Annotated in this window: 53 protein-coding genes, 1 other RNA gene and 1 riboswitch (2 of these 55 running past the window's edge); of the genes, 18 read left to right on the forward strand and 36 right to left on the reverse strand. The window is 59.8% G+C overall.

Annotation, left to right across the window (positions count from 1 at the left end; all coding sequences use genetic code 11):
- Positions 1–1,592 carry the 3' portion of a PAS domain-containing protein gene (locus GZ092_RS02735; RefSeq protein WP_293634187.1) on the forward strand. 1,198 nt of this gene lie to the left of the window's left edge, so only the last 1,592 of its 2,790 coding nucleotides appear in the window; its start codon lies beyond the left edge, outside the window; it ends in the stop codon at positions 1,590–1,592.
- A 71-nt stretch (positions 1,593–1,663) separates the two neighbouring features.
- Here GZ092_RS02735 and GZ092_RS02740 read toward each other — a convergent pair whose 3' ends face one another.
- From GZ092_RS02740 to GZ092_RS02800, 13 genes are all read right to left on the reverse strand, one after another.
- Positions 1,664–3,145 carry a cobyric acid synthase gene (locus GZ092_RS02740; RefSeq protein WP_293634188.1) on the reverse strand — a complete coding sequence of 494 codons (1,482 nt, stop codon included), beginning with the start codon at positions 3,143–3,145 and terminating at the stop codon, positions 1,664–1,666.
- Entirely contained in the window at positions 3,145–3,291 is a 147-nt protein-coding gene (locus GZ092_RS02745; protein ID WP_293634189.1) for a hypothetical protein, read from the reverse strand. The genes GZ092_RS02740 and GZ092_RS02745 overlap by 1 nt, the downstream gene beginning before the upstream one ends.
- Positions 3,292–3,319: 28 nt before the next feature.
- Entirely contained in the window at positions 3,320–4,360 is a 1,041-nt protein-coding gene (locus GZ092_RS02750; protein WP_293634190.1) for an aminotransferase class I/II-fold pyridoxal phosphate-dependent enzyme, read from the reverse strand.
- Positions 4,360–5,343, reverse strand: coding sequence for an adenosylcobinamide-phosphate synthase CbiB (gene cbiB / locus GZ092_RS02755; RefSeq protein WP_293634191.1), 984 nt, complete (start codon positions 5,341–5,343; stop codon positions 4,360–4,362). The genes GZ092_RS02750 and cbiB overlap by 1 nt, the downstream gene beginning before the upstream one ends.
- A 7-nt stretch (positions 5,344–5,350) precedes the next feature.
- The gene (bluB, locus tag GZ092_RS02760) at positions 5,351–6,043 is read right to left on the reverse strand and encodes a 5,6-dimethylbenzimidazole synthase (RefSeq protein ID WP_293634192.1); all 693 of its coding nucleotides are present in this window, start codon (positions 6,041–6,043) and stop codon (positions 5,351–5,353) included.
- A 4-nt stretch (positions 6,044–6,047) separates the two neighbouring features.
- A complete protein-coding gene (gene cobO, locus GZ092_RS02765; RefSeq protein WP_293634193.1) occupies positions 6,048–6,629 on the reverse strand; it encodes a cob(I)yrinic acid a,c-diamide adenosyltransferase in 582 nt (193 codons plus the stop codon).
- A gap of 19 nt (positions 6,630–6,648) precedes the next feature.
- Positions 6,649–7,416, reverse strand: coding sequence for an ABC transporter ATP-binding protein (locus GZ092_RS02770; protein WP_293634340.1), 768 nt, complete (start codon positions 7,414–7,416; stop codon positions 6,649–6,651).
- Positions 7,417–7,439: 23 nt separating this feature from the next.
- Positions 7,440–8,459 (reverse strand): iron ABC transporter permease, encoded by a 1,020-nt coding sequence (locus tag GZ092_RS02775; protein WP_293634194.1) that lies wholly within the window; start codon positions 8,457–8,459, stop codon positions 7,440–7,442.
- Positions 8,456–9,331 (reverse strand): helical backbone metal receptor, encoded by an 876-nt coding sequence (locus GZ092_RS02780; protein ID WP_293634195.1) that lies wholly within the window; start codon positions 9,329–9,331, stop codon positions 8,456–8,458. The genes GZ092_RS02775 and GZ092_RS02780 overlap by 4 nt, the downstream gene beginning before the upstream one ends.
- Before the next feature lie 65 nt (positions 9,332–9,396).
- Entirely contained in the window at positions 9,397–9,987 is a 591-nt protein-coding gene (cobU, locus tag GZ092_RS02785; protein ID WP_293634196.1) for a bifunctional adenosylcobinamide kinase/adenosylcobinamide-phosphate guanylyltransferase, read from the reverse strand.
- On the reverse strand, positions 9,980–10,831 hold the full coding sequence (locus GZ092_RS02790; protein WP_293634197.1) for a cobalamin-binding protein: 852 nt from the start codon (positions 10,829–10,831) through the stop codon (positions 9,980–9,982). Before GZ092_RS02790 ends, cobU begins: the two co-directional genes overlap by 8 nt.
- On the reverse strand, positions 10,824–12,185 hold the full coding sequence (locus tag GZ092_RS02795) for a cobyrinate a,c-diamide synthase (RefSeq protein WP_293634198.1): 1,362 nt from the start codon (positions 12,183–12,185) through the stop codon (positions 10,824–10,826). Before GZ092_RS02795 ends, GZ092_RS02790 begins: the two co-directional genes overlap by 8 nt.
- The gene (locus GZ092_RS02800) at positions 12,170–13,987 is read right to left on the reverse strand and encodes a TonB-dependent receptor (RefSeq protein WP_293634199.1); all 1,818 of its coding nucleotides are present in this window, start codon (positions 13,985–13,987) and stop codon (positions 12,170–12,172) included. The genes GZ092_RS02795 and GZ092_RS02800 overlap by 16 nt, the downstream gene beginning before the upstream one ends.
- A gap of 87 nt (positions 13,988–14,074) precedes the next feature.
- Positions 14,075–14,359, reverse strand: a riboswitch (cobalamin riboswitch).
- A gap of 36 nt (positions 14,360–14,395) precedes the next feature.
- Here GZ092_RS02800 and zapB point away from each other — a divergent pair.
- The 4 genes from zapB (at position 14,396) to GZ092_RS02820 (ending at position 16,107) form a co-directional block, all read left to right on the forward strand.
- The gene (gene zapB / locus GZ092_RS02805; RefSeq protein ID WP_293634200.1) at positions 14,396–14,644 is read left to right on the forward strand and encodes a cell division protein ZapB; all 249 of its coding nucleotides are present in this window, start codon (positions 14,396–14,398) and stop codon (positions 14,642–14,644) included.
- Positions 14,641–14,985, forward strand: a complete 345-nt coding sequence (locus tag GZ092_RS02810; RefSeq protein ID WP_293634201.1) for a cell division protein ZapA — start codon at positions 14,641–14,643, stop codon at positions 14,983–14,985. The genes zapB and GZ092_RS02810 overlap by 4 nt, the downstream gene beginning before the upstream one ends.
- A gap of 51 nt (positions 14,986–15,036) precedes the next feature.
- Positions 15,037–15,216: non-coding RNA, 6S RNA (gene ssrS, locus GZ092_RS02815), on the forward strand.
- Positions 15,217–15,291: 75 nt separating this feature from the next.
- Complete coding sequence (locus GZ092_RS02820; RefSeq protein ID WP_293634202.1) at positions 15,292–16,107, forward strand: sulfite exporter TauE/SafE family protein; 816 nt, start codon at positions 15,292–15,294, stop codon at positions 16,105–16,107.
- An 18-nt stretch (positions 16,108–16,125) separates the two neighbouring features.
- Here the strand turns inward: GZ092_RS02820 and rraA are convergent, their stop codons facing one another.
- Both rraA and GZ092_RS02830 read right to left on the reverse strand, forming a co-directional pair.
- Complete coding sequence (gene rraA, locus GZ092_RS02825) at positions 16,126–16,638, reverse strand: ribonuclease E activity regulator RraA (protein ID WP_293634203.1); 513 nt, start codon at positions 16,636–16,638, stop codon at positions 16,126–16,128.
- Positions 16,635–16,811, reverse strand: coding sequence for a hypothetical protein (locus GZ092_RS02830; RefSeq protein WP_293634204.1), 177 nt, complete (start codon positions 16,809–16,811; stop codon positions 16,635–16,637). The genes rraA and GZ092_RS02830 overlap by 4 nt, the downstream gene beginning before the upstream one ends.
- 65 nt (positions 16,812–16,876) lie before the next feature.
- Between GZ092_RS02830 and GZ092_RS02835 the strand changes: the two genes are divergently transcribed.
- The 6 genes from GZ092_RS02835 to GZ092_RS02860 all read left to right on the forward strand — a co-directional run bounded on the left by GZ092_RS02835 (position 16,877) and on the right by GZ092_RS02860 (position 23,476).
- The gene (locus tag GZ092_RS02835; RefSeq protein ID WP_293634205.1) at positions 16,877–17,293 is read left to right on the forward strand and encodes an SWIB/MDM2 domain-containing protein; all 417 of its coding nucleotides are present in this window, start codon (positions 16,877–16,879) and stop codon (positions 17,291–17,293) included.
- Between the two features lie 322 nt (positions 17,294–17,615).
- Positions 17,616–18,626, forward strand: a complete 1,011-nt coding sequence (locus tag GZ092_RS02840) for an ABC transporter permease subunit (protein ID WP_293634206.1) — start codon at positions 17,616–17,618, stop codon at positions 18,624–18,626.
- Complete coding sequence (locus GZ092_RS02845) at positions 18,623–19,528, forward strand: ABC transporter permease subunit (RefSeq protein WP_293634207.1); 906 nt, start codon at positions 18,623–18,625, stop codon at positions 19,526–19,528. The genes GZ092_RS02840 and GZ092_RS02845 overlap by 4 nt, the downstream gene beginning before the upstream one ends.
- A gap of 159 nt (positions 19,529–19,687) precedes the next feature.
- Positions 19,688–20,704: an ABC transporter ATP-binding protein gene (locus GZ092_RS02850; RefSeq protein WP_293634208.1), complete on the forward strand. Its 1,017-nt coding sequence runs from the start codon at positions 19,688–19,690 to the stop codon at positions 20,702–20,704.
- A complete protein-coding gene (locus GZ092_RS02855; protein ID WP_293634209.1) occupies positions 20,701–21,699 on the forward strand; it encodes a peptide ABC transporter ATP-binding protein in 999 nt (332 codons plus the stop codon). The genes GZ092_RS02850 and GZ092_RS02855 overlap by 4 nt, the downstream gene beginning before the upstream one ends.
- Positions 21,700–21,838: 139 nt before the next feature.
- On the forward strand, positions 21,839–23,476 hold the full coding sequence (locus GZ092_RS02860) for an ABC transporter substrate-binding protein (protein ID WP_293634210.1): 1,638 nt from the start codon (positions 21,839–21,841) through the stop codon (positions 23,474–23,476).
- A gap of 146 nt (positions 23,477–23,622) precedes the next feature.
- Here GZ092_RS02860 and ygiD read toward each other — a convergent pair whose 3' ends face one another.
- Positions 23,623–24,477 carry a 4,5-DOPA dioxygenase extradiol gene (ygiD, locus tag GZ092_RS02865; RefSeq protein WP_293634211.1) on the reverse strand — a complete coding sequence of 285 codons (855 nt, stop codon included), beginning with the start codon at positions 24,475–24,477 and terminating at the stop codon, positions 23,623–23,625.
- 331 nt (positions 24,478–24,808) lie between these two features.
- Here ygiD and phaZ point away from each other — a divergent pair, with 331 nt between their 5' ends.
- A complete protein-coding gene (gene phaZ, locus GZ092_RS02870) occupies positions 24,809–26,506 on the forward strand; it encodes a polyhydroxyalkanoate depolymerase (RefSeq protein WP_293634212.1) in 1,698 nt (565 codons plus the stop codon).
- A gap of 71 nt (positions 26,507–26,577) precedes the next feature.
- The gene (rsxB, locus tag GZ092_RS02875; RefSeq protein WP_293634342.1) at positions 26,578–27,267 is read left to right on the forward strand and encodes an electron transport complex subunit RsxB; all 690 of its coding nucleotides are present in this window, start codon (positions 26,578–26,580) and stop codon (positions 27,265–27,267) included.
- Between the two features lie 302 nt (positions 27,268–27,569).
- Here rsxB and GZ092_RS02880 read toward each other — a convergent pair whose 3' ends face one another.
- The 6 genes from GZ092_RS02880 to scpA form a co-directional block, all read right to left on the reverse strand.
- Positions 27,570–29,093, reverse strand: coding sequence for a methyl-accepting chemotaxis protein (locus GZ092_RS02880; protein ID WP_293634213.1), 1,524 nt, complete (start codon positions 29,091–29,093; stop codon positions 27,570–27,572).
- Positions 29,094–29,265: 172 nt separating this feature from the next.
- Positions 29,266–29,757, reverse strand: coding sequence for a VOC family protein (locus GZ092_RS02885; protein ID WP_293634214.1), 492 nt, complete (start codon positions 29,755–29,757; stop codon positions 29,266–29,268).
- Positions 29,754–31,802: an acetyl/propionyl/methylcrotonyl-CoA carboxylase subunit alpha gene (locus GZ092_RS02890; RefSeq protein WP_293634215.1), complete on the reverse strand. Its 2,049-nt coding sequence runs from the start codon at positions 31,800–31,802 to the stop codon at positions 29,754–29,756. The genes GZ092_RS02885 and GZ092_RS02890 overlap by 4 nt, the downstream gene beginning before the upstream one ends.
- Before the next feature lie 20 nt (positions 31,803–31,822).
- The gene (locus tag GZ092_RS02895; RefSeq protein WP_293634216.1) at positions 31,823–33,355 is read right to left on the reverse strand and encodes an acyl-CoA carboxylase subunit beta; all 1,533 of its coding nucleotides are present in this window, start codon (positions 33,353–33,355) and stop codon (positions 31,823–31,825) included.
- Between the two features lie 50 nt (positions 33,356–33,405).
- Entirely contained in the window at positions 33,406–34,428 is a 1,023-nt protein-coding gene (gene meaB, locus GZ092_RS02900; RefSeq protein WP_293634217.1) for a methylmalonyl Co-A mutase-associated GTPase MeaB, read from the reverse strand.
- Positions 34,425–36,581, reverse strand: a complete 2,157-nt coding sequence (gene scpA, locus GZ092_RS02905; RefSeq protein WP_293634218.1) for a methylmalonyl-CoA mutase — start codon at positions 36,579–36,581, stop codon at positions 34,425–34,427. Before scpA ends, meaB begins: the two co-directional genes overlap by 4 nt.
- Before the next feature lie 152 nt (positions 36,582–36,733).
- On the opposite strand from scpA, the gene GZ092_RS02910 reads away from it, so the two are divergent.
- Entirely contained in the window at positions 36,734–37,369 is a 636-nt protein-coding gene (locus GZ092_RS02910) for a GntR family transcriptional regulator (RefSeq protein WP_293634219.1), read from the forward strand.
- A 3-nt stretch (positions 37,370–37,372) separates the two neighbouring features.
- Here the strand turns inward: GZ092_RS02910 and GZ092_RS02915 are convergent, their stop codons facing one another.
- From GZ092_RS02915 to dusA, 4 genes are all read right to left on the reverse strand, one after another.
- Positions 37,373–38,881, reverse strand: a complete 1,509-nt coding sequence (locus GZ092_RS02915) for a SpoVR family protein (protein ID WP_293634344.1) — start codon at positions 38,879–38,881, stop codon at positions 37,373–37,375.
- A gap of 83 nt (positions 38,882–38,964) precedes the next feature.
- On the reverse strand, positions 38,965–40,242 hold the full coding sequence (locus tag GZ092_RS02920; RefSeq protein WP_293634220.1) for a YeaH/YhbH family protein: 1,278 nt from the start codon (positions 40,240–40,242) through the stop codon (positions 38,965–38,967).
- 59 nt (positions 40,243–40,301) lie between these two features.
- On the reverse strand, positions 40,302–42,224 hold the full coding sequence (locus GZ092_RS02925; RefSeq protein WP_293634221.1) for a PrkA family serine protein kinase: 1,923 nt from the start codon (positions 42,222–42,224) through the stop codon (positions 40,302–40,304).
- A gap of 221 nt (positions 42,225–42,445) precedes the next feature.
- On the reverse strand, positions 42,446–43,459 hold the full coding sequence (gene dusA, locus GZ092_RS02930) for a tRNA dihydrouridine(20/20a) synthase DusA (RefSeq protein WP_293634346.1): 1,014 nt from the start codon (positions 43,457–43,459) through the stop codon (positions 42,446–42,448).
- A gap of 252 nt (positions 43,460–43,711) precedes the next feature.
- On the opposite strand from dusA, the gene GZ092_RS02935 reads away from it, so the two are divergent.
- Both GZ092_RS02935 and GZ092_RS02940 read left to right on the forward strand, forming a co-directional pair.
- Positions 43,712–45,448, forward strand: a complete 1,737-nt coding sequence (locus tag GZ092_RS02935) for a M14 family metallopeptidase (RefSeq protein ID WP_293634222.1) — start codon at positions 43,712–43,714, stop codon at positions 45,446–45,448.
- Between the two features lie 150 nt (positions 45,449–45,598).
- A complete protein-coding gene (locus GZ092_RS02940; RefSeq protein WP_293634223.1) occupies positions 45,599–46,003 on the forward strand; it encodes an RNA-binding protein in 405 nt (134 codons plus the stop codon).
- A 132-nt stretch (positions 46,004–46,135) separates the two neighbouring features.
- On the opposite strand, the gene dnaB is transcribed toward GZ092_RS02940, so the two are convergent.
- From dnaB to ppsA, 10 genes are all read right to left on the reverse strand, one after another.
- Positions 46,136–47,545 (reverse strand): replicative DNA helicase, encoded by a 1,410-nt coding sequence (dnaB, locus tag GZ092_RS02945; RefSeq protein WP_293634224.1) that lies wholly within the window; start codon positions 47,543–47,545, stop codon positions 46,136–46,138.
- Between the two features lie 212 nt (positions 47,546–47,757).
- Positions 47,758–48,210, reverse strand: a complete 453-nt coding sequence (rplI, locus tag GZ092_RS02950; protein WP_293634225.1) for a 50S ribosomal protein L9 — start codon at positions 48,208–48,210, stop codon at positions 47,758–47,760.
- Between the two features lie 12 nt (positions 48,211–48,222).
- Positions 48,223–48,507: a 30S ribosomal protein S18 gene (gene rpsR, locus GZ092_RS02955; protein ID WP_011801778.1), complete on the reverse strand. Its 285-nt coding sequence runs from the start codon at positions 48,505–48,507 to the stop codon at positions 48,223–48,225.
- A 10-nt stretch (positions 48,508–48,517) separates the two neighbouring features.
- Positions 48,518–48,835 (reverse strand): primosomal replication protein N, encoded by a 318-nt coding sequence (gene priB / locus GZ092_RS02960; protein WP_293634226.1) that lies wholly within the window; start codon positions 48,833–48,835, stop codon positions 48,518–48,520.
- Positions 48,836–48,882: 47 nt separating this feature from the next.
- Positions 48,883–49,248, reverse strand: a complete 366-nt coding sequence (rpsF, locus tag GZ092_RS02965) for a 30S ribosomal protein S6 (RefSeq protein WP_293634227.1) — start codon at positions 49,246–49,248, stop codon at positions 48,883–48,885.
- Positions 49,249–49,326: 78 nt separating this feature from the next.
- Entirely contained in the window at positions 49,327–51,507 is a 2,181-nt protein-coding gene (locus GZ092_RS02970) for a sodium:solute symporter family protein (RefSeq protein WP_293634228.1), read from the reverse strand.
- A gap of 2 nt (positions 51,508–51,509) precedes the next feature.
- On the reverse strand, positions 51,510–51,767 hold the full coding sequence (locus GZ092_RS02975; protein WP_293634229.1) for a DUF4212 domain-containing protein: 258 nt from the start codon (positions 51,765–51,767) through the stop codon (positions 51,510–51,512).
- The gene (locus GZ092_RS02980) at positions 51,757–52,389 is read right to left on the reverse strand and encodes a tetratricopeptide repeat protein (RefSeq protein WP_293634230.1); all 633 of its coding nucleotides are present in this window, start codon (positions 52,387–52,389) and stop codon (positions 51,757–51,759) included. Before GZ092_RS02980 ends, GZ092_RS02975 begins: the two co-directional genes overlap by 11 nt.
- Positions 52,389–52,685, reverse strand: a complete 297-nt coding sequence (locus GZ092_RS02985) for a hypothetical protein (RefSeq protein ID WP_293634231.1) — start codon at positions 52,683–52,685, stop codon at positions 52,389–52,391. Before GZ092_RS02985 ends, GZ092_RS02980 begins: the two co-directional genes overlap by 1 nt.
- A 118-nt stretch (positions 52,686–52,803) precedes the next feature.
- The gene (gene ppsA, locus GZ092_RS02990; protein ID WP_293634232.1) at positions 52,804–55,203 is read right to left on the reverse strand and encodes a phosphoenolpyruvate synthase; all 2,400 of its coding nucleotides are present in this window, start codon (positions 55,201–55,203) and stop codon (positions 52,804–52,806) included.
- Between the two features lie 178 nt (positions 55,204–55,381).
- Here ppsA and GZ092_RS02995 point away from each other — a divergent pair, with 178 nt between their 5' ends.
- The gene (locus GZ092_RS02995; protein ID WP_293634233.1) at positions 55,382–56,203 is read left to right on the forward strand and encodes a pyruvate, water dikinase regulatory protein; all 822 of its coding nucleotides are present in this window, start codon (positions 55,382–55,384) and stop codon (positions 56,201–56,203) included.
- Between the two features lie 275 nt (positions 56,204–56,478).
- Positions 56,479–56,704 carry the 5' end (the start) of an alkyl hydroperoxide reductase subunit C gene (gene ahpC, locus GZ092_RS03000; RefSeq protein ID WP_293634234.1) on the forward strand. 347 nt of this gene lie beyond the right edge of the window, so 226 of the gene's 573 nt are visible here — the first part of the coding sequence; the start codon lies at positions 56,479–56,481; the stop codon falls past the right edge of the window.

The raw sequence follows: 56,704 nt of genomic DNA on the forward strand, positions 1-56,704 counted from the left end.
TAGTGGGCGGCGTCGTGGCGCAGCTGGACATCACGGACCGCATCCATGCCGAGAAGGCGCTGCGCGAACGCCAGCAGCTGCTGCAAAGCACCATGGACAACTTTCCCACCGCGATTGCCTACAAGGATATCGACGGCCGCTTCCTGGATGTGAACCACAAGGTGGAGAAGGTCCTGGGAATGAGCCGGCAGGCGATATGCGGCCTGACGATGCACGACCTGATGCCCGCAGCCACTGCAGATGTCTTGCGCCAGAACGACCTGGAAGTAATGCAGTCCCGGCTGGCCATCCGGACCGAAAAGTCCACCCCGCTCGACGGTGGAACGCTTCACCATCTCGACACCAGCTTTCCCCTGATCAATACAGAAGGGTGTGTTTACGGCACTGGCCATATCACGCATGACATCACCGACATACGGATTGCCGAAAATGCGTTGAACGCCGCCAATGAACAACTGCGCGAAGCAGACCGTCAGAAAGACGAGTTCCTGGCAACCCTGGCGCATGAACTGCGCAATCCGCTGGCGCCCATCCGCACCGCCGTCGAGGTGATACGGCTTCGCAATCCCGCTGACCAGGCAGTCCAGCGGGCACGCTTCGTCATTGAGCGCCAGGTGCTGCATCTCACGCGCCTGGTGGACGACCTGCTTGACATCGCACGTATCACGCAGGGCACCGTACATTTGCAGCAAGAAACGCTGGACCTGTGCGCCGTGGTGCAAAGCGCCATCGATTCGGTGCAATCCACGCTCGATGCCGCCGGGTTGACGCTCACGCACCTGACCGGCCAGCCGCCCATTCCGGTTCGCGGCGATGCAACCCGGCTGGTGCAGTGCGTCATCAACCTGCTGACCAATGCCATCAAGTTCACACCCTCCGGCGGCGGCATTTCCGTTCGGGTGACCCAGGAAGGCCGCACGGTGGCCATCGAGGTCAGCGACAACGGCAGCGGCATTCCGGCCAGCAGCCTGGAAAGAATTTTTGAACTGTTCGTTCAGGAGCGGCCCAGTGGCCTGCATGGCAATACCGGCCTGGGCATCGGCCTGGCGCTGACGCGCAAGCTGGTGCTGCTGCATGGCGGCAGCGTGCAGGCCGCCAGCGCCGGCCCCGGCCAGGGCAGTACCTTTCGCATCGAGCTGCCCGCCGATGGCGCGCCCGACAGCGTGCCGGCGCCGGCGGCCGAAGCGCCCGCAACCGATGGTGGCGGCGCGCGCTTGCTGGTGGTGGAAGACAACCGCGATGCGGCCGACCTGCTGGCGGAAATGATGGAGATGACGGGTTTTCGGGTCAGCGTGGCATACACCGGCGAATCGGCACTGGCCGCCATGGAAAAAGACATGCCCGACGCGGTGCTGATGGACATTGGACTGCCCGACGTGAACGGCTACGAGGTTTGCCGCCGACTGCGCCAACTTCCGGTCGCAAGGCAGCCGGTGGCCATCGCCCTGACCGGATGGGGCAACGACAACGACCGCGACCGGGCGACCGAAGCCGGCTTCAACGGTCACCTGACCAAGCCCGCCGAACCCGACCGGATCATCGCCCTGCTGCACGAGCTGCTGGCCGCAGCGGGCGGCCCTGCCGCGCCCTGAAAAACGCACTTCATATCCATATCCATCACCGGCATAGGCCGGCTTCACTGCCTGCCCGCCACCGGCCCTTTTTAGTGCGCGCCAATCAGCGATGCCAGCATGCCGGGCTCGAAATGCCGCTCGACATAGTCAGCCAGCCCGTCAAACACCGATTCCAGCGTCGGCGTGGCGGCGCCAAACAGCGCCTGCAGCACGCGCGGGTCTTCAAACAGGCCGTGCAGATATAGGCCCAGCACATTGCCGGCGCCGTTCTGCCAGGCCAGGCCGTCGGGCATGACCGGATACGCGATGTCGCCCGCAGCGGCCATGGCCGAATGCGGCGCGGTCTGGCCGTGGTGGATTTCGTAGCCCTGCACTCCAACCCCTGACAAAGCGCCCCACAACCCGCGCACCGGCCCGAATCCAGCCTGCCGGTGCTGCACGATCTTGGTTTCGTCAAACAGCGTGACCACCGGCAGCAGCCCCAGGCCGGGGCCGTTACCGTCGATGCCGTGCGGGTCGATCAGCGCTTCGCCCAGCATCTGCAGGCCGCCGCAAATGCCCAGCACCGCCCCGCCCCGTTCCGCATGCGCGGCAATCGCCTGGTCCAGCCCCTGCGCGCGCAGCCAGTCCAGGTCGGCGCTGGTGGCCTTGGAGCCCGGCAAAATGACCCAGTCGGCCGCTGCCAAACCGGCCAGTTCGGACGGACTGCGCACCCATTTCAGGCTTACGCCGGGAACGTTCTTCAGCGGCTGGAACTCGTCCAGGTTGCTGATGCGCGGATAGGCGATGACGGCGACGGTTGTAGTCACCGCGCCAGCGGCGGTGCTGCGGTCGTCAAACACGCCGTCTTCCTCGGGCAGGCCGTGCTGCCACCACATCGGCAAGGTGGCCACCGTAGGCACGCCGGTCAGGTCCTGCAGCATCTGCGGGCCGGGCGCCAGCAGGCTGGCGTCGCCCCGGAACTTGTTGAGCACAAAGCCCTTGATCAGTTTTTTCTCGGCTTCATCGAGCATCGCCCAGGTGCCATACAAATGGGCAAACGCGCCGCCCCGGTCGATGTCAGTCACCAGCAGACAGGCCGCGTTCGCATGCAGGGCGACGCGCATGTTGACGATGTCGCACGACTTGAGGTTGATCTCGGCGGGCGAACCCGCGCCTTCGATCACCACCACGTCGTTTTCCGCCCTCAACGCATCCAGCGCCTGCGCCACCACCGGCCAGACCGACAGGCTGCGGCCACGCCATTCCATGCGCGAGAGTTCGGCATTCACCTGGCCCATCAGCACGACCTGGCTTTGCGTGTCCTTTTCGGGCTTGAGCAGCAGCGGGTTCATGCGCACCTCGGGCATGGCGCGGGCCGCCAGTGCCTGGAAATACTGGGCGCTGCCAATCTCGCCGCCCGCCACCACACGCGCGTTGTTGCTCATGTTCTGCGCCTTGTAGGGCGCGACCTTCAGGCCCTGGCGGGCGTAATAGCGGCACAGCGCGGTGGTCAGCCAGCTCTTGCCGGCGCCGCTGGTGGTGCCGAGGACCATGACGCAGCGCGCCAAAGGGGTTTTCACAATGTTCATTATTTTTTCCAGGCGGCAAGTCGCGCCACGATTTCGTCTTCGTTGGGCAACAGGTTGGCGGCGGTGCGCTCAATCAGCGCCTTGGCTTCGGGGCTGGTGCGCAGGTTGATGCGGGCTGATTCGGTGCGGGGAAGGCTTGAGGACATGACAGGCTCCAGTTTGAAAAACCGTACGTCAATCTGACACACATAATTCCTGCCAAACCAGTGCCAGGGCATCCTGCGCCGCAGGCGGCAACACGCTGACGCGCACCCAGCCGGGCAAGCCGAACGAGGCGGTGTCGCGCAGCTTGATGCCGTGGGTTCGCAGCCGGGCCAGCGCTTGCTGCAAGTTCAGGCCGTGGGACAAGGTGGGACGGGCGCAGAAAAAATTACCGTCGCTGCGCAGGCAGGTCCAGCCCAGCGACTCGCACAGCGCGATTTGCCGGGCCTTCCAGTCGCGCAGCGTGTCCAGGCTGGCGGCCAGCCAGGCCTGCACGCCGGGATCGGTCCAGGCCTGCAACAGCGCCACGCCATGCGCGCCCACCGGCCAGGAAGGGCTGAGCTGGTCGAGCTGAAAGACTTGCGCCTGTGCGTCCGCGGGCGCAATGGCGTAGGCGGCGCGCACGCCGGTCAGGCCCAGCGCCTTGTTCGGCGTCCAGAGCTGCCAGACGGTTTGCAACTGTGCGGCATTCAATGACGGCTTGCCGCGCAGGCGCAGCGGTTCGTAGGCCCGGTCAAGCACCAAGAGGGACTTGTCGGTGCGGGCATCGGCCATCTCGCCCAGACCCGGCTGCGCGGCACCCAGCGGGCTGGACGGCTCGCAGGCCCACAGCAGATCAGCATCGGCAGCTTGCGCGGTGACCGCCAGCCGGTGCGCGCGGGCGGCCTGCGCATAGTCGCCATAGCTGTGCGGCGGCAGCCAGACGGCGCCGCCCTCGCCTGCGGTTTTCGCGGTTTGCGCCGCCAGCGCGGTGATGCGGAAAATAAACTCGCTGGCACTGCCGGCCAGCACGATGCGCGCCGCGTCCACGTCATGAAAATCGGCCAGTTGCCGGCGCAAGGCGCTGTAGCTGGCGTCGGGGTACTGGCTGGCATCGGCTTGCCGGACGGCAGCTTGTGCCGCCGGGCACGGCGCGCAGGCGTTGCTGTTGGTGGAAAAGTCATGCAGCGCCGCGCCGTGGCAGTCAGGTCCACCATGAATGCGCGCGCCTTGCGGCGAAAAAGCATTCGGCATCACATCACCCACACTACCAAAAAAATAGCTGACAGCGCACACGGGACAAGCGCAAATACCACTTTTGATGCATATTCTTGCGCCAGCGGCAGATCGCCGGCCCGTGGCGCGCGCCCGCTGGCATTCAGCGTGTAGGTACCGGGCTTGCCCAGGCTGACGCCGAGCGCCAGCGCCATCGCCGCCATCGGCCAGCCGCTGTTGGGCGATGGCGTGCAGGCCGCTTCACGCCGCAATGCGCCAAACTGCGCTTGCCGCGTCACGCCCATCAGCAGCCCGGCCGTCAGCCGCGCTGGCAGCCACGACAACACGTCGTCGGCGCGCGCCGCCCATTTGCCGGCCCATTCCCAGTGCTGGCCCCGGTAAGTTCCCCGGTAGCCCCACATGGCATCGGCGGTATTGGCAAAGCGGTACACCGCCGCGCCCGGCAGACCGAACAACACGAACCAGAAAATCGGCGCGACCACCGAGTCGTTGAGGTTTTCAGCCAGGGTTTCGATGACGCTTTCGCGCACCTGGTTTTCGCTCAGACTGGCCGTGTCACGACTGACCAGCCATGACAGCCGCTCGCGCCCGGCGGGCAGCGACTGGCGCAGCGCCGCCTCGACCGCGCCCACTTCATCAAGCAGCATGCACCAGGACAGCATGGACTTGAGCAGCCACGCCATCAGCGCGATCAGCACGATGGCGGCCAGCCCGTTCTCCATGCCGGGCCGGGCCACGAAACGGGCGAGCTGCCAGAAGGTCAAGGCCTGCAGCGCCCAGGCCAGCGCGCCAGCCGCCGTCGCGCCCGCTACCCAAGCCAGCGCGCCCAGCACAAAGGCCGGCGCCGGCGGGCAGCGCACGGTGACCTGTCCGCAGGCCTTGAGGTAATGCCCGATCCAGACCACGGGATGAATCGCCACGCGCGGCTCGCCCCAGCGGCGGTCGATCCACAGCGCCAGCAGCAACACCACGGGCATGACGAGCCCCAAAGCCAGCGACATCCCCACCTCAGAAATCCGAAGCCGGGCCAGGCGCCCCGGCGGGCTGGCCCCAATGGTCTTCAAACACCATGTCGGCCAGCGCGGCGCGGCGCGCCCATTTTTCAGCCTGCAGCATGGGCTGGTCGTAAAAAGCGTGGACCGGCCCCAGGCACAGGATGGCAATCGGCTTGCTGCCCTCGGGCATGTTCAGCAGCTTGGCCAATTGGACCGGGCAAAAAATCGACACCCAGCCCATGCCCAGCCCCTCCGCGCGGGCGGCCAGCCAGAGGTTCTGGATGGCGCAGGCGGCGGACGCCAGGTCCATTTCAGGCAAGGTGCGGCGGCCAAACACATGCGCCTCGCGTCCCGGCGGCAGGGCGACGACCAGCACCTCGGCGGCATCGAGCACGCCCTGCACCTTGAGTTTCATGAACTCGTCCTCGCGCTCGCCCAGGGCTTGCGCGGTCAGCACCCGCTCCTGCTCGACCAGCACATGCATTCCTTCACGCAAGGGCCGGCTGCGGATGCGGATGAAGCGCCACGGCTGCATGAAACCAACGCTGGGCGCATGGTGCGCGGCCGACAGCAGGCGCTGCAGCAGGTCGTCAGCGACCGTGCCGCCGCTGAAGTGGCGCATGTCGCGGCGCTCGTGAATGGCGCGGTACACCGCCTGGCGCTCGGGCAGGCTGAAGGCGTTACTGGCGTCAGCAGGCGTGTTCACGCCCTCAGTCTTCAATGCCGCGCTGGGCTGGAATGCCCGCGTTGAACGCATGCTTGACCTTGGCCATTTCGGTCACGGTGTCAGCCAGCGCGATGAGCTCGGGCGGGCAGCGACGGCCGGTGATGACCACATGCACATCCTTCGGCCGGCGTTGCAGCGTCTGCAATACATTGTCCAGCGGCATCCAGCCGTAGATCAGCGGATAGGTCAGCTCGTCGAGCACGACCATGAAGTTCTCGCCGCTCAGGATTTCGGTTTTAGCTTTTTCCCAGCCATTGCGAGCGAGCTGGGCGGAATGTTCAAGGTCCTGGCTTTTCCAGCTGAAACCGTCGCCCAGGCCTTCAATCGGAATGCCCAGTTGCTCGAACATGCGGTGTTCTCCGAAGCGGGCGCTGGGCACCTTCATGAACTGGAAAATCCTGACGGTTTTGCCATGCACATGCTGGCGGCCGTGGGCGCGCAAGGCCAAGCCAAAGGCGGCGGTGCTTTTGCCCTTGCCGTCGCCGGTGTTGACGATCAGCAGGCCCCGGCGCTCGCCCTCGGGTTTTTCATAGGGCTTGTCAACGGGAGGCGTTTCGATTTGCATGATTTGGCAGCTTCTAAAGTTAAATTTTGGGCAGCGCGATCCACTGGCCGGCGAGCGGGAAAATGGCAATGCGGTGGTCAAACACCTGCTCCAGCGCGCGGTGCGTTGCCGTGTCATGGCAGGCGCCCTGGTGCGTGACGCGGCCGTGGTCCATCACCACCAGCTCGTCAGCCTGCAAGGCGAACGAAATTTCGTGCAGCACGCTGACCACGGTCTTTCCGCTGGCGACCAGCGTGCGCACCATCAGCAGCCAGTCGGCCTGATGCGGCGGATCGAGGTTGGCCAGCGGCTCGTCCATCAGCAGCACCTCGGCCTCGACCGCCAGCGCCCGCGCCAGCAAGACGCGCTGGCGTTCGCCGCCCGAGAGCTGGCCCAGCGCCCTGCCCCGCCAGTCCCAGGCTTGCGTCGCCCGCAAGGCACGCTCGACAGCGGCGTGGTCGGCGGGGCTGGGTGGCGCCAGCCAGGCCTGGTGCGGCAGGCGCCCGAGCATGGCCACGTCGTAGGCGGTCAGGTCGTCGGCCGAGCTTTCGTTCTGGCCCAGCCATGACAACTGTTGCGCCCGCTCGCGCCCGCGCATGGCGGCCATTGGCTGGCCCAGCAAGGTGACATCGCCGCCGTGAGGCAGCAGCCCGGCCAGCACCTTGAGCAGCGTTGATTTCCCCGCGCCGTTGGGCCCGACGATGCTGGTCCAGCGGGCGCGCGGCAAGGCCAGCGAAATACCGTGCAAAACCTCGTCATTTCCAAGCCTTGCGCTTATCTGACGGGCATCCATAGCTACGAAATTCATGGCAATGATGGGTGGATTCAAGGTCACAGTCCGTTGCCCCGCCCGGTATGCCGGTGCATCAGCCAGAGCAGATAGGTGCCGCCCAGCACGGCGGTCAGCACACCCACGGGCAACTCCTGCGGCGCCATCAGCCCCCGCGCCAGAATGTCGGCGGCGGTCAACAGCACCGCGCCCATCAGGCTGGCCAGGCCAATCAGCCGGCCGTGGGTGGTCTTGACGACCGAGCGCACCAGGTGCGGCGCGGCCAGGCCGACAAAGGCAATCAAGCCGGTTTGCGCCACCGCCGTGCCGGTCGCCAATGCCAGCACCGCCACCAGCGCGGCGCGCATCTGCACCAGCGGCAGGCCCAGGCTGTGCGCGGTGGATTCGCCCAGCGCCAGGCCGTCGAGCGCGTGGCTCATCATCCAGGCGGCGAGCATCATCGCGGAAAACACCGAGGCCATGATGGCGCAGGCGGTCCAGCCGACAAAGCCGGTGCTGCCCAGCATGAAGGACTGCATCGCCTGCATGATCTCGGGCGTGAGCAGCAGGATCAGGGAGGTGATGGCGCCCAGCACCACGCCGACAATCACGCCCGCCAGCAGCAGCCGCAGCGTGTGCTGTACGCCCTTGGCCAGCAGCAACGTGAGCAGCACGGCCAGCACGGCGCCAACAAACGCCGCGCCGGTCAGCCCGATGCGCGCCAGCCAGTGCGTAGCCAGCGGCGACACGCCAAACAGCGCCATCGCCAGCGCCACGCCGAGGGAGGCACCCGACGCGCTGCCGAGCAGGTACGGGTCGGCCAGCGGGTTGCGAAACAAGCCCTGCGCCACCGCGCCGGCCAGCCCCAGCAAGGCACCCGCCAGCCAGGCGCCCAGCGTGCGCGGCAGGCGGATTTCCGACACGATCATCAGCGCCTGCGCATCATTTTGCATGTTCAGCACGCTGTCAAAACCGGTGCTGCCCACGCTCATGCCCAGCAGCAGCAAGGCGGCCGACGCGGCCGCCAGGCCGATGGCCAGCCAAAACGCCTTGCGGTGCTGTCGGGTGAAGGTGTGGCTCATCCGGCGCCAGCCCCGGCCTTGCTCGCGATGCACTGGGCCATGATGCGCGCGGCCTCGGCCATGCGCGGGCCGGGCCGGATCAGCACGTCGGACTGCTCGGGGCTGAAGAGACAAATGCGCTTCTCGCGAATCGCCTTGATGGCGCCCCAGCCGGGGTAAGACTTCATGGCGTCGGCGCTGCGGCTGCCCACCATGATCAGGTCGGGGTTGGCACGCACCACGAACTCCGGGTTGATGCGTGGAAACGGCCCCAGCGCGGCGGGAATGATGTTTTTCATGCCCAGCCGGGTCAGCGTTTCGCCCATGAAGGACGACTCGCCGGCTGCATACGGCCCGCGACTGACTTCAAAATAAACGCGCGTGTTGCGGGTACTGGCCGGCAGCGACTGCGCAGCCGCCGAAACGCCGCTGTCGATAAGGCGCCAGACGCGGTCGGCGCCCGCCGCGTCTGGAATGTCGAGCAGCGCGCCGAGCTTTTTCAGCACGCGCTGCACATCGGCATGGCTCTTGGGCTCCAGCGCCACCACTTTCAGCCCCAGCGACTCCAGGCGCTGGCTGGCGCGCGACGACGTGGCCAGCACCACCACGTCGGGCCTGAGCGCGACGATGGCCTCGATGTTCGGGTCAAGCCCGCCACCTACTGTTGGCAAAATTTTGACGCTGGCCGGGTCATTGGAATAGCGGTCCACGCCTACCAGGCGCTGGCACTCCCCGAGCGCGCAGATGCTTTCGGTCAGCGACGGCAACAGGCTGACGATGCGCTGCGGGCTTTGCGCCAGCGTGACGCTGACGCCGCGATCGTCGGTGAGCTGCAGGGCGTGTGCCGGTGCCAGTGTGGACAGGCTGCACAGCAGCATGAAAACCATTGTCATGGTTTTGAGCGCGCTGACCCTCACCCCAGCCCTCTGCCGAAGGTAGAGGGAGCAAGACAAAGTCATCATGACTGGCTTTTCAGGGTCAGCGGCAAACCGGCCGCCATGTAGGTCACGCGCTGGCAGGCCTGCGCCACCTCCTGGTTCAGCAGCCCCAGCGCATCGACAAAAGCCCGCGTTTCATGCCCCATCGGAATGACGCCCAGGCCGATCTCGTTGCCGACCAGCACGACCGGACCGGTGGCATTTTCAATTGCTCTTAAAAACATAGCTACCTGCGCCCGTGCAACATGCGCTGGCGCCTTATTTTGTTCATTATTTTCGGCGGGCATGAGCAAATTGGTCAGCCACAGCGTCAGGCAGTCCACCACGACGAGGGTTTGCGGCTGGCTATGGCGGGTCAAGGTTTGGGCCAGTTGCACCGGCTCTTCCACGGTTTGCATGCCGGGCACCCGCTCGGCGCGGTCGGTCTGGTGACGCGCGATGCGCTCGCGCATTTCGGCGTCCCAGGGCTGGGCGGTGGCAATCAACACGGCTTGATGCGCCGGCGATTGCGCCAGCCAGCTGCGCGCCAGCAACTCGGCCCGGCGCGACTTGCCGCTTTTCTGGCCGCCCAGGATCAGCTCGCTGCGGGCGACGGACAGCAACTCATGCATGTGCTGCATCCCAATCGAGAATGAAGCGGTGCAGCTTTTCCACGCCATCGGTCAGCGCGGCCGGGCCGGGTTGCAGGATTTCGGACGACTTGATCTCGAACAGCTGATGGTTCTGGATGGCCGGCACGCTTTCCCAACCCGGCCGGGCGGCCACCAGCTCGGGGCGGAATTTCTTGCCGCACCAGGAGCCAAAAATGATGTCGGGCGCACGCTGCACGATCTCCAGCCCGTCGGCAATGATGCGGCCCTTGCCCATGGGTTCCTTCGCCAGTTCGGGAAAGCAGTCGTCGCCGCCGGCAATGCCGACCAGCTCGGACACCCAGGCGATGCAGCTGATGTGCGGGTCGTGCCATTCCTCGAAAAACACCCTGGGGCGGCGCTTGAGCGAACGCGCCGCCTGCTTGATGTCCCGCAGCCGCTGCTGCATCTGCCCGATCAGCACCATGCCGCGTTCGACCTGCCCGACCATCGCGGCGAGCTGGTACATCATCGAAAAAATCTCGGCCACGCTGCGCTGGTTGAAGATGGTGACCTGGATGCCATGGCGAATCAGCTGCGCGGCAATGTCGGCCTGCAGGTCTGAAAAGCCGATGACGCAGTCGGGCTTCAAATCAACAATCTTGTCGATCTTGGCGCTCAGGTAGGCGCTGACCTTGGGCTTTTCGTTGCGCGCGCGCGGCGGGCGCACGGTGTAGCCCGAAATGCCGACGATGCGGCGCTCTTCGCCCAGCATATACAGCCATTCGGTGGGCTCTTCGGTCAGGCAGACGATGCGCTGCGGGCCATAGGCCGAGGTGTCTTTGCTGGCGGCCAGTGTGCGCCAGTCGTTTGCGGTGTCAGTCATGGTGTTCCTTTAAAAACAGGCCCGCCGCCGCAGCCGGGCTGGACGCAAACCAGGCATGGAAATAACTCGCCTTCACCGCGCCTGTCGAACCGGACACATACAGCGCCTCGCCTTCGCCGCGCAAGCTGCGTCCCGGTGCGACCTGGGTGCGGCGGGCAGCGGGCAGCGGCGTGGCGCAGGTGGAATAGTGAAAAGTGTGGCCGCGCAAGGTGCTGCCCGGCATGTCAAGCTGCTGCGGCCCCAGCGCAGCGAGCCGCTTTTGCATCGTCACGCAGCCGGGCAGGACGCCCCACATCGGGTGGCTGACGCCGTGGATGTCGATGATTTCATCAAACAAGGCCATCATGCCGCCGCACTCTGCCCAGACCGGCTTGCCGGCCTGGACGTGCGCGGTGATGCTGCTTTTCATGGCCGTGTTGGCAGCCAGCGTTTCAGCATGCAGTTCGGGGTAGCCGCCGGGCAGCCACAGCGCGTCGCAGTCCGGCAGCGAGTCGTCTGCCAGCGGTGAAAAATAGGCCAGCCTGGCGCCTATCGCCTGGAGGCAGTCGAGGTTGGCAGCATACAAAAAACAGAAGGCTGCATCGCGGGCGACGGCAATCGTCCGGCCCTGCAATGCAGCTGCAGGCAAGCCGTGCTCGGGTGCGTCAAGGCTCTGGAAATCAACGGCCCAGGCCTGCAGGTCATCGCCAGACATCTGCCCCAGCCTCGTGGCCGCCAGCGCATCGGCCGCCGCATCCAGCCTGGCCATCGCATCGCCAAGTTCATGGTCCATCACCAGGCCCAGGTGTCGCTCGGGCAGCGTCAAGGCTTCGTTGCGCATCAGGGCGCCCAGCCATTGGGCCGGGTCGCGCAGGCTGTCTTCCAGCATCGCCGCGTGGCCGGGCGAGGCGACACGGTTGGCCAGCACGCCACCGAAGCTCAGGCCTTCGCGGTAATGCTGCAAGCCCCAGGCCAGCGCGCCAAAGGTTCCGGCCATGGCGCTGGCATCAATCACCGCAACCACCTTCAAACCGAAGCGCTGCGCCAGATCGGCCGCACTCGGCTGGCCATCAAACAGCCCCATCACGCCTTCGACAATGAGGAGATCGGCTTCTTGCGCCGCAGCGTGCAGACGCCGGGCGCAATCCGCCTCGCCCGTCATCCACAGGTCGAGCTGATGCACCGGCGCGCTGCTGGCCAGCGCCAGCCAGTACGGGTCCAGAAAGTCCGGGCCGCACTTGAAGACGCGCACCCGCCGGCCCTGCCGCGCATGCAACCGCGCCAGGGCGCAGGCGACCGTGGTCTTGCCCTGGCCCGACGCCGGGGCAGCGATGAGGATGGCGGGGCAGCGGGCCATGCCTACAGAGGCGCCCATTTCACACCGACGTAAAACGAACGACCGGCCGTTGCATAGGTACGGGCCAGTTCGTACTGCTTGTCGGCCAGGTTGTCTACCCGGGCAAGCAAGGTCCAGTCCTTGACCAGCGGCGTGCTGGCGCTCAGTCCCAGAAGTGTGTAGCCGCTCAGCTCGCGGGTGTTGGCCGCATCATCAAAGCGCTTGCCAGAGAACTGCGCTTCGGCACCCAGCAGCCAGCTGCCCAGCCGCGTGTCGGCGCTCAGGGTCCCGTGCTGTTTCGCGCGGCGGGCCAATAACTTGCCGGTATTCAGATCGCGCGGATTCTGCATGTCCAGCGACCCCGCCAGGTTCACACCGCCCACGGCATGCGTTGCCGTCAGGGTGGCGCCCGAATACTCGGCCCGCGCCGTGTTGGCGTAGCAGCCGAAAGCTGATGCGCAGGTGCCTGCACTGGCAAATGTGATCAGGTTGTCCACCTTGTTTCGGTAGCCCACCAGCCCGACGCTGCTGGCGCCCTTCGACCAGCGCAAGCCGAGTTCCAGGTTGCGGCTGCTTTCGGGCACCAGCGTTGCCACGCCGTACTGGCTGAAACGCTGGTACAGGGTCGGCGCCCGAAAGGCTGTGCCGGCCGAGGCCGATGCGCGCCATTCGGGCGTGAAGGCATAGGCATAGGCCGCGCTGCCGGTTGTCTTGCCACCAAATTCGCTGTCCTTGTCATGGCGCAAGTTGAGCTGGACGGTATGTTTCTTGTCTGTGAAACCGTATCCCAGCGCCAGCGCATTTTGCGAGCGGCCTTGGTCGATGGGCGCATTCTCCAGGTGGTCTTCCTTGCGCTCCAATGCGGCGGTAAACAGCTGCGCGCCCAGGCGTAACTCATTTTGCAGGGTGTAGCCACGCAGCCGCGTGACCGTCAGGTAGGGCGAAGGCCGGGTTTCATAGCGGTCGCTGGAGTCGGCCACCGACAGGCGCGTAAGCCAGGCATCGGTCCACTGCGCCTGCCAGTTCAGGCCCAGGGCATGGAGTTCGTGAAGATTGCGGTCGTCCTTGCCCAGGCCGTTGTCATAGCCCGAATCCATGTCGCTCGTCAGGTAGGTAGCCTCAAGCCGGTGGGCCTTGTTAACCTGAAAACCAAGACGCAGGTTGGCCGACAGGCTGCGGTAGTCGTCAAGATCGGGGTTTTGGGTCGGCACGTTGCGGGCATTGAAACCATCGCTTTGCTCATGCGCCAGGCCTAAGGCATAGTCAAAGCCGCCGCTGGCACCGCTGAAGCCTGCATCCAGTTTGCGGGTGTTGTACGTGCCAACGCCCACGCCGACAAAGGGCGAAAAACCATCCTCGCCGCGCTTGGTGAATATCTGGATCACGCCGCCCAGTGCGTCCGAGCCATACACCGCAGCGGCCGGGCCGCGCAGCACTTCAATGCGGTCAATCAGCGCCAGCGGAATGCTTTCCCATGCCGCGCCCCCGGTGGCCTGCGAATCCACCCGCACACCGTCGATGTAGACGGCGGTAAACCGGGACTCGGCACCACGCAGAAACACGCTGGTGGTGGCGCCGGGGCCGCCGTTGCGTGACATTTCAATGCCGGGGACGCGCTTGAGGACATCGGCCAGGCCAGCCGCACCGCTGCGTTCGATTTTCTGGCGGTCAATGATGGTCACATCGGCCACCACGTCGTTCAGGGGCTGGACGGTGCGTGTGGCGGTGACTACCGTTTCGCGAAGTTGCGACGCTGGCTGGGTTTGCGCAAAAGCAGGAAAGGCAAGCGTCAACGCCAAGGGCAGCACGGCCAGGCGAAGGTTGGAAATACAGGTTTTCATGAGAATCAAACTATCAACAAAATGCTCTCACCGGCTTCCCCGCCAGTGCATGAGCGTTACGAACGCGCCCATTTCCTGAAAGAAGACGAGCGAATTCACCTTGTTGGCCGGTATCCGGGCTCGCGGAACTGCTTTCATCGCCTTCCCAAGCGCGTGTTCAAAACGCTCAGTGGCTCATGATGAAAACTGAACGCAGCCCTGAATTTCAGAGCCGCATTCGTCCGTTTACCGTTGCGGGGGCAGCGCAGGTTAGAGGTCGCAGCGCTTGGCAAACCGGCTTGCCCCGGTGCTCATGGCGTTGACTTCCCCCTGCTTCCCGTTGAACTGCAGCATGTGAACCATGCGGCGAGCACCAACAGCGGGCATTCTACGCGGCAAAATACGCCTGACCCTACAATCGCAAGTGCCATGCCGAACCAACACACCATCGATTCCATCGACCAGATTACCGAACGCGTAGAGCAGCTTTTGCTGCGCTATGAAGAATTACAGCGCACCAACGCCCAGCTGGGTGAACAGGTCACGGCCCTGTCGCACGAGCGGGATTCGCTCAGGTCAAGGCTCAGCGCTGCACGCGCCCGCGTGGATGCACTGATCGAGCGGCTGCCCGAAACCACCGACTCCGTTGTCAACCCCTTTGTGGACCCTGCGCGATGAAACAGCTTGAAGTACAGATCATGGGTCAGAACTACATGCTGGGCTGCCCGGAAAACAGCGAAATCCGCCTGCTCGAAGCGGTTGACACCGTTGATTCGGCCATGTGCAAGATCCGCGATGCCGGCAAGGTGAAGGCACGCGACCGGATTGCCGTTCTGGCGGCGCTGAACCTGGCCTACCAGTTGCTCGAGCCTGTCCCCACGCCGCCTGAACCTGTCCAGCAGACCCCCGAGACGCTGGCCAATGCCACCGATGGCGCCAGTGATGCGTCCGGGGCACAGCTGCAGTCACTGCTTCAAAAGCTGGACGCTGCGCTGGCCAGCCAGAATCTCTCGTCTTGACCTTTTCGGACTTTCGTCCGGCATCCGATCCGGCGTTTGGGCCTACAATTGTTTTGTCTGCGGTGCGCGCCGGGCTTTATATTTCCTTGAACCAATGCTCCACGAGCACGGGCTTGGTAAATTGTCAGACAGGTGTGATCGTCTCGCGTCAGACGAACCCGAAGCCTGACTGCCCTCGCCCACCTGAACCCCGGTTCAGGATGACGGTCCGGTGGCATTCGCAGACACCTTTTTCTTGCTATCGCATCAAGCACCGCCGTTTTCACCTGAATGCGGCGCCCGTCCTGATCCCCAACGCTGCCTTCCATGATTCTCGAACCCCTGCTGATCCTTGAACTGGCCGTGCTTGGCGTGGGCACCGGCTTCCTCGCCGGCCTGCTGGGCATAGGCGGCGGAATGCTGATGGTGCCGTTCATCACCATCATCATGGCCAATCGCGGGGTTTCCGCAGACCTGGCGGTGAAAATGGCCATTGCCACGTCCATGGCCACCATCATCTTCACGTCCCTTTCGAGTGTTCGGGCACACCACAAGCGTGGCGCCGTGCGCTGGGACATCGTCAGGCGACTCGCCCCGGGCATTGTGGCGGGCAGCATCGTCGGCAGCCTGGGTGTGTTTGCCCTTCTCAAGGGGTCTTACCTGGCGATTTTCTTTGGCGTGTTCGTCAGTTTTTCCGCCACCCAGATGTTCATGGACAAAAAACCCAAGCCCACGCGCCAGATGCCTGGTACCGGCGGCCAGCTGGCTGCTGGCGGCTTCATAGGCTTCATGTCTGGCCTGATCGGCGCAGGCGGCGGCTTCATCAGCGTGCCTTTCATGACCTGGTGCAACGTTCCCATCCACAATGCCGTTGCCACTTCTGCGGCGCTGGGTTTTCCGATTGCCATGGCCAATGTGCTGGGCTACGCCATCAGCGGGCAAACCGTGCAGAACCTGCCGCAAGGCTCGCTGGGCTATATCTGGCTGCCGGCGCTGGCCGTGGTCGCCACCTGCAGTTTCCTGACCGCACCACTCGGCGCCAGGGCAGCGCACAACATTCCGGTCGGCAAACTCAAGCGGGTATTCGCCAGCATCCTGTATCTGCTGGCAGCCTACATGCTCTACAAAGGGCTGAGCAGCTAAACCTGCGGGTTGTGCGCCTCATGCCTTGAGCGGCGACGCCATCACAACCATGCCGTCCTCATCGGCATACAGCCAGTCGCCCGGATAGACCCATATGCCCTGAACCTGCACCGCAACGTCCCGTTGCCCTTGCTGCCTTTTTTCGGTGGGCAGGGGCATGGCGGCCAGGGCGCATATGCCGGTGTCGCACTGGGCAAGTTCGCTGACATCGCGCACGCAGCCATCCACCACGACGCCGGCCCAACCGTTTCTGGCCGCTGCAGCGCCCAGGTTGCCGCCGACCAGCGCGCGGCGCAGCGACGCGCCGCCAGCGACCACCAGCACCCGGCCTTCGCCGGGCGAATCCACAGCCTCCTTGACCAGTGAATTGTCTTCAAAGCATTTGACCGTTGACACCGGACCGCTGAACCGGGCGAGTCCGCCAAAGTTCCTGAACACGGGCGGCAGCACCCGGAATTGACCCGTGCAGTCATTTTTATGAACATCACAAAGATCGCAAGTTGCGAATGCAGGAAATGGTACAGGGGTCATTTGGGGTCCGCTTTCAGGAAGAGTTGGAAGTATTTTGCGAGCATCTGCGCCACGGCATACGGCTCGGCTCGGCACTCAGGCATTGATTTTTTGATTTTCAGGGGTAAATCTTCCACATGAGGCCGGAAATAAAGTGTTTTCCCGCTTTCAAACCGGATTTTCTCCAGTAGCATGCGCTAAGCCACGAAGAAGTCGTTCTTCGGGTGGCGATCTGTCAACTGTCTAGAAGGAATCAATCATGGCAACTGCACCAAAAGCGCCAGTAAAAAAAGCGGCACCAGAAAAAACTGTCGCTGCAAAAAAAGCGGCGCCTGCCAAAACGGCTGCCGCCAAAAAAGCCAGCCCTGCCAAGGAGGCTGCAACGGCCAAACCGGCTGCAAGCAAAGTCGCTGCGCCCGCCAAGAAGCGCACACCGAATCCAGCCTTCATGAAGGCGCTGACCCTGAGCCCCGAATTGTCAGCAGTGGTCGGCGACAAGCCTTTGCCACGCACTGAAATTGTCAGCAAGCTGTGGGTTTACATCAAGGCCAACAACCTGCAGGACCAGGCCAACAAGCGCATGATCAATGCAGACAAGAAGTTGCTGGCCGTGTTTGGCAAGCCCCAAGTTTCCATGTTTGAAATGGCGGGACTGATCGGCAAGCACGTCAAGTAAACGGCGGCCCGACGACTTCTCCAAAAGCCGCGATCCAGCGGCTTTTTTGTGCCCGCTATCCAGGCGATCTCCATGCGCGTAATGGCGCATGGGTCAACGCCAGTGCAACAGCGTTGGTCTGGAAAATAGGGTAAACAAGGAGAAATGACGCGGCAAAACGCGTCAAGCCCGGTAATTAATTGCTAAGATTAAAAATTGTTGGCTCAATTATTGCCTTGACCGAAAAGCATCCTCGACAGCCTGTTGTCAGCCGATATTTTCCAGTCACTGCAAACGTTCCTGACCCGTCCTGTGATGACTTACCTGCCCCTCTTTCGCAACCATGCTGCGCTTTATTTTTACCCGCCTGAGCCTGATCATTCCCACCTTCCTGGGCATGACATTGCTGGCTTTTTTCCTGATCCGCATGGTGCCGGGAGACCCGATTGAAACTATGGCCGGAGAGCGCGGCATTGATCCGGCGCGCCATGCGCAATTGCTCAAGGAGTTTGGCCTCGACAAGCCGGTGCTGGTGCAGTACGGAATTTATATCGGCCGGGTGCTCAAGGGCGACCTCGGCAAGTCGCTGATCACGCAGGAGCCGGTGCTCAGTGAATTCATGACGCTGTTTCCAGCCACGATCGAACTGGCCGTCTGCGCCATTCTTTTCGCGCTGCTGATCGGCATTCCGGCCGGCATTCTTGCGGCTGTCAAGCGAAACTCCATTCTTGACCACGGCGTGATGGGCATTTCCCTGACGGGCTACTCGATGCCAATTTTCTGGTGGGGCCTGCTGCTGATCCTGCTTTTTTCAGTCCAGCTGGGCTGGACGCCGGTGTCGGGCCGCATGTCGGTGCAGTACTACATCGAGCCGACCACCGGTTTCCTGCTGATCGACTCGCTGCTTTCAGATGAAAAGGGCGCATTCTGGTCAGCGGCATCCCACCTGATCCTGCCGACCATTGTGTTGGGCACCAATCCGCTGGCCGTCATCGCGCGCATGACCCGCTCTGCCATGCTCGAAGTTCTGGGCGAGGACTACATCCGCACCGCGCGCGCCAAGGGACTGTCCAACCTGCGCGTGGTGGCCGTTCATGCCCTGCGCAATGCCTTGATTCCGGTGATCACCGTGATCGGCCTGCAGGTTGGCGTGCTGTTCACCGGCGCCATCCTGACCGAAACGATTTTTTCCTGGCCCGGTGTCGGCAAATGGCTGATCGAGGCCATCAGCCGGCGCGATTATCCCGTGCTGCAGGGCGGCATCCTTTTGCTGGGCGCCATCGTCATGGCGGTCAACCTGCTGGTGGACATTACCTACGGCATCATCAATCCCCGCATCAGGCACCAGCGATGAGCACGGCTATTTTAAAAACACACGTTTCAGAAGCACCAGTCCCGGCCCATCCGCTGCGTGAATTCTGGAGCTACTTCAGCGCCAACCGTGGCGCCGTGATGGGCCTGGTCATCGTCGTGACAGTATTGCTGGTGGCCTTGTTCGCCCCCTGGCTTGCGCCGCATGCGCCGAATGTCACCGACAGCGCCGTGTTCCTGAAGCCGCCCGCCTGGCAGACGGGCGGTTCCTGGTCCTACCCCCTGGGCACCGACGCCATCGGCCGCGACATCCTGTCGCGCCTGATGTACGGTGCACGGCTGTCGCTGGTCATCGGACTGGCGGTGGTGGCAATATCCGTCGTGGTGGGCACCGTGCTGGGGCTTCTGGCCGGATTTTTCCGGGGCATTTTTGAAATTGCCATCATGCGCCTGATGGACATCATCCTGACCCTGCCCAGCCTGTTGCTGGCCATCGTCATCGTTGCCATCCTGGGCCCTGGCCTGATGAATGCCATGCTGGCCGTGGCCATCGTGGTGCTGCCGCATTACGTGCGCATCACCCGCGCGGCAGTGATTGCCGAAACCTCGCGCGACTACGTCACCGCAGCGCGCATGAGCGGCGCAGGCCGACTGCGGCTGATGTTCAGCGAAATCTTGCCGAACTGCACCGCACCATTGATCGTGCAGGCGTCGCTTGGCGTGTCCACCGCCATTCTGGACGCGGCGGCGCTGGGCTTCCTGGGTCTGGGTGCGCAGCCGCCTTCACCCGAATGGGGCACCATGCTGGCCGATGCGCGCGAATTCGTGCTGCGCGCCTGGTGGGTCGTGACCTTTCCCGGGCTGGCCATCCTGATCACCGTGCTGGCTTTTAATTTGCTGGGCGACGGGCTGCGCGATGCCTTTGACCCGAAACTCAAGCGCTAAGGCGATAACTTGTGACGTGCAAACAGATTTTTAGTGCCAAATATGCATTTTGCGCACGACTGGCGTGCCCGGGCAGCTATCAATTCAGCAGCAAAATTGCTGTTGAATTGATGCGGTGCTTGCAAGTAAAAATGAAATTTTCCAAAGGTTCCTGTACCCATGGCCCTGCTTGAAATAGAAAACCTGTCCGTCGAGTTTCCCTCGCAAAACGGCGTGATGCACGCAGTGGACGGCGTCAGCCTGTCACTGGAGGAAGGCGAAGTCCTGGGCATCGTCGGCGAATCGGGCTCGGGCAAAAGCGTCACCATGATGGCCCTCATGGGTCTGGTGGCCTTTCCGGGCCGGGTGCGTGCCGACAAGCTGCGCTTTGCCGGCCACGACCTGTTGTCCCTGTCGGACGGCGAGCGCAGCAAGCTCACCGGCAAGGACGTGGCGATGATCTTCCAGGATCCCACGACCAGCCTGAACCCATGCTTCACCGTCGGTTTTCAGATCACCGAGACGCTGCGCCTGCATCTCGGTCTGGACCGCAAGGCCGCCACGCGCCAGGCGATCGAGTTGCTGGAGCAGGTCGGCATTCCGGCGCCGGAAAGCCGGCTCAAGGCCTATCCGCATCAGTTGTCGGGCGGCATGAACCAGCGCGTGATGATTGCCATGGCGATTGCCTGCAACCCGCGCCTCCTGATTGCCGACGAGCCGACCACCGCCCTCGACGTGACCATCCAGGCGCAAATCCTCGACCTGCTGCGTAGTCTGCAAAAGGAACGCGGCATGGCACTGGTGCTGATCACCCACAACATGGGCGTGGTGTCCGAGATGGCGCAGCGCGTGGCCGTGATGTATGCCGGCCAGATCATGGAAGAGCAAAGCGCCCACGCCTTGTTCAACACACCCCAGCATCCCTACACCGAAGCGCTGCTGGCCGCCCTGCCCGAGCGCAGCGATGGCAGCGCCCGTCTCGCAACCATTCCCGGCATGGTGCCCGGCCTCTATGACAGGCCGGCCGGCTGCCTGTTTGCACCCCGCTGCGCCTATGCCACCGAGCATTCACGCACGGTGCGCCCGGAGCTGCGTGCCTGGCAGGACGGCATGGTGCGCTGCCACTATCCCCTGGGCGACCCCGGCCGGGAAGCCGCCATGGCCCACGACAACCCCATGCCGGAAGCCGTACGATGAGCAGCGCCTCCCCTGCAACCACGCCTGTGGTTAAAGCCACGAACCTGAAGCGCGTCTACGAAATCCGGCGCGGCTTCATGGCCAAGCCCGACCTTCTCCAGGCGGTTGGCGGCGTGTCGTTCACCGTGCATGCCGGCAAGACGCTGGCCGTGGTCGGCGAATCGGGCTGCGGAAAATCAACGCTTGCGCGCATGGTGTCGCTGATCGAAACCCCCACCAGCGGCGAGCTCAGCATCACCGGCGTCGATGCGGTGCACGGGTCGGACGAACAACACCTGAAGCTGCGCAAGGCGGTGCAACTGGTGTTCCAGAATCCCTACGGATCGCTCAACCCGCGCAAGAAAATCGGCGCCATTCTGGAAGCACCGCTTGAAATCAATACGCCCCTGAAGGCACCCGAACGGGCTGAAAAAGCGCGCGCCATGCTGGCTCTGGTCGGTCTGCGGCCCGAGCATTACGACCGCTATCCGCACATGTTTTCCGGCGGCCAGCGCCAGCGCATCGCCATTGCCCGCGCGCTGATGCTGAACCCGGCGCTGGTGGTGGCTGACGAGCCGGTGTCGGCGCTCGACGTGTCGATCCAGGCGCAGGTGCTCAACCTGCTGGCCGACCTTCAGCAGTCGATGGGGCTGGCCTACCTGTTCATCTCGCATGACCTGGGCGTCGTACGCCACATCGCCCACGACGTGCTGGTCATGTATTTGGGCCATGCTGTCGAGCAAGGTGAAAAAAATGCGCTGTTCGCGCAGCCGCTGCACCCCTACACGCAGGCGTTGCTGGCCTCGACGCCCGGCTTGGCCGGCAGCAGCGCCACCAAGCACCGCATTGTGCTCAAGGGCGAACTGCCTTCGCCGCTGAACCCGCCCAAGGGCTGCGTGTTCTCCACCCGCTGCCCGCATGTGACCGACCGCTGCCGTGCTGAAAGGCCGGTCCTGCGCGAGGTGGCGGGCAGGATGGTGGCCTGCCACCATGCCGAAAATTTTCTTGCAGCCTGAATTCGCGGCTCATGCGTTGTCAGCCCGTGTTCAATGCCGCTTTTCGTTGTCGAATGACCAGCCAGTCCGCGCCAGCGGTGCGGCGAAGCTGGCCGCAAGCCCGCTGCCCTGCAGCATCAACCCAGAAGGAAGTTGTCAGATGAACCAGAACCCACCATTTGCCAGCCGGCTGCGTCCGGTGCAGCGAGCACTGCTGTGCGCGCTGGCCCTGCCCGCACTGCTGGCGCTTTCACCGGTATCGGCCAAGACGCTGGTGTTCTGCTCCGAAGGCAGTCCGGAAAACTTCTACCCCGGCGTGAACACCACCGGCACGTCGTTCGATGCCAACGAGCCCATCTACAACCGCATCGTCGAATTCGAGCGTGGCGGCACCAAGGTCGTACCGGGCCTGGCCGAGAAGTGGGACATTTCAGCCGACGGCAAGGAATACACCTTTCACCTGCGCAAGGGCGTGAAATGGCACAACACCAGCAAGAGCTTCAAGCCCACCCGCGATTTCAATGCCGACGACGTGCTGTTCATGTTCGAGCGCCAGTGGAAGGAAGACAACGCCTTTTTCAGGGTCACCAGCCCCAACCACTCCTATTTCAGCGACATGGGCATGCCCAAGCTGCTGACATCGGTGCAAAAGGTTGATGACTACACCGTCAAGATCACGCTGAACAAGCCTGAAGCGCCTTTCCTGGCCAATCTGGCGATGCCCTATGCGGCCGTCCAGTCGAAGGAATACGCCGATGCCATGCTCAAAGCCGGCACACCGGAAAAAATCGACCAGGACCCGATCGGCACCGGCCCGTTCTCACTGCTGCAATACCAGAAGGACGCTGTCATCCGCTACAAGGCCTTTGCCCAGCACTGGGCCGGCAAGGCCAAGATCGACGACCTGGTGTATTCCATCACCCCCGACGCCTCGGTGCGCTGGGCCAAACTGCAAAAGGGCGAATGCCATGTCATGCCCTACCCCAACCCGGCCGACCTGGAGGCGATCCGCAAGGACCCGAACGTGCAGGTGCTGGAGCAGCCAGGCCTGAACGTCGGCTACATGGCCTACAACACCACCAAAAAGCCGTTTGACGATGTGCGCGTGCGCAAGGCCGTCAACATGGCGATCAACAAGAAGGCCATCGTCGACGGGGTTTACCTGGGCACCGGCATCGTTGCCAAGAATCCGATTCCGCCGTCGATGTGGTCCTACAACGACGCCATCAAGGATGATGAATACAACCCCGAAGCCGCAAAGAAATTGCTGGCGGCGGCCGGCTACCCGGACGGTTTCAGCACCGATTTGTGGGCCATGCCGGTGCAGCGCCCGTACAACCCTAATGCCAAGCGCATTGCCGAGTTGATGCAGGCCGACCTGGTCAAGGTCGGCGTCAAGGCTGAAATCAAGAGCTTTGAATGGGGCGAGTACCGCAAGCGCATGCAGGCCGGCGAGCACCAGATGGGCATGCTGGGCTGGACCGGCGACAACGGCGATCCGGACAACTTCCTGTACACGCTGCTGGGCTGCGCCTCTGCCCAATCGGTCAGTGGCAGCAACATTGCCAAGTTCTGCTACCAGCCGTATGAAGACGTGGTGCTGAAGGCCAAGACCGTCACCAGCATGGCCGAACGCACCAAGCTGTACCAGCAGGCGCAGGTGATTTTCAAGGAGCAAGCGCCCTGGTTCACCATTGCCCATGCCGTGCAGATCAAGCCGGTCCGCAAGAACGTGATTGACTTCAAGAACTCGCCGTTCGGCCGGCACAACTTTTACGGCGTCGATATCAAGGAGTAAGCGGCTGGACCTGCCTGCAAGGGCCAGTGATCCCAAGGTGCCGGTCAGCCATCAACTGACCGGCATTTTCATTGGATTTCAAGCTTTTTAGGTGGTTTTCGCACAGTGCCATTACGTAGCCAGCTATTATTTCAATAGCAAACCGTTCACCCCCAGACCATCGAGCGCATGGAAATCGCCCCCCCCTGGAAGCTGGTGTTAAAAAACCGCATCGGCTCGCGTGCATCAACCGCGCCGGCGGCGTACAGCAAGGGCAAATAATGCTCATGGGTCGGGTGGGCCATCTTTGCCATTGAGCCAAGTTTCTGGAAATTCTGCAAGGCATCCAGATTGCCCTGCTGCACCTGGCCACCAATCGTCTGGTCGAATTCCAGCGCCCAGTCAAAAGCCTGATTGCCGCTGGCGCCGCGCTGCATCTGGCCCAGGTTGTGAACGATGTTGCCGCTGGCCACGATCAGCACGCCCCGGTCGCGCAAGGCCTTGAGCTGTTTGGCCAGGGCGTAATGGTCTTCAGGCGCACGTCCATAGTCCATGCTGAGCTGGATCACCGGAACGTCGGCGTCAGGAAACATCGGCTTGAGGACCGACCAGGCCCCGTGGTCCAGCCCCCATTCAGCAGTGTCCAGCCCCAAAGGAGCCGACGTACGCTGCCTGACCAGCAGGCTGATCGCTCTGGCCGCATCTGGATCGCCGGGTGCTGGGTATTGCTGGTCAAACAGCTCTTGCGGGAAACCGCCAAAATCATGAATGGTCTTGGGCCTGGCCATGGCGGTCAGCCACCATCCTTGCGTCAGCCAGTGAGCGGAAATACAAAGAATCAGCTGCGGCCGAGGCAGTTCTGTGCCGAATCGGGCACCCAGGGCCTGCCAGCTGCGCCGGTATTCGTTGTCGCCAATGGCATTCATGGGACTGCCATGCCCCATGAACAGCACCGGCATCCTGTCGGATTTTTTCAGCGAAGGCAAACGGTCAAGGACATTGGCGTCCAGCGAGTTGATCATGTTTATCCAGTAGTAATGGTGGAGCAGGAAAAGTCTTGCCTGATAAATCGGTACGGAAACTTCATATCTGGTGCAGCTGTCCTTCAAAAGTTAGCGCCGTTTTCCGATACCGCAGGGCAACAGTTAATGAGATAACAATACTTTTTTCATAGCACATCAATCAATTGACAGCATGGCTATGCTCCCTAAAATGAGGTAGTTCAAATCCTGTAAATTGTAATTTTTTGTCAAAAAACAGTAATTATCATTAGTTGGTAAGTCGTTTCGGCTGTTATATTGCACTGCAACATATTTCGTTTTTAAAAACGTCTCACAAAAAAGGTTCCTTCCAATGCTGTATCAACTTTATGAATCTCAGCGCACGTTGATGGAGCCGTTTGTCGACTTTGCGCAGGCGGCGGCAAAGCTCTACAGCAGCCCTTTGTCCCCACTTGGTAAAAGTCCGATGGCACAGCGTGTTTCAGCAGGCTACAGCCTGATGTACCGACTCGGCAAGGACTACGAAAAGCCATCGTTTGACATCCACCAGGTCGAGGTTGACAAAAAAGGGGTCAGCCTGGCAATTCATGAACGCATTGAAGTTGACAAGCCGTTTTGCGAACTGCGCCGGTTCAAGCGGTTTACCGATGATTCCGCCACCCTGACGCAACTCAAGGACCAGCCAGCCGTACTGGTGGTTGCGCCATTGTCGGGCCACTACTCGACCCTGCTGCGCGACACGGTCAAGACCATGCTCAAGGACCACAAGGTCTATATCACCGACTGGAAGAACGCACGGAACGTTCCGCTGTCCGAAGGCGCTTTCCACCTTGACGACTATGTCAACTACGTGCAGGAATTCATTCGCCATTTGCAGGGCAAGTACGGTAACTGCCATGTGATCAGCGTTTGCCAGCCTACCGTGCCGGTGTTCGCGGCAATCTCGTTGATGGCATCGCGCGGGGAAAAAACCCCGCTGTCCATGATCATGATGGGCGGCCCGATCGATGCGCGCCTGTCGCCCACATCAGTGAACAACCTGGCGACGACCAAGCCCTTTGAATGGTTTGAAAACAATGTGATCTACCGCGTGCCTGCAAACTTTGCGGGCAAGGGCAGGCGCGTCTACCCTGGCTTCATGCAGCATACCGGCTTCGTCGCCATGAACCCTGACCGACATGCCACCAGCCACTATGACTACTTCAAGAACCTGATCAAGGGCGACGACGCCAGCACGGAAGCGCACCGCAAGTTCTACGACGAGTACAACGCTGTTCTCGACATGGACGCCGACTATTACCTCGAAACCATCAAGACCGTGTTCCAGGATTTCAAACTGGTCAACGGCACATGGGATGTGATGTCCGCTGAGGGCGTCCTTGAGCGTGTCAAACCGGGCGACATCAAGACCACGGCCGTGATGACCGTCGAAGGCGAGCTGGACGACATTTCCGGCTCCGGCCAGACCCGTGCGGCGCTTGACATGTGCAGCGGCGTGGCAACGGGGCAAAAGATCCACCTGGAAGCCGAAGGCGCAGGACACTACGGCATTTTCAGCGGCCGGCGCTGGCGCGATGTCGTCTATCCAGCTGTAAAAACCTTCATCCTTCAACACAACAAGCCGCTTGAGCAGATCGAGAAAGCGCCGGCAGCGACTAAAAAAGCAGCCAGGCCGTTGAAACCGGCCATGCTGAAAACACCTGCAGCGCTTGAAATGCCAAGCACGCCTGTCGCCGCCGAAGCCGTGAAACTGGCTGGCAAGCGCCTTGCCAAGACCACGCGTGCCGGACTTAAATCCACGGTTGCCGCCGGAGAAGCGGTAGCGAAGGAGCTTTCGGATACAGCTGATAAACCTGTCGTGGGCAAGCCACTGCTGGTAGCCGTCAAAAATACGGCAGTCAAGCCTGAGCCTGTTGCTGATGTCATTGCGACAGCAACGACACAGCCCGTGAGCACGCCGGTTGCAACCATTGCCACGACACCTGCTCCCGTTGCAGGTGCTGAAGCAGCTTCCGACACGCCAGTCCCTCCCGAAAAATCAGCCGCCTGAGAAGGCCTGGTGCGGTCCATTGTGTGACCGCACCACAAAGTCGGGTGGATATCCGGTGGGACAATGGCAAGGTGAAGCCCATCTCTCTCGACACCCTCTTTGACCGGATCAATTCGGCACTCCCGCAAACCCAGTGCACGCGTTGCGGCTACGCTGATTGCGCGGCCTACGCGCGCGCCATCGTCTGCAACGGGGCGGCCATCAACCAGTGCCCGCCCGGCGGCGCTGAAGGAATCGGGCGCCTCTCAGACATCACAGGCTTGCCGCCACAACCGCTGAATCCCCTGAATGGACTGGAAGGTCCCCGCGCCGTTGCCTTTATTGACGAGGCCTGGTGCATTGGCTGCACCCTGTGCAGCAAGGCCTGCCCGGTGGATGCAATCGTCGGCAGCAACAAAATGATGCACACCGTGATCGAAGCCGTCTGCACCGGATGCGAGTTGTGCCTGCCGGCCTGCCCGGTCGACTGCATCATCCTCGAAAATATCACCGGCGCCCGCACGGGGTGGAGTGCGTGGTCAGGGTCGCAAGCGCAAGCGGCCCTTGCACGCTATGAAGTTCATAGCTACAGAAGCAGTCAGGACAAGCGCAAAGGTGCTGAAATGCCTGAAATTCCTGAAACAAAAGTCGAAACACCATTGAAACGGACAAGCGAGCCGTCTGTGCAGGCGCATGTCGATGCCGATGCGGCAGAACACAAACGCGCGGTCATCATGGCGGCACTGAAACGGTCACGTGAAGAACGTGCACCGAAAACATGAGCCTTCGGCAAGCGCTGTTGGATACACAGCCTGCGTAGACGTCCTTCATTTCCAAATCATTCCGGATTCAGCGTGAAGGCGCAGGCGGTGCCAGTGTCGCGTCATGCGCAAGCGTCTAGAGATCGCGTCGCCATCGACGTGCATCGCTAGACGCAGCACGAAGTCAAGGCTTGCAGCCTTTGCAGGGATGAAACGCCGCAATGCGCGTTGAGAGCCAGCGAGAACCGGCAGTTTGCGCATGGCTCGACACTATGGCACGGCAAGGCGATGCAAGGACATATCGGAATGATTTAGCAATGGAATCATCCAGCAACGAGGTTCTTGTAGACGCCACAACCCACGAACACATCGTCCACTTGCTCGACAAAAGACATCTTGGTCTGCACTTTTCCAGTGGTCGGATTGGTGATGTCGTACTCCACCCAGCCCGCCTCGACGCCGGCCTGGTTGACAATGGATTCCAGCAGCTGGTTGCCATCGATTCCGGCAATATCATGCACACGCGTCCCCACCCGGGACGGGTTCCCGCCAAAAGCCAGGTAAGTGCCCAAGGCATCCAGGGCAAAGATATACATGTCGCGGTCATGAAACCCTTTGGCCGGATTGGTCAGATCGCGCAGGAAGGCTTCCCTCGTGGTCTGCCTTCGATGACTGACCGCCTGCTGGACCATGCAGAACGCTTCTTCCGCAGAGCCTTGCCGCAGCCTGAACGAGGCCACTGACTGCACCAGTGTTCTGGCGCGTCCTTCCAGGTTGACCGCCTGTGTCAATGTGCTGGCCGCCATTGCGGCATTGCGCTGCGTGATTTCATCCAGCTGGCGTACGGCTGCCGTGATTTCAGTCAGGCCGGTGCTTTGTTCAGTGCTGGAAGCGGCGATCAGCGACATGTCCGTGGCCACATGCCGTATTCCTGTCACGATGGCTTCAATGTTGGTTGCGGCTTGGCGAATTTTCAGCACACTGGCCGCTACATGGCTTGACGATCTGTTGATCAGCTGCCTGATTTCCCTGGCAGACTCGGCCGAGCGATGGGAAAGTGAGCGAATTTCGCTGGCTACCACGGCAAATCCCCTGCCGGATTCGCCTGCACGGGCCGCTTCGACCGCTGCGTTGAGCGCGAGGATATTGGTTTGAAACGCCATGCTGTCGATGAGCTCCACAATTTCGCCCATGCGACTGGCGCTGTCCTGCACGGCTTCGACGGCTGCGATGGCACCCGCCATGGTGGCTGTTCCTCCGTTCGCCAGGTTTCTGACCTCCGCTGCCTGTAAATTGGCATGGCTGACCGTGTCTGCATTGGCCTGGAGTACGGAAGACAACTGCTCAACGCTGGCCGCCGTCTGCGCCAGATTGGACGCCTGGAGTTCGGTACGGCTGGACATGTTGCGGTTGCCTGAGGCCAGGCTTTTGCCAGAATGCGCGACGAAGGCCGCATTGCTTCGCACATTTGCCACCATTCCTGACAGTGTGAGGCCAAGCTCGCCCAATGCAACACTCAGGCTGCCCAGTTCGTCCCGGCCATGCTCTGCCAGGTCCGAGCGCAGATCACCGGCCACCATGGTGTCCAGGGTCAATGTCATCCGGTTCAGGTCCTGTACAACACTTCGGTGCAGGGCCAGCAGGAAATAAATGGTCAGCAAGAGCCCGATGCCATTGACCAGCATCAAAGCGGCAGGGGCGACGACCAAGGCGTCACCAGCGAAAAGCCGGTAAGCAGTCACCAGCGATGCCATCGCAGACACGGCGCCCAGCAGCATCAGTTTGCCGGCAAAGCGCATGCGTCGCAACAGCCAGACGCCCGGACTCAAAAGTTTGCCAAAGATCATTGGTATTTTTCCGCTATCAAGGATGCCGGCAGGGGCAGCCCGTCTCCGCGCCGCACACCGGTCGCGCATTCGCCGCCTGAATTGGCAAGATCAGCGACAGACGGTCAACCCCTGCTGTTAATCAACAGTTTGAAGGAAAAATACCGGTTCGATCAGGCAATCAAGCGTCTTTTCAGCGCTCAGTTTGTTCGCGAAATGCCTGGACAACTTCTGCCGGCGCCTGTACCAGTTCAATCAGCACGCCCTCGCCTGCAATCGGAAACTCTTCGTTTGACTTGGGATGCAGGAAGCAGATGTCAAAACCCGCCGCGCCCTTTCGGATGCCGCCCGGCGCAAAGCGGACGCCTTGCGCCGTGAGCCATTGCACCGCTGCTGGCAGGTCGTCAATCCACAGGCCGACATGGTTGAGCGGGGTGGCATGAACCGCGGGTTTTTTTTCAATATCCACTGGCTGCATCAGGTCCACCTCGACCTTGAACGGACCGCTGCCGATGGCGCAGATGTCTTCATCGACATTCTCGCGTTCGCTGACGAAATTGCCGGTGACCTCCAGCCCCAGCATGTCGACCCACAGCCTGCGCAGCAGGTCCTTGCGGGTGGCACCAATGGCGATCTGCTGGATGCCGAGCACCTTGAACGGCCGCTTTTCAGTAGTCGCCATCATACGAACTCCACGATCGGCTGGTCCACGCTCAGCGATTCGCCCTTGGCTGCCAGCACCTTGCCGACCACGCCGTCAGCCATGGCAAACAGCACGTTTTCCATCTTCATGGCTTCAATCACGGCCACGCGCTCACCGGCCTGCACCTTTTGGCCGACCTGCACCGACACCTCGGCCAGCAGGCCGGGCATGGGCGACAGCACAAAGCGGCTCATGTCGGGCGGTGCCTTGAAAGGCATCAGCGCATGCAGTTCGGCAGCGCGCGGAGACAAGACCATGGCATCGAGCCGGGTGCCGTTGTGAATGATGCGGATGGCCAGCGGGTTCTTGCCCACGCCGCGTTCGACCTGAGCGGCAAATGGCTGGCCGTTGACGGTACCGCGAATGCGCGCGCCACCCAGATGCCAACCGCTGCATATTTCATAGCGCCTGTCGCCCGTCTCCACTGCGCTGGAGCCCGAAAGGGTTTGATAGTCGCGAACCACGGCGGGTCGTGGTGTGTTCAGGCCGCTGTCGCCCAGGCCGATCACCACATATTCTTCGCCCACCGTGACGCCATGGCCCGGCAGCTGGCCACTGATGCCCGCTGCCCTGGCCCGAATGCGGCGGTTCACGTACGCGGCCAGCGCCACCAGGAAGTCGGCATCGTCATGCGGCACGTCTTCAGCGCGAAAGCCTTGCGCATAGTTTTCGGCGATGAAGCCGGTGTTGAAGTCGCCGGCCACAAACTTCGGATGCGCCAGCAGGGCCGCCTGGAATGGAATATTGCTGCTGACGCCGCGAATCACGAAGCTGTTGAGCGCCTCGCGCATCTTGGCAATCGCGTCATTGCGGTCGGTGCCGTGAACGATCAGTTTGGCAATCATCGAGTCGTAAAACATCGGAATCTCGCCGCCGTCCTGCACGCCGGTATCAACCCGCACGCCGTAAAGATGCTCGACATCCGATGCAAACATCGTTTCCCTTGGCGGCTGAAAGCGCACCAGCCGGCCGGTCGAAGGCAAAAAGCCACGGAACGGGTCTTCAGCGTTGATGCGGCACTCAATCGCCCAGCCTTCGCGCTTGACCTGATCTTGCGTCAGCGGCAGCTTTTCACCCGCCGCCACGCGAATCATCAGTTCCACCAGGTCCAGGCCAGTGATGCATTCGGTGACCGGATGCTCGACCTGCAGACGGGTGTTCATTTCCAGGAAATAGAAACTCTGGTCCTTGCCGACGACAAATTCAACCGTTCCGGCGGACTGGTAATTCACCGCCTTTGCCAGTTGCACCGCCTGCTCGCCCATGGCTTTGCGCGTTTCGTCGCTGATGAAAGGCGACGGTGCCTCCTCGATCACCTTCTGGTGACGGCGCTGGATCGAGCATTCACGCTCATTCAGGTAGATTACATTGCCGTGGCTGTCACCCATCAGCTGGATTTCGATATGGCGCGGCTCCTCGACAAACTTCTCGATGAACACACGGTCGTCGCCAAAGCTGTTGCGTGCTTCGTTGCGGCAACTGGTAAAGCCCTCGAACGCTTCCTTGTCGTTGAAAGCCACGCGCAACCCCTTGCCGCCGCCCCCCGCACTGGCCTTGATCATCACCGGATAGCCAATCCCTCGGGCAATTTCAACCGCCTTTTCGGCCGTTTCAATCGCGTCGTTGACACCGGGAATGCAGTTCACGCCGGCCGCGCCGGCAAGCTTCTTGGATTCGATCTTGTCGCCCATGGCGGCAATCGAATAATGCTTGGGGCCGATGAAGATGATGCCTTCTTCTTCCACCCGCTTGGCAAAACCAGCGTTTTCGCTCAGGAAGCCGTAGCCGGGATGCACCGCTTCGGCGCCAGTCTGCTTGCACGCTGCAATGATTTTTTCGGCCTGAAGGTAACTGTCACGGCTTGGCGCGGGGCCGATGTTGACGGCTTCATCAGCGAGCTCGACATGGCGCGCATCCTTGTCGGCGTCGGAATACACCGCCACTGTCTTGATGCCCATTTTCCGGGCGGTAAGAATGACACGGCAGGCAATTTCGCCGCGATTGGCGATCAGAATTTTGTTAAACATGGTGTTTTTTCCTCGGGCACTTACAGCGGAATGTTGCCGTGCTTGCGCCACGGGTTTTCAAGTTTCTTGTCCTTGAGCATCACCAGCGAGCGGCAGATGCGCTTGCGGGTTTCGTGCGGCAGGATCACGTCGTCAATGAAGCCGCGTGCGCCAGCGACGAACGGATTGGCGAAACGCGCCTTGTATTCGGCTTCTTTCGCGGCCAGTTTGACCGGGTCGCCCTTGTCTTCGCGAAAGATGATCTCGACCGCGCCCTTGGCGCCCATGACGGCAATCTCGGCATTCGGCCAGGCAAAGTTCACGTCGCCGCGCAAATGCTTGGAGCTCATCACATCGTACGCGCCGCCGTAGGCCTTGCGGGTGATGACGGTGATTTTCGGCACCGTGCATTCGGCGTAGGCGTAAAGCAGCTTGGCGCCATGCTTGATGATGCCGCCGTATTCCTGTGAGGTGCCGGGCATGAAGCCGGGCACATCGACAAAGGTGATGACGGGAATGTTGAAGGCATCGCAAAACCGCACGAAGCGCGCCGCCTTGATCGAGCTTTTGATGTCCAGGCAACCGGCCAGCACCAAGGGCTGGTTGGCAACAATCCCGACCGACTGGCCTTCCATGCGGGCAAAACCGATGATGATGTTCTTGGCGTATTCGGGCTGGATCTCGAAGAAGTCGCCATCATCGACCGTCTTGGTGATGAGTTCCTTCATGTCGTACGCCTTGTTGGCGCTCACGGGTACCAGCGTATCCAGGCTCATGTCCATGCGATGGGCCGGGTCGGCGCTGGGGCGCATCGGTGCTTTTTCACGGTTGTTCAGCGGCAGGTAGTTGTACAGGCGGCGCAGCATGATGAGCGCTTCGACATCGTTCTCGAAGGCCAGGTCGGCCACGCCGCTTCGGGTGGTGTGGGTGATGGCGCCGCCCAGTTCTTCGGCCGTCACTTCCTCGTGCGTCACGGTCTTGACCACTTCTGGGCCGGTGACGAACATGTAGGACGAGTCCTTGACCATGAAGATGAAGTCCGTCATGGCCGGTGAATACACCGCGCCGCCCGCTGACGGCCCCATGATCAGGCTGATCTGCGGAATCACGCCGCTGGCCATCACGTTGCGCTGGAACACGTCGGCATAACCGCCCAGAGACGCCACACCTTCCTGGATGCGGGCACCGCCCGAATCGTTCAGGCCAATCACCGGCGCGCCAACTTTCATGGCCTGGTCCATCACCTTGCAGATTTTCTCGGCGTGCGCTTCGCTCAGGGCGCCGCCAAACACGGTGAAATCCTGGCTGAAGACAAACACCAGACGGCCATTGATCATGCCGTAGCCGGTAACCACGCCGTCACCCGGAATCTTGTTGTCCTGCATGCCGAAGTCGCTGCAGCGGTGCTCGACAAACATGTCCCATTCCTCGAACGTGCCTTCGTCGAGCAGCACATCGAGCCGCTCGCGCGCCGTCAGCTTGCCTTTTCCGTGCTGCGCGTCAATGCGCTTTTGGCCACCGCCCAGGCGGGCCGCGGCGCGCTTTTTTTCAAGTTGCTGAAGGATTTCCTGCATGGTTCGCTTTCTTAGTGCTTGCGGTTGTGTACTATTTATTTGATAGCTGCTTATGCCCGCTGCATGTGCGCAGAGAGCAGATTTCGTGCTGCAGTCGAGGCAGAAAGCCGGCCCTGGCCGACTTGCTCCAGCAGGGATGGCAGCATGGCGCTAACGGCAGGGTCTTGCCGAAAAGCGAGCTTGAGTCCTGCGTCCACCCGCTCCCACATCCAGGACAGCGCCTGGTGCTGGCGCCGGCCGGCCAGCTTGCCGTTGGCGGTTTGCAGCGCCCTGAACTCTGACACGGCTGCCCAAAATCCATCGACGCCCTGGTTGTGCAAGGCGCTGAGCTGCATGACCTGCGGATGCCACTGCTTGTCAAAATCAGCCGCCTGGGCCGAGCCCATGGCGTTGTTTACCAGGCCGAACAGGCGCATGGCGGACTTGATCTGCGCCTCGGCGCGCATGGCGGCGTTGGCGTCGATGTCGGCCTTGTTGATGACAACCAGGTCGGCCAGTTCCATCACGCCCTTCTTGATCGCCTGCAAATCGTCGCCCGCGTTGGGCAGTTGCATGACCACGAACATGTCGGTCATGTTGGCCACGGCAGTTTCGGACTGGCCGACGCCGACGGTTTCGACAATCACCACGTCGTAGCCGGCGGCTTCGCAAACCAGCATGGCTTCACGGGTTTTTTCCGCTACGCCGCCCAGGGTGCAACTCGACGGGCTGGGCCGGATGTAAGCTGATTCGTGGACCGAAAGCATTTCCATGCGCGTCTTGTCACCCAGGATGGAGCCGCCCGACACGCTCGATGAGGGGTCGATGGTCAGCACCGCCACGCGGTGGCCCTGCTTGATCAGGTACAGGCCCAGCACTTCAATGAAGGTGGATTTTCCGACACCGGGCACGCCGCTGATGCCAAGGCGAAACGCCTGGCCGGTGTGCGGCAGCAACGCGGTCAGCAATTCGTCTCCCTGGGTGCGGTGGTCTCCGCGGGTCGATTCGAGCAAGGTGATGGCCTTGGCAATGGCGCGGCGCTGTTGAACAGCGTTGCCGCGCAGAACGCCTTCCAGCAATGCGCTTTCGATCACTTGATAGCAGCCCGGATCTGCTCCAGCACATCCTTGGCGCTGGCCGGAATCGGTGTACCGGGTCCGTAGATGCCCTTGACGCCGGCGTCATACAGCATTTCGTAGTCCTGGCGGGGAATCACGCCGCCGACAAACACGATGATGTCGTCCGCGCCCTGTTTCTTGAGTTCGGCAATGATGGCGGGCACCAGCGTCTTGTGGCCAGCGGCCAGCGTGCTCACGCCGACGGCATGCACGTCGTTTTCAATCGCCTGGCGGGCACATTCCTCGGGCGTCTGGAACAGCGGCCCCATGTCCACGTCGAAGCCCAGGTCGGCAAACGCCGTGGCGACAACCTTGGCACCCCGGTCGTGGCCGTCCTGGCCAAGCTTGGAAATCATCACGCGGGGGCGGCGGCCTTCGGCTTCGGCAAAGGCGTTGATCTCGCTCTTGAGGGTTTCCCAGCCTTCGGCCGAGTCGTAGGCGGCGGCATACACGCCGCTGACCTTTTGCGTGTCGGCGCGGTGGCGGCCATAGACTTTTTCCAGCGCGTCGCTGACTTCGCCGACGGTGGCGCGCAGGCGCATAGCCTGGATGCACAAATCCAGCAGATTGCCGCTGTTGCCTTCAGCCGCTGCCGTCAAAGCGTCCAGCGCCGACTGGACGGCCGTGCTGTCGCGCGTTGCCCGGATGGACTTCAGACGTTCGATCTGACCGTCGCGCACCGCCACGTTGTCGATGTCGCGTGCGTCGATGGCGTCCTCGGTCTTGAGCCGGTACTTGTTGACGCCGACGATCACGTCCTTGCCGCTGTCGATGCGCGCCTGCTTTTCAGCCGCCGCCGCTTCGATCTTGAGCTTGGCCCAGCCACTGTCCACGGCCTTGACCATGCCGCCCATGGCTTCGACTTCCTCAATAATGGTCCAGGCGGCATCGGCCATGTCCTGCGTCAGCTTTTCCATCATGTAGCTGCCAGCCCAGGGGTCGATCACGCTGGTGATGTGGGTTTCTTCCTGGATGATGAGCTGGGTGTTGCGGGCAATGCGCGAGCTGAACTCGGTCGGCAACGCAATTGCTTCATCGAAGCTGTTGGTGTGCAGGCTTTGGGTGCCGCCAAAGACGGCGGCCATCGCTTCGATGGTGGTGCGCACGACGTTGTTGTACGGGTCTTGCTCGGTCAGGCTCCAGCCGCTGGTCTGGCAATGGGTGCGCAGCATCAGGCTCTTGGGGTTCTTGGCATCGAAGCCCTTCATGATGCGGCACCACAACAGGCGGGCGGCGCGCATCTTGGCGACTTCAAGGTAGAAGTTCATGCCGATGGCCCAGAAAAAACTCAGGCGTCCGGCAAAGCCGTCAACGTCCAGGCCCTTGCCCAAGGCGGTCTTCACGTACTCCTTGCCGTCGGCCAGGGTAAACGCCAGTTCCAGCGCCTGGTTGGCACCGGCTTCCTGCATGTGATAACCGCTGATACTGATCGAATTGAACTTGGGCATGTTCTGCGCCGTGTACTCGATGATGTCGCCAATGATGCGCATGCTGGGCGCAGGCGGGTAGATGTAGGTGTTGCGCACCATGAACTCTTTGAGCACATCGTTCTGGATGGTGCCGCTGAGTTGGTCCTGGCTTACACCCTGCTCTTCAGCCGCTACCACATAGCCGGCCAGTACCGGCAATACAGCACCGTTCATGGTCATCGAAACACTGACCTTGTCGAGCGGAATCTGGTCGAACAGGATTTTCATGTCCTCCACACTGTCGATGGCGACGCCGGCCTTGCCGACGTCGCCGGTCACGCGCGGGTGGTCGGAGTCGTAACCCCGATGCGTGGCCAAATCAAACGCCACTGACACGCCCTGCCCGCCAGCGGCCAGCGCCTTGCGATAAAACGCGTTGGATTCTTCGGCGGTTGAAAAACCGGCGTACTGGCGGATAGTCCACGGACGCACCGAATACATCGTGGCCTGCGGGCCGCGAATGAAAGGCTCGAAACCCGGCAAGGTGTTGGTGTAGGGAAGGTCCTTGATGTCCTCGGCGGTGTACAGCGGCTTGACACTGATGCCATCGGGGGTTTCCCAGTTCAGGGCGTTGACGTCGCCACCGGGGGCGGATTTGGCGGCCGACTTGGCCCAGGCTTCAAGATTGGCGGCATTGAAAGGAACAGGTGTTGAACTCATGGCGGGTCGGCAGTCTTGGTTGAGCCCGGAAAGCCTCCCTGTTTTGACAGGAAACCCTCAAGGCAAGCAGGAAACAGTGGCTGAAGTTTACATTATTTATAATTATTGATTCAAAATATTCCAGTGAACTTTGCCTTAGACTACGGAGCCTTATGGCTGAAACCTCTCTTTCCCCGCGGGCGCTTTATGAAGAAGTTGCCGAACTTTTGCGTCAGCGCATCTTCAACCGGGAACTCGCGCCGGGTAGCTGGATTGATGAACTCAAGCTCGCCGAGGAATACGGCATCAGCCGCACACCTCTGCGCGAAGCTTTGAAAGTGCTGGCCACCGAAGGTCTGGTGACGATGAAGGTGCGGCGCGGCGCTTATGTCACCGAAGTCTCGGACAGCGACCTCGCCAATGTCTACCACTTGCTGGCCCTATTGGAAAGCGACGCCGCAGAAGTGGTGGCGACCAAGGCCACCGATGCGCAAATCAGGGAACTTCAAGTCCTGCACAACGAACTTGAAAAAGCCGTCAAGAACCGGGAACGATTTTTTGAAATCAATGAAGCCTTCCACATGCGACTGCTGGAAATTGCCAACAACCGCTGGCGCGACCAGATGGTGGCCGACCTTCGCAAGGTGATGAAGCTCAACCGACACAACTCGCTGTTGAAAAGCGGCCGCATCGAGGAATCGCTGCTCGAACATCGCGCCATCATGGCGGCGCTGGTGGCGCGCGACGCGGCTGAAACTGCGCAATGCATGCGCGAGCATTTCAAAAGCGGGCTGAACGCCGCAGCCTGAAATTCAGCCTGTGCTGCCGTTACGCCGCGGCAGCGGCGTCACTTCCCAATGCTTGCTGGTCTTGCCCTGTGCGTCAACACTTTCCAGCCGGACCATGAAGCCCCACAGACGCCCGACATGCTTCAGGACTTCCTTGACTTCGTCATTCAGCGGCCGGCTGTTGTGCTGGGTATGGCGCAGGGTCAGCGAACGGTCGCCGCGCACATCCACATTCCAGACCTGGATGTTGGGTTCCTGAAAGCTTAAATCATACTGGCGGGCCAGAGCCTCACGCACATGCCGGTAGCCGCGTTCATCATGGATGGCCGACACTTCAAGCGCCAACTCCTTGGAGTCATCAAGGATGGCGAACAGGCGGAACTCGCGGATCAGGCGTGGCGACAGGTACTGACCCACAAAACTCTCATCCCGAAAATGCCGCATGGCATGGTCAAGGGCCTGCTGCCAGTCGGTGCCAGCCATGTCTGGAAACCACTGGCGGTCTTCGTCGGTCGGGTGCTCGCAAATGCGGCGAATGTCGGTGAACATGGCAAAGCCCAGCGTATAAGGATTGATGCCCCGAAAGCCGGGATGCGCCAGCGGTGGCTGGAAAATGACGTTGGTATGCGAGCGCAGGCTCTCGATCATGAAACCGTCGCTCAGCAGGCCCTCGTCATACATTGCGTTGAGCAGCGTGTAATGCCAGAAAGTCGCCCAGCCTTCGTTCATGACCTGCGTCTGTCGCTGCGGATAAAAATACTGGGCAACTTTGCGCACGATGCGAATGATTTCGCGCTGCCAGGGTTCCAGCAGGGGCGCATTTTTCTCGATGAAGTACAGCAGGTTTTCCTGGGGATCGGCAGGAAAGCGTGAACTGGCTGTTTCAACCTGCTTTTCAGCCGCCCTGGGCAAGGTGCGCCACAAGTCATTGACCTGCTGCTGCAGATAGCATTCGCGGTCTTTACGCCTTGACTCTTCCTCGGCCAACGAGAGTTTTTGCGACCTCTGGTAGCGGTCAACACCGTAGTTCATCAAGGCGTGGCAGCTGTCGAGCAGGTCTTCGACATCGTCGAGTCCGTGCTTTTCCTCGCACTCGGCAATATAGGCTTTGGCATACACAAGGTAGTCAATGATGGAGGACGCATCGGTCCACATCCTGAACAGGTAGTTGCCCTTGAAAAAGGAATTGTGCCCATAGCAGGCATGTGCCATGACCAGGGCCTGCATCGGCAGCGTGTTTTCCTCCATCAGGTAGGCAATGCAGGGGTTGGAATTGATGACGACCTCATAAGCCAGCCCCATGTGCCCGCGCCGGTAGCTTTTCTCGCTGGCGATGTATTGCTTGCCAAATGACCAGTGCCGGTAGTTCACAGGCATGCCCACAGACGCATAGGTGTCGATCATCTGGCTGGCAGTGATCACTTCCAGTTGCACGGGATAGGTGTCCAGCCCGAAGCGACTGGCCATTCGCTCGATCGCACCGTGGTAGGTTTCGATCAGTTCAAACGTCCAGTCTGACGGACTTGGCAGCATGTCGCGCCGCCCTTCATAACGCTGGAAGGGGGCAGGCAGCAAGCCGTAAACTTTCGCAGCGCCGGCAGAAGGCAGGATTGCGCTCATGCAGCACTTCCTTTCTTGAACAGTTCGCGAAACACAGGGTAAATTCCCGAGGCATCGGTAACCTTTTGCATGGCGAAATGCGGCTGGCTTTTGCTCACCAGGGAATATTCTTCCCACAGGGTCTGGCTTTCCTCCGCTACTTGCAGATAGGCAAAATAACGCGAAACAGGCAACAGCTTTTCCACGAGCAGCGTGCGGCATTTGGACGAATCCTGAAGCCAGTTGTCGCCGTCAGAAGCCTGGGCGCCGTAGATATTCCATTCGCCCGGAGAATAGCGCTGCTGGATGATCTGGTGCATCAGCAGCAAGGCACTGGAGGCCACCGTGCCGCCGCTTTCGGTCGAGTGAAAAAATTCGTCCTCGGAAACCTCTGCCGCCTGGGTGTGGTGCCGGATGAACACAACTTCCGTCTTCTCGTAATGACGCATCAAGAACAGGTACAGCAGAATGAAAAAGCGCTTGGCCATGTCCTTTCGCGTTTCATTCATTGAACCGGACACATCCATCAAACAGAACATGACGGCGCGGGAAGCCGGCAGTGGCGTGTTGACCCGGTTGCGATACCGCAGGTCAAACGGGTCCAGAAAAGGAATTTTCTGAAGGCGCAGTTTTAATGCCTCAATTTCATCCTTCACCGCAAGTGTTTCACCGCTGCAAGAACGATTGTTTAGCAACAAAGCTTCCAACGCCAGTTCCAGCCGGCACAACTGGCGCCGCACATCGCCGCCCATGGCAATCCGGCGGCTCAGCGCCTTGCGCATCGATCGAACTACATGCAGGTTGGTCGGCGTGCCTTCGGAAACAAAACCGGCTCGGTGGGATTTCCATTCAGGCACATCGGGCAACAACTGGGTACGCAGCAGGCGCGGCAAGGCCAGATCATCAAAGAAATACTGCATGAACTCTTCACGGGTGATGCGGAACTCAAAGTCATCCTGACTGTTCCCGTCTTGGCCCGCACCCGCGCTAGAACCACTGCCCGACCCGCCGCCACCCGGCGGACGCCCGATCTGGTCGCCACGTACGTATTCCTGATTCCCTGGGTAGACACGCTCCTGGCTTCCCCCTGCACCATGCCCAAATACCGGCTCGGACACATCGCGCCGTGGCAAGGTGATATTTTCGCCCTGGTCGATGTCGTGGATGCTGCGGCCGGACACCGCATGGCGCACCGCTTCACGAATCTGCTTTCGGTAGCGACGCAGGAAACGCTCCCGGTTGCCTATGGATTTATTCTTGCCCGACAAGCGTCTGTCGATGACCTGCTGGAGCATGGATTTCTCCGGTTGGTAAGTTGGACAGTCAATCAGCCTGCAGCGAAGCACACCGGTCGTCAGGAACTCTTGCGAACCCTGAGGTACCACTCGCAAAGCAGGCGGACTTGACGGGCGCTGTAACCCTTGTCCATCATCCGGTTAAGGAAGTTTTCATGTTTTTGCTTCTCCTCGGCGCTGGCTTTGGCGTTGAACGAAATCACGGGCAACAGGTCTTCGGTGTTGGAAAACATCTTCTTCTCGATCACGGCACGCAGTTTTTCATAACTGGTCCAGTTCGGATTCTTGCCGGCATTGCTGGCTCGGCTGCGCAACACAAAGTTGACGATCTCGTTGCGGAAATCTTTTGGATTGCTGATGCCTGCAGGCTTTTCGATTTTTTCGAGTTCCGCATTGAGCGAAGCACGGTCAAAGATTTCACCGGTGTCGGAATCCCTGAATTCCTGATCCTGAATCCAGAAATCGGCATAGGTCACATAGCGGTCAAAAATGTTCTGCCCATATTCCGAATACGACTCCAGGTAGGCCGTCTGGATTTCCTTGCCGATGAATTCGGCATAACGGACCGCCAGATATTCCTTGATGAACGACAGATAGCGCTGCTCGACTTCCGGCGCAAATTGCTCGCGCTCAATCTGCTGCTCCAGCACATACATGAGATGGACCGGATTGGCGGCAATTTCACTGGAATCAAAATTGAACACCTTGGACAGAATCTTGAAGGCAAAGCGTGTCGATATGCCTGTCATGCCTTCGTCAACACCGGCATAGTCGCGATATTCCTGATAGCTCTTGGCCTTCGGATCGGTGTCCTTCAGGTTCTCCCCGTCGTAAACCAGCAGCTTGCTGAAAATGCTGGAATTTTCAGGCTCCTTCAATCGCGTCAGCACGGCAAACTGCGCCATCATCTTCAGCGTACCCGGTGCGCAAATGGCGCCAGACAGCGAAGAGTTGCGAATCAGCTTCTCGTAAATCCTGATTTCTTCCGAGGCACGCAGGCAGTACGGCACCTTGACGATATAAATCCGGTCCAGAAAAGCTTCATTGTTCTTGTTGTTCCGGAAGGCCTTCCATTCGCTTTCATTCGAATGGGCCATCACGATGCCATCAAATGGAATGGCACCAAAGCCCTCAGTGCCCTTGAAGTTGGCCTCCTGGGTGGCGGTGAGCAAGGGATGCAGCACCTTGATGGGCGCCTTGAACATCTCGACAAACTCCAGCAGGCCCTGATTGGCCAGGCACAACCCGCCCGAATAGCTGTAGGCATCGGGGTCATCCTGGGCAAAGAGTTCGAGCTTTCGAATATCGATCTTGCCGACGAGTGTGGAGATGTCCTGGTTGTTTTCGTCTCCGGGTTCGGTCTTGGCGATTGCACACTGCTTCAGGATCGAGGGAAACCGTTTGACGACACGGAACTTTCGAATGTCGCCGCCAAATTCTTCAAGGCGCTTGACTGCCCACGGAGACATGACACGCTGCAGGTACCTTGGCGCGATACCGTACTGGCTTTCAAGCAGGGGAATGTCCTCGGTGTTGTTGAACAAGCCGAGTGGCGACTCATTGACCGGTGAATTCTTCAGCGCGTACAACGGCACCTGTTCCATCAATTGTTTGAGCCGTTCGGCAATAGACGACTTTCCGCCGCCGACCGGACCCAGCAGGTAAAGAATCTGTTTCTTTTCCTCCAGGCCCTGTGCTGCATGGCGAAAATACGAAACGACCTGTTCAATGGGATCTTCCAGGCCGTAAAAATCCCGGAATGCCGGGTAGATCTTGATGACCTTGTTGCCAAAAATACGCGAAAGACGCTGATCCCGGTGCGTGTCAAACACTTCTGGCTCACCTATGGCTGCGAGCATTCGCTCGGCCGCAGTGGCATAGACTAGCGGGTTGTTTTTACAAAGATCGAGGTACTCTTCAAGGGGCAGTTCTTCTTCCCTTGTTTGCTCGTAACGTGTCAGAAAATTACGGACGACATCCATAAAAACCCTCCTTGGCAAGCTGTACTTGGTGACGCAGTGAATACAACCAGAAACCACAACAACCCAACTCTACAAGTTTCCCTGTGCGAAATGTAGATGCAAGGTTATTTATTTAACAAGCAGATTAATTTTTTCGAGCTTGCTTTCACGTCATCAATTAGCTCATGCTTGAGCCCGCCAAAATCCGTAAAGTAACGGCTTCGCCACCCAGCGCTTGATCGTCAAACCGTCTTCACTACATCATCATGCGCAAGGTTCATGACAGCGTGGGGATCAAGCGTTTTGAGCCTATGGTCGCTCCACACCTGGCGCCAGCGGCGCGAACCCGGCAAACCGTGACGCAGACCCAGCATATGGCGGGCGATGGCGCTGAACGCAGTGCCATGCGCAGCGGCTTCACGCACCATGTAGTCGCACATCAGTGCTTCAACCTGCTCCCGGGTGGTACTCTGATCGCCAGCGCCAAAAAAATCGGCATCCCAGGAGGTCAGCCACCAGGGGTTGTGATAAGCCTCACGGCCAATCATCACACCATCCACTTCAAGCAATTGCGCACTCACCTGCACATCGGTAGTCACACCGCCATTGACGCAAATCGTGAGATCCGGAAACTCTTTTTTCAGGCGGTGGACCAGTTCGTAGCGCAGTGGCGGCACTTCGCGGTTTTCTTTGGGGCTCAGGCCTTTCAACCAGGCATTGCGGGCATGCACGATGAACGTGCGGCAGCCCGCTTCGCTGACGGTGCCGACAAAATCGCGTACAAACCCATAGCGCTCGTCCTTGTCGATACCAATGCGGTGCTTCACGGTGACAGGAACCTCCACCGCATCGAGCATTGCCTTGACGCAGTCAGCCACCAGTTTCGGATCGGCCATCAGGCAGGCGCCAAATGAGCCCCGCTGCACACGTTCGCTTGGACAGCCGCAATTGATATTGATCTCGCGGTAACCCCATGCTTCGCCCAGTCGGGCGCAATGCGCCAGGTCCGCCGGCTCGCTGCCGCCTAATTGCAGCGCAACCGGATGCTCCTCGGCGTCAAAGCGCAGGTGCCTGCCTGCATCGCCATGAATCAGCGCGCCGGTCGTCACCATTTCGGTATAGAGCAGCGCGTGCCGAGACAGCAGACGGTGAAAATAGCGGCAATGCCGATCCGTCCAATCCATCATGGGCGCAACGCTCATTCGCCAGGGAGATGTGACATGAATCAAAGAGTCGGTAGAAACAGGAATTGACATGACCCCATTTTCCCTGAAAGCTGCCCAAGCCGGCGCAAGAGGTATTGCGACTTTTATCAACCTTCCCGCTACAGGACATGCAAGTCGCTCTCCAAAAGCGCTGCAAGGTAACATCGTTGCTTGCAAAATTCCGCGAATCACGCCTGACCCATGGTCAACACCCCCATCCAAAGGATGACTGCCATGACTTACTTTTCGTCACAGACCATCCGTTGTTACGCATCGGCCCGCCAAGTCCCGGCAAGGTTGGCCATGACCGCTTCGCTTATTTTTCTGGCCGCCTGCACCTCCGTACAGTTGCCGCCCTGGGTGCCTGAAATGCCGCGTCCGGCTGCACCTGCAAGCGCTGGACCCACGTCGATTCCGGTGGAACCAGCAGTCGTTGTTCAAACGTCTCCAGTGACTCCGCCATCGGTCATTCCCGCTGCACCCGTAGAAGCGCCACCGCCTTATGGCCCCGCAGTAGCGGCCCGCTTCACGGCCCCCACCATGGTGTACGGCACCCCGGGTCTTCAAGGAGGACGCACAAGCTTTACCACGCAAGCTGAAATCCACGACTGGCTGCGTGATCAGGCAAGCGCCCTGTCCCGCTCGGCCGGAGTCAAGGTCGCGCTGCTACCGATAGGCTCCTCGCAGCAAGGCCAGCCACTGGAAGCGCTGGTACTCACTCGGGGAACGGGCACTGACCCTGCCAGTCTTTTGGCCACGGGCCGCCCCACGGTATTGCTAATCGGCCAGCAGCATGGCGATGAGCCTGCAGGAAGTGAAGCCCTGCTGGTCATTACCCGGGAACTGGCGCAGGGCCTGTTGCAGCCCCTGCTTGAACGCATCAACGTTGTGATCGTTCCGCGTGTCAACCTCGATGGTGCGACCCGGGGTGAAGCCCTGGCCGCAGGCGGCCAGGACATTGCGCGTGATCATCTGCTCCTCAGCACACCGGAAGCGCAGGCAGTGGCACGGCTGAGCCGCGACTACCAGCCAACGGTGGTGGTGGATGCCGGGGAATATCAGGTGTCCGACATTTACCGGCAAAAGTTTGACGCCGTTCAGAAGTTCGATGCACTCCTGCAATACTCCACCACCGCCAATTTGCCAGAGTTTTTGACCAGGGCCGATGAGGAATGGTATCGCCGCCCCTTGCTTGCTGCGCTCAAGGGCCAGGGCCTGACCAGCGACTGGTACCACAGCACCTCCGCCGACACGGCCGACCGGACGGTTTTCATGGGAGGCTCTGAACCCGTCACGAGCCGCAATGTGGAAGGCCTGAAAAATGCCGTCAGCGTGGCGATCAACTCGCGCGGAGCAGGCCTTGGTCGTCTGCATCTCCAGCGGCGCGTGCACACCCATGTCACTGCCATCACAAGCATCCTGGGCAGCACAGCCCAGCGAGCCCGCGAATTGAGCCAGTTGCGTCCCTATCTCGACAAGGAAGTCACCGGCCTGGCCTGCAAGGGTCAGGCGGCGGTCGAGGTCGCCAATACACCTGCGCAGTACGACCTGCAAATGCTCGATCCTGTGACTGGCGCCGATAAGAGCGTGACGGTGGACTGGGAATCAGCGCTGGCGCTGAGAACCCTCAAGTCACGGGTCAGGCCATGCGGCTACTGGCTGTCCGGATCATCCAAAGCAGCCGCTGAACGCTTGCGCCTGCAGGGTGTGAAGGTTTTCGAGGTGCTTGAGCCCAGTGCCATGCTGGGCGATATTTACCGCGAAGTACAGCGCTCGGGCAGTGTGCAGCAAGGCAGGCCAGGTGTCACGGCCAACAGCCGGCCCGTATCCAGGATCGAGGTTTCCCTTGTGCGGGGGGTCATTGATGCGCCGGTGGGAAGCTACTACGTGCCTTTGAGTCAGCCCTTGGCCAATCTGGCCATTGCAGCGCTGGAACCTGATACCCAAAGCAGCTATTTCGCAAACCGTCTGTTCAGCGATCTTGCAGGAGTTGCACGTGTCATGTCCGAGCCTTCGCTGAAGTCTGAAGAGTTGCCTTGAACGCCTCGGCAGCCACAGTTCCGCTAAGTTCTTTGCGCTTCAGTGGATACAGTCGGGACAGGGAATTTCCCGTCTGTCACCTTGCAAGCTGACCTACAGACATCAGCTGCCCAGTGTGACGTAATGGCAGCTCAACCAAGGAGAAATGCAGTGCAACCATTTTTGATGACGCCCAAGATGACAACTATCCAGGATGTCTTTTATCCTACGGGATATGCATTTGTCATGTTCCCTGATGCTGCAAACGCTGAAGAAGCAGCTCAAAAAATCGAGCAAGCGGGGTTTAGCGACCAGGACGTCATGTTCCTCGCCCCTTCGGTGATATTGCGTGAAATCGGCAGGATCGATGGCGAATCCTCTGTCGAACTGCCTTCTGTCGGCACAGAAGGTGCAACAGTTAACAAGTACATCAACCTGGCGCGCCAAGGGCACCATGCCTTGATGGTCAGTGCACCTTCAGACGAAGATGCAGAGAAGTTGATGGCAGTGGTACGGGAATTCCCTTTTTCGTATGCCCAGAAATACCACATGCTGGCCATGGAAGATCTTGAATAAGCTTGTGGTGCAGCCCTGCAGCGTTTACAAAGTAAACCAAAAATATCACCCCGTACCTTGAAAAATCTTGAGTGAAGCTATTAAATATATAGCAAAATCTTCTTATGCAGCAAGCGTAAGGGCTGGTTTTTATTAAAAATCTCCAGAATTGTGGGCCAGGCTTTCAAATTTGGTGATCCGGTTGATGAAGGCCAGTTTGACAGTTCCTGTCGGGCCATTGCGCTGCTTGCTGATGATGACTTCTGCCACGCCGGGTTCCTTGCAGGCTTCCTTCGTGTAGTACTCGTCGCGGTAGATGAACATGATGATGTCGGCGTCCTGTTCAATCGCGCCGGACTCACGCAGGTCGCTCATCATCGGCCGTTTATCGGTACGTGACTCGACTCCACGGCTGAGCTGCGACAGCGCAATCACAGGGCATTGAAGTTCCTTGGCCAGCATTTTCAGGCCGCGCGAGATTTCACCCACGGCAGTCGCCCGGTTCTCGTCGGCCATACCGCTCGATACGCTCATCAGTTGCAGGTAATCGACGACGATCAGGCCCAGTTTTCCGCACTGGCGAGCCAGCCGCCGGGCATTGGCTCGCAATTCGCTGACCGTGAGGCCGGCGGTTTCGTCGATATGCAGCGAAATTGTCCTCAGCTTTTCAATGGCTTCGGTCAGGCGCGGCCATTCCTCGTCGGTAAGCGCGCCAGTGCGAAGATGCGTCTGGTCAATCCGGCCAATTGAGCCGACGATACGCACGGCCAATTGGGATGCGCCCATTTCCATGGAAAAAACAGCAACCGGCAATCCTTCATGCAAGGCGACATGTTCGGCAATGTTGATGGCGAGCGCGGTTTTTCCCATGGACGGACGGGCAGCCAGAATGATCAGGTCGCCCGCCTGGAATCCCGACGTCATCCGGTCCAAATCCACAAAACCGGTTGGCACGCCGGTGACATCGTTGGGATTTTCAGACATCTCGGTGACCCGGTCGAGAAGGTCCACCACCAGCGTATCCATGCTCTGGAAGCCCTGCTGTGACCGGCCGCCCTGCTCGCCTATGTTCAGGATTTTTTGCTCGGCTTCATCAAGGATGACAGTGACCGCCTTGCCTTGCGGATTGAAGGCATTGGTTGCGATCTCGTCCGAGGCGGCCACCAGTTTTCGCAAGATCGAACGTTCACGAACGATTTCGGCATAACGCCTGATGTTGCTGGCGCTGGGCACGTATTGGGCCAGCGCGTTCAGGTAGCTCAAGCCGCCTATTTCTTCGTTTTTCCCCAGGCTCTGCAGACGCTCGAAAACGGTGATGATGTCGGCCGGCTTGGACGCGTTGATAAGCCAGCCGATGGCACCATAAATGAGCTGGTGCTCATGGCGGTAGAAGTCCTGGTCCGCCAGTAGATCGCCAACACGGTCCCATGCGCTGTTGTCGAGCAAAAGACCGCCCAGAACACTCGACTCGCCTTCAATGGAGTGGGGCGGAATTCTAAGTTGTGCGATCTGGCGGTCAGCGCTATAGGCAGAATCGGAAAAAGGAGAAAGAACGGCAGACATGGGATTCCTTGGGAAGGCTGAATGGTACGCCCTAGGCCTTGAAGCGCACGGGACAAGCGTGTGGACAAGTTGGGGAAATCTGGTGGAAATCCGGGCGAAAGGTGTGCATAAACAGTGTGCAATATCGCATCACTGCACAGCCATCACATGGTTTCTCCAAGAAAAAAGCCGCTCCGAAGAGCGGCTTTTCAAGAGGGATCCAAAGTCGTTGTTTAGGCAGTTTCGCCGTAAACCGTCACAGTGATGTCAACCACGACGTCAGTGTGCAGGGCGACATTGACCAAATGGTCGCCGACCGTCTTGATGGCGCCATTGGGCAGGCGTATTTGCGATTTTGAGACTGCAAAGCCTTGCTTGGTCACTTCCTGGGCAATGTCTGCATTGGTGACAGAGCCAAACAGGCGGCCGTCAACACCCGCTTTTTGCGTCAACTTGACGGTGGTGCCGCCGAGCTTTTCGCCTTGTGCCTGCATTTCGGCAAGCTTGGCCGCAGCGGCTTTTTCAAGCTCGGCGCGTTTGACTTCGAATTCCTTGATGGCCGCTGCGGTGGCGCGGCGGGCGCGTCCGAAAGGGATCAGGAAGTTGCGTGCATAGCCGTCTTTGACTTTGACGACGTCACCCAGATTGCCCAGGTTCACGACTTTGTCGAGCAGAATAATTTGCATGGTCGTCTCTCTTTACAGGCTGCGGTGCTGGTCACTGTAAGGCAGCATCGCGAGGAAGCGAGCGCGCTTGACGGCGGTATTGATCTGGCGCTGGAAAATGGCACGGGTGCCGGTCAGGCGTGCGGGAATGATTTTTCCGTTTTCAGACACGAAATCACGCAGGGTGTCGATGTCTTTGTAGTCGATTTCTTCGACGCCTGCAGCGGTGAAGCGGCAAAAACGCTTGCGCTTGAACAGAAGGGATTGGGTATTGCGCTTGGGGCGCTTGTCTTTGTTAAAACGTTTTGGTCCGGCCATGATGGACTCCTTAAATGGGGTTCAGTACTTGCTCTGCCTGAAGGATCGGGTAAAGAGCTTGAAGATGAAAAACAACGCCTTTGCTGGTACGCGCATTGGTCAGAAATCCGGTGAACCTGAAAGACTTGCTTAAGGGAAGCTTGACGGCTTGTTCAGCCAGCGTTCCAAAAGCAACAGCCCTGATCGTCAACTTGACTTGTCTGTTTGACCCTGCCTCGAGAACGTCAGACTCGTGTTCGAGAATGAAGTTGATGGCGGGAATTCCAGCGGGCGTGTAGCGCAGAGGACTTAGCTCGGCGATACCTGCGGTCAGTTCAACGTGGTTCACTGCAACTCCAAATGCACGGCAGCGAAGCGTTCAACAGCATGAGGCAATTACGCCGCAAACTCCTGCTGTTGTGTTTTACGGGCTTCTTCCCTCTCGACGTTACGCATCATGAGAGACGGGCCGGTTTCAGCCTTTTTCTTCACCACGGTCAGGTGGCGCAGCACAGCGTCGTTGAACTTGAACGCATGTTCAATTTCTTCCATCACGGCCTGGCTGGCTTCGATGTTGATGCAGAGGTAATGGGCTTTGCCCAATTTCTGGATCAGGTACACCAACTGGCGGCGGCCCCAATCTTCAACGCGGTGGACAGTACCCCCGCCGGCGGTGATCATGCCCTTGTAGCGCTCCAGCATGGCTGGGACTTGCTCGCTTTGATCCGGATGGATCAGCAAGACGATCTCGTAATGACGCATAACTCTCCTTTTGGTTGATTAAAGCTGCCCCAGCGTCGAACCTGGTTGGTTTTGGGTGCAGCAAGGCGAAGCCCATGATTATAGCCCGTCGGGTGTTTGCTTTATCGCAGCCTTGCCTTTACGGTCGGCTGAGGCGGCAAAGGGATGGTCATGGTCTTTTAAATCGGGGTAGCGAATGTAGTCAACAAGTGCCTGGATATCCTGATTGGGCGGCTTGGTAACCAGACTCACCAGAATGATCACGGCAAAACCAACTGGCACGCCAAACAGACCTGCCGATATGGGGTCGATTCCCCACCAGAGTTGAACCGGAGAACTGATGCCAAAGGTGGCGCGCAACCAGGGTTGATTGACCACCATGTAGTAGCTCGTGACGCTCAGACCCGCCATCATTCCCATCGTTGCTGCCGTGCCGGTTGCGCGTTTCCAGAAAATACCAATGCTCAGGGCCGGAAAGAAAGAGGCTGCAGCAAACGAAAAAGCCGCAGACACCAGAAACAAAATGTCGGCAGGCTTCTGTGCTGCCACATAGGCAGCGAGCAGGGCCATCACTAGCAGCAGTATTTTTGACAACGTGACGCGGCTGACGGTCGAGGCATTGGGGTCGATCATCTTGTAATAGAGGTCATGCCCCAATGCATTGGCAATGACCAGCAGCAGTCCATCGGCAGTCGACAGCGCAGCGGCCAGTCCGCCTGCGGCAACCAAGGCTGAAATAACGTAAGGCAACCCGGCCAGTTCGGGGGTGAGCAGCACCACAATGTCGCCGCCTATCGTCATTTCATTGAGTTGCAGAAGATTGTCCCTGTTCACGTCTACTACTGAGAGCAACGCCGGATCGACCTTGTTCCACTTATGAACCCATGCCGGTAACTGGTCAAACGGCGTTCCGACCAGCACGGTAAAAATTTCGTATTTCACCAGTACGGCCAGCGCCGGTGCGGTGCAGTACAAAAGAAAAACAAAAAACAGGGACCAAGTCACCGATTGCCGCGCTTCGCGAACACTGGGTACGGTGTAGTAACGCATCAAAATGTGCGGCAAGGCCGATGTTCCGACCATCAGGCAAAAAACCAGTGCCAGAAAATTTCGTCTTGACAGGTCGTAAAGCGCTTGTTCCTGAGGCGTTCCCTCGGGATTGCCCAGGAACTGCGCTGCATGGGCAGGCATGCCGTTCAAAGGCTGGCTTTTGATTTCGTCTGCTGCCCTGGAAACAGACCAGTTTTGAAGCGCCGTTTCCTCATCTTTCGGCAGAGCCGCCAATGCCTTGCCCGCTGCTGAAATATCAGCCACCGAGGCGTTGCCGGCCTTGAGCGCAGCCACTTTTTGGCTGGCTGCCAATCTGTCGGCAGCCATGGCACGCGCCGGATTCTTCATCTTTTCAGCAAGCGCTTGTGCACGCTGGCTGAAAATGGCGCGAACCTCCAGTTCTTTTGGATCAGTGGCAAGTTCCTTTTCCTTGGCCGTCACTTTCTCGAGTTGGTAGCCATAGATCGCCTGGGGAACCGGGATGCCTGTCTGCTTGACCGACAGCCAGACCACCGGAATCAGGTAGGCAATCAGCAAGATGATGTATTGCGCTACCTGTGTCCACGTCACTGCGCGCATTCCTCCCAGGAATGAACAGACCAGAATTCCCCCTACCCCCAGAAAGATGCCCAGTTCAAAGGCAATGCCGGTGAGATAGGAGGTGATCAGCCCCACCCCGTAGATCTGTGCAACCAAGTAGGTAAACGAACAAAGTATCGCTGCAGCCAGTCCTATGAACCTTGGCAGATGGCCGCCATAACGTTCGCCGAGAAAATCCGGAATCGTGAACTGCCCAAACTTTCGCAGGTAGGGAGCCAGCACAAACGCCACCAGGCAATAGCCACCCGTCCACCCCATGAGGAATGCCAGCCCGCTGTAACCCGTCAGGTATAGGGTACCCGCCAGCCCAAGGAAGGAAGCAGCCGACATCCAGTCGGCGCCTATTGCCATACCGTTGTAAATGGCGGGGACGCGCCTGCCGGCTACGTAATATTCAGTGGCATCGGTGGTTCGGGTCAGCATGCCAATGCCTGCATAAAGGGCAATGGTTGACAAGAGGAAGGTCAGGCCGATCCAGGAGTGAGGCATGCCCAGCCGTTCAAGTCCCCCCAGCAGCAATACGTAAATGACCACACCGAGCGCGAACCATAGATAAATGCGATCCAGCTGGGATTTAAAGCTCTTTTTCAAACGCGGCGATCCTGCGCGTTGATCCGACAACCCGGCCATGTTCAGTCGTCCTTGCTCTCAGGGTCATATTGGGCATCAAGCTTGTTCATGTACCAGGCATAAAAACCGACCATCAGGCAGTAGATCATCAAGGAACCTTGCGCGCCCATCCAGAAACTGAACGGCCAGCCAAAGAATGTAAAGTTCAGAAACCGCGCAAAATAGACAACACCAAAGGTGGTGATGAACCAGACAATTAACAGTACGGATGTGACCAAAAGGGTTTTACGCCAGTAGCGACGGTGCAGTTCAACGGGCATTGACATGCATCAGCCCAATTTTTTGACTATTTGATTCAGGAACATATTGCTCAATATAGCGTTCGAGTTGCGCTCCTACCTTCGGTTCAAACCGGCGCAAGTGATCAAGAACCCGAAGAGCTTCTTCCGGCGCCCCCAATGCCAGTTCAACATGTGCCAGCCGATACCAGCCGTGGGGAGCCATGGGTTGCAAAATCGTCGCCTGTTTCAGCGCATTCCTGGCTTCATGCAACCTGCCCTGCCTGATCAACGCCATTCCAAGGCCATACCAGGCCTGGTCCATGCCAGGACAGTGCTCAACGGCATTCTCAAAGGCAGGACTTGCCTCGTTATGGCACCCTATCTGCTGAAGAACATAAGCCAGATTAAACCAGGCAGTTCCCAGTTGCAACTTAGAGCCCGGGATGCTGGTGAGTTTTTGCAGATTCACAACTGATTCATCCACCCGGTTGAGTTGCACCAGCACATGGGCGCGACTGGCAAGTGCATAGCGGTCTGCAGGCAAAAGTTTCAGCATCCGGTCGAACCGGCACAATGCCTTCGCATCCTTGCCAAGCACAAGCAGCGCCAGCGCCTGCATTTTGAAAAAAATGTAGTCAAGATGCTGACGAAGTGCACGCATCACCTGCATAAATTCACACCGATCTGCAGGCAGATGCCAACCTTGGCAAGGCTTGCCGCGCACCAAACGAGCAGTAAAAGGAAAAAAGCAACCAACGGCAGATGGCGATCCATCACCAACCTGGGCGAAAGCCAGCGAGCCACCTGAATCCAGGGGCGCCCAAGCAACCGGAGAAAGACGTAGAAAGGATTGCCATTGCGGCTGGCGCCAGACAGGAAACCCAGCAGCCATTGGCCGCACAGCGCAAGAAGCGCAATTTCCGCAACCATTTTGCAGGCGGTGACCGCAGTCAACATGGCGTGCCGAAATTGAAAGAGCAGGACACTTCGATTGTCTGCTGACGAAGATGCATATAACTGACGCAGCCCGCTGCACCCTTCAAAAGTTTTTTCCTTGTGCGGCGGGTTGAGAGGCTCAATCAGCCAGACGTTTCCAGGTCTCGATCACGGTATCAGGATTCAACGAGATTGAACCAATCCCCTGCTCCTTGAGCCATTGGGCAAAGTCCGCATGATCGCTGGGCCCCTGACCGCAAATGCCCACATATTTCCCCTGCCGTTTGCATGCTGAAATTGCCAGGCTGAGCAGCGCCTTGACGGCCGGGTCTCGCTCGTCAAAGTCCTTGGCCAGAATCTCCAGACCCGAATCGCGGTCCAGACCCAGCGTCAGTTGTGTCAGGTCGTTCGACCCAATGGAAAAACCGTCAAAAAACTCCAGGAACTGGTCGGCCAGCACCGCATTGCTCGGCACTTCACACATCATGATGATCCGCAGGCCTTTCTCGCCACGCTTGAGGCCATGCTCGGCCAGCAACTCCGTCACGGCCCTGGCCTGTCCCAGCGTACGGACGAACGGCACCATGACCTCGACATTCGTCAGGCCCATGTCGTTGCGAACTCGCCTCAGGGCTTCGCATTCCATGGCAAAGGCTTCGCGGAAATCGGTGCTGATGTAACGTGCGGCACCGCGAAAACCCAGCATTGGATTTTCTTCTTCTGGCTCATAGCGCGAGCCACCGATCAGCTTGCGGTATTCGTTGGACTTGAAGTCCGACAGCCGAACAATGACCGGCTTCGGCCAGAACGCCGCACCAATGGTGGCGATGCCTTCAGCCACCTTGTCAACATAAAACGCACGCGGTGAAGCATGGCCGCGCGCCACGCTTTCCACCGCTTTTTTCAGATCTGGATCGACATTTGGATAGTCCAGAATCGCTTTTGGATGCACGCCAATGTTGTTGTTGATCACAAACTCCAGCCGCGCCAGACCCACGCCTTGGTTCGGAATCTGGCAGAAGTCAAACGCCAGTTGTGGGTTGCCCACATTCATCATGATCTTGATGCCGATCGGTGGCATCTCGCCTCGCTCGACTTCCGTGATTTCGGTTTCCAGCAAGCCGTCGTAAATGGTGCCAGTGTCGCCTTCAGCGCAGCTCACCGTCACCAGCATGCCATCCTTGAGTTGCCCGGTGGCATCACCGCAGCCCACGACGGCCGGGATGCCGAGTTCACGCGCGATGATCGCCGCGTGGCAGGTACGCCCGCCGCGGTTGGTGACAATGGCACTGGCGCGCTTCATCACCGGCTCCCAGTTGGGGTCGGTCATGTCGGTCACCAGCACATCGCCCGGACGAACCTGGTCCATGTCCTTGATGTCATACACGATACGGACCGGGCCGGTGCCTATTTTCTGGCCAATCGCGCGGCCTTCGGCCAGCACGGTGCCGGTTCCCTTGAGCTTGTAGCGCTGCTCAGCCTTGCCCTTGGCCTGGCTTTTCACGGTTTCCGGACGCGCCTGCAAGATGTACAGCTCGCCGTCGGTGCCATCCTTGCCCCATTCAATGTCCATCGGACGGCCGTAATGGTTTTCAATGATCACCGCATAGCGCGCCAGTTGCTCGACATCGGCGTCGGTCAGTGAAAAGCGATTGCGCAGTTCAATCGGCACATCGGTGGTCTTGACCAGCTTGCCACCGGATTTTTTCTCTTCCGCCGTGGTGAATTCCATCTGCAGCAACTTGGAGCCCAGGTTGCGGCGTATGACGGCGCGGTTTCCTGCATTGAGCATGGGCTTGTGGACATAAAACTCGTCCGGATTCACAGCGCCCTGCACCACCGTTTCTCCCAGGCCGTAGCTGGAAGTGATGAACACCACTTCCTCGAATCCGCTTTCGGTGTCGATGGTGAACATGACCCCGGCAGCGCCCAGGTCACTGCGCACCATGCGCTGTACGCCGGCAGAAAGGGCCACGTCCGCATGGGCAAAGCCCTGGTGGACGCGGTAGCTGATGGCCCGGTCGTTGTAGAGGGAAGCAAACACCTCTTTCATCTTGTGCAGCACATCCTCAATGCCGACCACGTTCAAAAAGGTTTCCTGCTGGCCGGCAAACGACGCATCCGGTAGGTCTTCTGCCGTGGCCGACGAACGCACGGCAAAGCTGGCCTGCGGGTTGCCGGTGCTCAGGCTCGCAAAGCTGCTTCGCACGGCTTGCTCGAATTCAGGGGGAAAGGGTTGAGCCTCGACCATTTGACGAATCTGAGCACCGGCCTGGGCCAGCGCCCGCACATCTTCGGTATCAAGGGCGTCGAGCACGGCATTGATTTTTTCGTCAAGCCCGGCGTAGGCCAGAAACTCGCGAAAGGCATGCGCCGTGGTGGCAAAGCCGGTCGGCACCTGCACACCCTGCGGCCCGGTGGGCAGTTGCGAAATCATTTCGCCCAGGCTGGCATTCTTGCCGCCGACCGAATCGACATCGGTCATCCTCAGGTTTTCAAACGGCACAACCAAGGCGTTTGCGTCAAACAGGTTAGACATAAAGATACTCCGGGAGGTTAAAAATCGGCGATACCGGTCCGGTGCAGCGTTTAACCTGGTTGTTCTTTTTAAGGGCTAATGCAGCGCAGCGAACCATAAACTGGATAATTGACCCGATTGTAGGGGGCTGCCACACGCCCTCCGTTCCTTCGCTTTTCATACGCCTGAATCGAGCATCATGTCCAATCGCACCGTGTTTTTCATCTCCGACGGCACTGGCATCACGGCTGAAACCTTTGGCAACGCCATCCTGGCCCAGTTCGAGATCAATCCTCGCCATGTCCGCCTGCCCTTCATCGACACCGTTGACAAGGCCCATCAGGCGATCCGGCATATCAACCACACGGGCGAGCTGGAAGGCAAGCGGCCCATTGTTTTCACAACGCTGGTGAACATGAACATCCTGGCCGTCATCAAGGCGCAATGCAACGGCATGCTGCTGGACATGTTTGGCATGTTTGTCGCCCCTTTAGAAAGTGAACTCGGTATCAAGTCAAACCATCGGGTTGGCCGCTTTTCGGATGCCTCCAAGAGCAAAGCGTATGACGACCGAATCGAAGCGATCAATTTTTCGCTGGCACACGACGACGGCCAGAGTCATCGCGACCTGGCGGGTTCGGACGTGATCCTGGTCGGGGTCAGCCGAAGCGGCAAAACCCCGACAACCTTGTACCTGGCCATGCAGTACGGCCTGAAAGCGTCGAACTACCCCTTGATCCCTGAAGACTTCGAGCGTCGGCAGTTGCCCCCTGCGCTGGTGCCCCATCGCAAAAAGATCTTTGGCCTGACAATCAACCCGGAGCGCCTGAGCCAAATACGCAACGAGCGCCGCCCCAATTCAACCTATTCCAGCCTGGCCAACTGCCGCCATGAAATTCATGAGGCTGAGGCCATGATGCGGCGCGAAGGCATTCGCTGGCTGTCCACTACGACCAAATCCATCGAAGAAATTGCAACCACGATCCTGCAGGAAATCAAGCCGGAACGGCTGGAGTACTGATTCTTCGGCTTGTCCGTTGCCTGGATTGAGGAATTACTATCATTTAGATAGCCGCTAATGCTCACCCCTATTGCGCAAACAACCATTTTTACTTAAAAATTTGGATTTATTCTGCGGTTACGCTGGGCACCCTTAACGGCACCACGCCCGAGACCTCGATGACGAAATAGGAAGCGCCAATTCATTAAATAGCAAAAAACTATTTTATTTATTTTTTAGCAAGACATAAACTATCGTCTGAGTCAGATTTTCAACCCACCCGAAGGAAGCAAGCCATGTCCCTGATCAATACCGAAATCATCCCTTTCAAAGCCACTGCTTATCACAATGGCAAGTTCGTTCCTGTCAGCAATGACAACTTCAAGGGCAAATGGTCCGTCGTGGTGTTTTACCCGGCTGACTTCACCTTTGTCTGCCCCACTGAACTGGGTGACCTGGCCGACCACTACGCTGAATTCCAGAAATTGGGCGTTGAAGTTTACGGCGTGTCCACTGATACCC

It is taken from the genome of Polaromonas sp., from assembly GCF_010365105.1.
Classification (GTDB): Bacteria; Pseudomonadota; Gammaproteobacteria; order Burkholderiales; family Burkholderiaceae_C; genus Polaromonas.

What these genes read in the sequence shown, in the direction of transcription:
- GZ092_RS02855 (WP_293634209.1), top strand. Translation starts at nt 20,701, where the DNA reads ATGAGCAGCGCCTCCCCTGCAACCACGCCTGTGGTTAAAGCCACGAAC.
- GZ092_RS02980 (WP_293634230.1), bottom strand. Translation starts at nt 52,389, where the DNA reads ATGCGTGCACTTCGTCAGCATCTTGACTACATTTTTTTCAAAATGCAG.
- GZ092_RS02880 (WP_293634213.1), bottom strand. Translation starts at nt 29,093, where the DNA reads ATGATCTTTGGCAAACTTTTGAGTCCGGGCGTCTGGCTGTTGCGACGC.
- rpsF (WP_293634227.1), bottom strand. Translation starts at nt 49,248, where the DNA reads ATGCGTCATTACGAGATCGTCTTGCTGATCCATCCGGATCAAAGCGAG.
- cobU (WP_293634196.1), bottom strand. Translation starts at nt 9,987, where the DNA reads ATGCATGAGTTGCTGTCCGTCGCCCGCAGCGAGCTGATCCTGGGCGGC.
- GZ092_RS02935 (WP_293634222.1), top strand. Translation starts at nt 43,712, where the DNA reads ATGACCGCTTCGCTTATTTTTCTGGCCGCCTGCACCTCCGTACAGTTG.
- GZ092_RS02915 (WP_293634344.1), bottom strand. Translation starts at nt 38,881, where the DNA reads ATGCTGCCAAGTCCGTCAGACTGGACGTTTGAACTGATCGAAACCTAC.
- GZ092_RS02885 (WP_293634214.1), bottom strand. Translation starts at nt 29,757, where the DNA reads ATGATGGCGACTACTGAAAAGCGGCCGTTCAAGGTGCTCGGCATCCAG.
- GZ092_RS02770 (WP_293634340.1), bottom strand. Translation starts at nt 7,416, where the DNA reads ATGAATTTCGTAGCTATGGATGCCCGTCAGATAAGCGCAAGGCTTGGA.
- GZ092_RS02895 (WP_293634216.1), bottom strand. Translation starts at nt 33,355, where the DNA reads ATGCAGGAAATCCTTCAGCAACTTGAAAAAAAGCGCGCCGCGGCCCGC.
- rraA (WP_293634203.1), bottom strand. Translation starts at nt 16,638, where the DNA reads ATGACCCCTGTACCATTTCCTGCATTCGCAACTTGCGATCTTTGTGAT.
- dusA (WP_293634346.1), bottom strand. Translation starts at nt 43,459, where the DNA reads ATGTCAATTCCTGTTTCTACCGACTCTTTGATTCATGTCACATCTCCC.
- rplI (WP_293634225.1), bottom strand. Translation starts at nt 48,210, where the DNA reads ATGCAAATTATTCTGCTCGACAAAGTCGTGAACCTGGGCAATCTGGGT.
- GZ092_RS02750 (WP_293634190.1), bottom strand. Translation starts at nt 4,360, where the DNA reads ATGCCGAATGCTTTTTCGCCGCAAGGCGCGCGCATTCATGGTGGACCT.
- GZ092_RS02920 (WP_293634220.1), bottom strand. Translation starts at nt 40,242, where the DNA reads ATGCTCCAGCAGGTCATCGACAGACGCTTGTCGGGCAAGAATAAATCC.
- GZ092_RS02780 (WP_293634195.1), bottom strand. Translation starts at nt 9,331, where the DNA reads ATGACAATGGTTTTCATGCTGCTGTGCAGCCTGTCCACACTGGCACCG.
- GZ092_RS02890 (WP_293634215.1), bottom strand. Translation starts at nt 31,802, where the DNA reads ATGTTTAACAAAATTCTGATCGCCAATCGCGGCGAAATTGCCTGCCGT.
- GZ092_RS02845 (WP_293634207.1), top strand. Translation starts at nt 18,623, where the DNA reads ATGAGCACGGCTATTTTAAAAACACACGTTTCAGAAGCACCAGTCCCG.
- GZ092_RS02910 (WP_293634219.1), top strand. Translation starts at nt 36,734, where the DNA reads ATGGCTGAAACCTCTCTTTCCCCGCGGGCGCTTTATGAAGAAGTTGCC.
- GZ092_RS02790 (WP_293634197.1), bottom strand. Translation starts at nt 10,831, where the DNA reads ATGACTGACACCGCAAACGACTGGCGCACACTGGCCGCCAGCAAAGAC.
- zapB (WP_293634200.1), top strand. Translation starts at nt 14,396, where the DNA reads ATGCCGAACCAACACACCATCGATTCCATCGACCAGATTACCGAACGC.
- GZ092_RS02860 (WP_293634210.1), top strand. Translation starts at nt 21,839, where the DNA reads ATGAACCAGAACCCACCATTTGCCAGCCGGCTGCGTCCGGTGCAGCGA.
- GZ092_RS02830 (WP_293634204.1), bottom strand. Translation starts at nt 16,811, where the DNA reads ATGCTACTGGAGAAAATCCGGTTTGAAAGCGGGAAAACACTTTATTTC.
- GZ092_RS02995 (WP_293634233.1), top strand. Translation starts at nt 55,382, where the DNA reads ATGTCCAATCGCACCGTGTTTTTCATCTCCGACGGCACTGGCATCACG.
- cobO (WP_293634193.1), bottom strand. Translation starts at nt 6,629, where the DNA reads ATGCAAATCGAAACGCCTCCCGTTGACAAGCCCTATGAAAAACCCGAG.
- GZ092_RS02810 (WP_293634201.1), top strand. Translation starts at nt 14,641, where the DNA reads ATGAAACAGCTTGAAGTACAGATCATGGGTCAGAACTACATGCTGGGC.
- scpA (WP_293634218.1), bottom strand. Translation starts at nt 36,581, where the DNA reads ATGAGTTCAACACCTGTTCCTTTCAATGCCGCCAATCTTGAAGCCTGG.
- GZ092_RS02840 (WP_293634206.1), top strand. Translation starts at nt 17,616, where the DNA reads ATGCTGCGCTTTATTTTTACCCGCCTGAGCCTGATCATTCCCACCTTC.
- GZ092_RS02820 (WP_293634202.1), top strand. Translation starts at nt 15,292, where the DNA reads ATGATTCTCGAACCCCTGCTGATCCTTGAACTGGCCGTGCTTGGCGTG.
- rpsR (WP_011801778.1), bottom strand. Translation starts at nt 48,507, where the DNA reads ATGGCCGGACCAAAACGTTTTAACAAAGACAAGCGCCCCAAGCGCAAT.
- GZ092_RS02800 (WP_293634199.1), bottom strand. Translation starts at nt 13,987, where the DNA reads ATGAAAACCTGTATTTCCAACCTTCGCCTGGCCGTGCTGCCCTTGGCG.
- GZ092_RS02925 (WP_293634221.1), bottom strand. Translation starts at nt 42,224, where the DNA reads ATGGATGTCGTCCGTAATTTTCTGACACGTTACGAGCAAACAAGGGAA.
- ppsA (WP_293634232.1), bottom strand. Translation starts at nt 55,203, where the DNA reads ATGTCTAACCTGTTTGACGCAAACGCCTTGGTTGTGCCGTTTGAAAAC.
- GZ092_RS02850 (WP_293634208.1), top strand. Translation starts at nt 19,688, where the DNA reads ATGGCCCTGCTTGAAATAGAAAACCTGTCCGTCGAGTTTCCCTCGCAA.
- ygiD (WP_293634211.1), bottom strand. Translation starts at nt 24,477, where the DNA reads ATGATCAACTCGCTGGACGCCAATGTCCTTGACCGTTTGCCTTCGCTG.
- phaZ (WP_293634212.1), top strand. Translation starts at nt 24,809, where the DNA reads ATGCTGTATCAACTTTATGAATCTCAGCGCACGTTGATGGAGCCGTTT.
- cbiB (WP_293634191.1), bottom strand. Translation starts at nt 5,343, where the DNA reads ATGTCGCTGGCTTTGGGGCTCGTCATGCCCGTGGTGTTGCTGCTGGCG.
- GZ092_RS02775 (WP_293634194.1), bottom strand. Translation starts at nt 8,459, where the DNA reads ATGAGCCACACCTTCACCCGACAGCACCGCAAGGCGTTTTGGCTGGCC.
- GZ092_RS02745 (WP_293634189.1), bottom strand. Translation starts at nt 3,291, where the DNA reads ATGTCCTCAAGCCTTCCCCGCACCGAATCAGCCCGCATCAACCTGCGC.
- GZ092_RS02985 (WP_293634231.1), bottom strand. Translation starts at nt 52,685, where the DNA reads ATGTTGACTGCGGTCACCGCCTGCAAAATGGTTGCGGAAATTGCGCTT.
- GZ092_RS02975 (WP_293634229.1), bottom strand. Translation starts at nt 51,767, where the DNA reads ATGCCCGTTGAACTGCACCGTCGCTACTGGCGTAAAACCCTTTTGGTC.
- GZ092_RS02740 (WP_293634188.1), bottom strand. Translation starts at nt 3,145, where the DNA reads ATGAACATTGTGAAAACCCCTTTGGCGCGCTGCGTCATGGTCCTCGGC.
- GZ092_RS02795 (WP_293634198.1), bottom strand. Translation starts at nt 12,185, where the DNA reads ATGGGCGCCTCTGTAGGCATGGCCCGCTGCCCCGCCATCCTCATCGCT.
- GZ092_RS02835 (WP_293634205.1), top strand. Translation starts at nt 16,877, where the DNA reads ATGGCAACTGCACCAAAAGCGCCAGTAAAAAAAGCGGCACCAGAAAAA.
- GZ092_RS02970 (WP_293634228.1), bottom strand. Translation starts at nt 51,507, where the DNA reads ATGGCCGGGTTGTCGGATCAACGCGCAGGATCGCCGCGTTTGAAAAAG.
- dnaB (WP_293634224.1), bottom strand. Translation starts at nt 47,545, where the DNA reads ATGTCTGCCGTTCTTTCTCCTTTTTCCGATTCTGCCTATAGCGCTGAC.